Origin of the sequence: Pelagibius sp. CAU 1746, from assembly GCF_039839785.1 — a bacterium.
Lineage (GTDB): Bacteria > Pseudomonadota > Alphaproteobacteria > Kiloniellales > Kiloniellaceae > Pelagibius.
This window is the reverse complement of record NZ_JBDOQT010000001.1, coordinates 3,429,809-3,484,654: the sequence shown is the minus strand read 5'-3', so window position 1 is coordinate 3,484,654 and position 54,846 is coordinate 3,429,809. Positions and strand designations below refer to the sequence as shown.

Below are 54,846 nucleotides of genomic sequence, written 5' to 3'. Positions count from 1 at the left end.
CGGACTTCCTGAAGATGTTCAACCTGACGCCTGGCAGCCCGGAAGCCTATGCCCTGACGTCTGTTGACTACGTCTCCCTGGCCAAGGCCTACGGCAAGATGGGCGGTCTGGACCGCGTCGCCACCATCGTCAAGCGGGTGCGCGCCGAGCGCGGCGAGGACAAGACGCTGTTCCTGGACGGCGGCGACACCTGGCAGGGCAGCTACACGGCCAACGAGACCGCTGGCCAGGACATGGTCGATGTCATGCATGCCCTGGGCACCGACGCCATGACCGCGCACTGGGAATTCACCTACGGCACCGACCGGGTGAACGAGATCGTCGAGCAGCTACGCTTCCCGCTGCTGGCCGGCAACATCTTCGACGACGAGTGGATGGAGCCCGCCTTCAAGGCTTATGAGATTTTCGAGCGCGGCGGCGTGAAGGTTGCCGTCCTGGGTCAGGCCTTCCCCTATACCCCCATCGCAAATCCGCGCTGGATGATCCCGAACTGGAGCTTCGGCATCCGCGAGGAAGAGGTCGTGAAGAACATCGCGGCGGCGAAGGAGGAAGGCGCCGAGGTTATCGTGCTGCTCTCCCACAACGGCTTCGACGTCGACCGCAAGCTGGCCAGCCGCGTCGAGGGTATCGACGTGCTGCTTTCGGGCCACACCCATGACGCGCTTCCGGAGCCGGTGATGATCGGCAAGACGATGCTGATCGCCTCGGGCTCAAACGGCAAGTTCGTCTCGCGCGTCGACCTCAATGTCGCCGACGGCGCGGTCAAGGGCTACCGCTATAGACTGATCCCGGTGTTCTCCGACGTCATCGCGCCGGACCCGGAGACGGCAGCCCTGATCGACAGGCTGCGCGCGCCCTACGAAGACGAACTGCAGCGCGAGCTGGGGCGCACCGACTCCCTGCTCTACCGCCGCGGCAACTTCAACGGCACCTTCGACGATCTGATCTGCCAGGCGCTGCTGGCCGAGCGCGACGCCGAGATCGCACTTTCTCCGGGCTTCCGCTGGGGGACGTCGCTGCTGCCGGGCCAGGCGATCACCGTCGAGGACGTCCATAACGCCTGTTCCATGACCTATCCCGAGGCCTATCGCTCCACCATGAGCGGTCAACTCGTCAAGGACATCCTGGAGGACGTGGCCGACAACCTCTTCAACCCCGATCCCTACTACCAGCAGGGTGGGGACATGGTGCGGGTCGGCGGCATGGGCTACCGCATCGACCCGGCGAAGGAGATCGGCTCGCGGATCACGGAGATGACCCTGCTCGCCACCGGCGAAGCGATCGACCCGGCGCGCGACTACGTCGTGGCCGGCTGGGCCTCCGTCAACGAAGGCACGGAGGGTCCTCCAATCTGGGATGTGGTTGAGGCCCATCTGCAGAAGAACCCCAACGTTCACGTGGAAGAGAACCAGTCGGTCAAGGTGGCCGGCTAAAGGTTCGAAAAAGCGGCGCGGCCTGCGCCAGGACATTTCGGAGCGAATGAATGTCGAGCGTACCCGGCAGGAAGAAATCAGTGCCTCCAGCGGCACAGCAAGCGGTGGAAGACGCGGCCGGCGTCGCCAATCCTTCGCGGCGTCGGCTTTTGACCACCGGCTTGGCGGCCGGCGCGGGGGCGGCCATTGCCGGTCTGCAGGTCCGGCCGGCCCTCGCCGCAGACGATCCGGCGATCACCGAGATCCAGGATTGGAACCGCTATCTGGGCGATGGCGTCGATGCGCGTCCCTACGGCACGCCCTCGCAGTATGAGGAGCATGTCGTGCGCCGTAACGTGGCTTGGCTGACGGCGGACCCGGTTTCCTCGGTGAATTTCACGCCCCTGCACGAACTGGATGGCATCATCACCCCCAACGGCCTCTGCTTCGAGCGTCATCACGCGGGTATTGCCGACGTCGACCCCGCCCAGCACCGGCTGATGATTGACGGGCTGGTCGACACGCCGCTGGTTTTCACCATGGAGGATCTGAAGCGCTTCCCGCGTGAGAACAGGGTCTACTTCCTGGAGTGCGCCGCGAATTCCGGCATGGAGTGGCGCGGCGCCCAGTTGAATGGCTGCCAGTTTACCCACGGCATGGTCCACTGCGTGGTCTACACCGGCGTCAAGCTGCGCACGATCCTGGAGGAAGCGGGCGTCAAGGCCAGCGGCAAGTGGCTGCTGGCCGAGGGCGCCGACGCATCGGCCATGAGCCGCTCGATCCCCATGGAGAAGGCGCTCGACGATTGCATGGTCGCTTTCAAGATGAACGGCGAGGCGTTGCGTCCGGAGCAGGGCTACCCGCTGCGCCTCGTGGTGCCGGGCTGGGAGGGCAACATGTGGGTGAAGTGGCTGCGCCGCCTGGAGGTGGGCGACAAGCCCTGGCACCACCGCGAGGAGACCTCGAAGTACACCGACCTGCTGGCCAACGGCAAGGCCCGGCGCTTTACCTGGGTCATGGACGTGAAGTCCGTGATCACCAGTCCCAGCCCCCAGGCGCCGGTCACCCACGGCCGCGGGCCGCTGGTGATCTCCGGTCTGGCCTGGTCGGGCAACGGCACGATCAAACGGGTCGACGTCAGTGTCGACGGCGGCCGCAACTGGCAGGCGGCGCGGATCGACGGTCCCAGCCTGGATAAGGCGCTGCACCGCTTCTATCTGGATATCGACTGGGACGGTTCGGAATTGCTGTTGCAGTCACGCGCCATTGACGAGCACGGCTATATCCAGCCGACGAAGAACGAGTTGCGCCTCGCCCGTGGGGAGAACTCGATCTATCACAACAACGGAATTCAAACCTGGTACGTGAAAGCGGATGGGGTGGTCGAGAATGTCGAAGTTTCTTAGGGTCGCAACGGCGGCAACCCTGGCGCTGCTGATCCCTCTGGCTTCGGCCTCCGCCGAGGGCGATGCAGCCAAGGGCGAGAAAGTCTTCAAGAAGTGCAAGGCCTGTCATGCGGTGGGCGAGGGCGCCAAGAACAAAGTCGGTCCGCATCTGAACGACGTTGTCGGGCGCTCCGCCGGCACGGTCGAAGGCTTCAAGTACTCCGCCGCTATGGTCGCGGCGGGCGAGGGCGGTGTCGTGTGGGATGAAGACTCTCTCTCGGCATACCTGGAAAAGCCCAGGGACTACATCAAGGGCAACCGCATGAGCTTCGCCGGTCTGCGCAAGGAGGACGAGCGGGCCGACGTGATCGCCTACTTGGAGACCTTCTCCGAAGGTTCGAAACCGGCGGCTGCTGCCGAGCCAGCCGACGCGCCTTCCCAGCAGGCCGCGGCCGCCTCGGCGCCCGCCGGTGCTTCCATGCCGGCTGCCGACACACCCCAGCCGACCCATGGAGTTTTTCATCTCGGCCGTGAGGCGACGGCGGCGGAGATCGCGGCCTGGGATATCGATATCCGGCCGGACGGGACGGGGCTGCCGGCCGGGCGCGGCAGCGTCGCCGAAGGTGAGGAGGTTTTCGCCGAGGTCTGCGCCGTCTGTCATGGCGACTTCGGCGAGGGCCGCGACCGCTGGCCGGTGCTGGCCGGCGGCCAGGACACGCTGACGGCGGAACGTCCGGTAAAGACCATCGGCTCTTATTGGCCTTATCTTTCGACGGTCTACGACTATGTGCGCCGGGCCATGCCCTTCGGCGACGCCCGTTCGCTGAGCGACGGCGAGGTCTATGCGATCACGGCCTACCTTCTGTATCTCAATGACGTGGTCACCGACGACGAGTTCGTGTTGTCGAACGAGAACTTCAGTGAGATACGCCTGCCGAACGAGGATAACTTCTTCATGGACGACCGCGGGGAAGAGGCGCACTACCTGAAGAAGGGCGAGCCCTGCATGACCGACTGCAAGCCGGACCCAGTCGAGATCACCATGCGGGCGCGAGTGCTGGACGTAACTCCCGATGCCGCGGACGACGAGCAGGGGGTGGGCGCGGTCGACTGACCGTGCCGCTCCGGAACGTCACCTCACTCGGATTTGAGCCGTAGCGGGCTTCGCGCGCTTCCCATCCTGTCGTAGTATCCGCGGTTCCGGCGCCGCTGGTGCCAAGGCAACCGGGTGGCGCCGCCCGTGCGAGGAAAGGGGCATATGGTGCGTTGCTTGATGTCGGTTTCTCTGGCCGTCCTTCTGGCTTTCGGTGGCCTGAGCGGCGGCTTGGCGTCTCGGGCCGCCGCCCAGGCCGCTGACGGATATCATCGCCTGGCGCTCTACATCACCGAGGCCGAACTCGGTAAGATGAACAGCGTGCTCGACGTGGCCGCCAACGTGTCGCGCCACTACAGCGCCATGGGCGAAGAGGTTGAGATTCAGATCGTTGCCTACAACGACGGGCTGCACATGCTGCGCGCCGATACGTCGCCGGTGCGCAAGCGCCTGGAGAACTTCATGCTCAGCATGATCAACGTCACCTTCCAAGCCTGCGGGAACACCCTGGACACCATGGCCCGCAACGAAGGTGCGGTGCCGCCGCTGATCGAGGGGACGGAGGTCGTCCAGACCGGCGTCGCCCACCTGGTGACGTTGGATGAAGAGGGTTGGACGCTGGTCCGCCCCTGAAAGGCCTTGGGAGCTGCTGCCCCGGTTCCCCCGACCGCTTCCCGAAGCGCCTGACGCAGGAGTCGAAGGCTTTTTCGGCTATTTCCACAAAATCACATGCGGATTGTTGACTAATGTGGGAATTCCGGCACAGTTTCCCTGCTGGGTTTTCGAGGGGGCCGGGACGTGTCGGGCGCAGTTCATTGCAAATATCTCATTGTCGGCGGCGGAATCATCGGCTGCTCCATCGCCTATCATCTGGCAAAGGCCGGCGAAAAAGACATCGTTCTGCTTGAAAAAGCGTCCCTGACGGAAGGGGCGACCTGGCACGCGGCGGGGCTGGTCGGTCAGCTACGTTCCTCGCGCAACACCACGCGGATGCTGCAGCGTTCGGTCGAGCTCTACGACCGTTTGGAAGCGGAGACCGGGCAGGCCATCGACTGGAAGAAGGTCGGCAGCCTGCGCCTGGCCTCTTCGCCCGACCGCATGATGGAGGTGAAGCGCCTGGCCACTATGGCGCGCAGCTTCGGCCTGGAGATGCAGGTTATCACCGCGCAGGAAGCCTATGAACTCTTCCCGCTGATCGATCCCAAGGGCGTGCTGGGCGCCGCCTTTATCCCGACCGACGGCCAGGTCGATCCGGCCAGCCTCTGCCAGGCCATCGCCGCCGGCGCGCGCCGCCAGGGCGTGACCATTGTCCAGGGCAAGAAGGTGCTGGATGCCACGGTGACCGATGGACGCATCACCGAAGTGCAAACCGACGATGGCGGCTATACGGCCGAGACGGTGGTGTTGGCCGCAGGCATGTGGAGCCGCGAGCTGGGCAGGAAGCTGGGCGTCAACGTGCCGGCCTGCGCGGTGGAGCACCAGTACCTGGTGACCGAGCCGATCCCCGACATGCCGAAGGACCTGCCGACCCTGCGCGACCCCGACCGCCTGGTCTACTACAAGCCCGATGCCGGCGGGCGGCTGGTGATCGGCGGCTATGAGGACGACACCGTTCCCTTCGGGGACCGGGGCATTCCCGGCGAGTTCGCGCGCCAACTCCTGCCCGAGAACTTCGACCGCTTCGAACCGTTGGCCACCTATGCGGGGCAGGTGACCCCGGTGGTGAACACCGTCGGCGTGCGCCAGCTCATCAACGGGCCGATCCCTTATTCGGCGGACGGCGATTTCGTCATGGGCAAGGCCCCGGAGCTGGACAACCTCTTCGTCGCCACCGGCTTCCTCTACGGCATCGCCGCCGGCGGCGGGGCGGGCGCCATCATGGCCGAGTGGATCCTGGAGGGCCGGCCGAGCCTCGACCTCTGGCCGCTCGATATCCGCCGCTTCAGCTATCACCACGGCACCCGCGCCTTCATGTATCCGCGCGCGGTGGAGCACTACGCCCATCACTACAAGATGCGCTATCCCGGCCAGGAGAGCGAAGTGGCGCGCGGCATCCGCCGCTCCCCGCTCTACGAGACCCTTAAGGCGCGCGGCGCGGTCTACGGCTCCAAGAACGGCTGGGAGCGGCCCAACTGGTTCGCGCCGCAAGGCGTCGAGCCGGTGGACAAGCCCGGCTTCACCGGGCAGAACTGGACGCCCCACGTGGCCGAGGAGCACCGGGCGGTGCGCGAGGGCGTGGCCCTCATCGACCAGTCGAGTTTCTCCAAGTTCGAGCTGCGCGGCCCCGGCGCCCTCGGCGCCATCCAGCGCCTCGCGGTCTCCAACATGGACAAGCCGGCGGGCTCGGTCATCTACACCCAGCTCTGCAACGAGCGCGGCGGGATCGAGGCCGACCTGACCGTGACGCGGCTGGGCGAGAACCACTTCTACATCGTCACCGGCTCGGGCTTCGGCGTCCACGACGCCCACTGGATCGAGAGCCAGCTTCCGAAAGACGGATCCGCATTCCTCATCGAGGTCACTTCCGGCAAGGCGGTGGTGAACCTCTGCGGCCCCAAGGCGCGCCAGGTGCTGGAACAGGTGGCGGAGGAAGACGTTTCCAACGAGGCCTTCCCCTTCGCCACCGCCCGGCAAATCACCATCGGCGCGGCGCCGGTGCTGGCCATCCGCATCGGCTACGTCGGCGAACTGGGTTGGGAGCTGCACGTCCCGACGGAATACGGGGCGCATGTCTACGAGACGCTGCAGGCGGCCGGCGCGCCGCTGGGCCTCCGCGACGTCGGCTACCGCGCCATCGAGAGCCTGCGCCTGGAGAAGGGCTACGTCTATTGGAGCGCCGACGTAACGCCGGATTACAGTCCCTACGAAGCAGGGCTGGGCTTCCGCGTCCACTTGAAGTCCAAGGGCGACTTCATCGGCCGCGCGGCGCTGGAAAAGCAGAAGGCCGAGGGCGTGGCGCGGCGGCTCTGCACCTTCACGGTGGAGGAGGCCGTGCCGGTCTTCGGCGGCGAGACCATCCTGAAGGACGGCGAGACTGTCGGTCTCGTTTCCAGCGCCGGTTTCGGGACCACGGTCGGCAAGACGGTGCTCTACGGCTATCTGCCGAGTAAGCTGGCGAAAGAGGACGAGTTCGAAATCGAATCCTTCGGTCAGCACTTCCGTGCCCGGCGGACCGCCGGGCCGCTGTATGATCCGCAGAACGAGAGGCTGAAAGCCTGAGGAAGAGCAGAAAGGGGAGCAGGCATGACGGACGGGGGTGTCATAACGGAGTCAGGCGACGGTATTCAGACGGTGCTGGAGGCGCTGTGGAGGATTCCCGGCTTTGAGGCCACGCGCGCCGGGGATTTCTCCCTGGAGCGTCAGGGCGGTCTCACCAACCTGGTCTACAAGCTCGACTTCGGTGACGGCCGCCGCTTCATCCTGCGCATTCCCGGCAAGGGGACCGAGGACTACATCGACCGCGAGGTTGAACTGCACAACGCGCGGGTGGCCGCGCAGGCGGGGGTTTCCGCCGAAGTGATCCACGGCGACGCCGGGACCGGCGTCATGATGACCCGCTTCATCGACGGTATCGTCACCATGTCACCGGAACAGTTCCGCGCACGTCCGGGTTCGCCCGCCCGCGCGGCCCGCGCCCTGAAGCAGATGCACGGCTGCGGCCAGGAGTTCCGTTTCCGCTTCGAGCTCTTCGCCATGATCGACGACTACCTGGGCATCCTCGACAAGGCGAAGGCGGAACTGCCGGAGGGCTACCATGCCGTCGTCGAGGCGGCGCAGCCGGTGCGCACGGCGCTGGACGCCCACCCGGCGGCGCTCGCGCCCTGCCACTGCGACCCGCTCTGCGAGAACTTCCTCGACGACGGCGAGAAGATGTGGGTCGTCGACTGGGAGTATTCCGGCATGAACGATCCCCTCTGGGACCTGGGCGACCTCTCGGTGGAAGCTGGCTTCGACGCCGCCCAGGATGCCGAGATGATGGCGGCCTACTGCGGCGGCGCGCCCTCAGCCGCGCAGATGGGGCGCATGGTCATCTACAAGGCCATGTGCGATTTGCTGTGGACCCTCTGGGGCCTCATCCAGCACGCCAACGGCAACTCCGCCGAGGACTTCTGGGCCTATTCCGTCGGCCGCTTCGAACGCTGCCAGAAGCTGATGAACGACCCGGCCTTCGCCGGGCACGTGGCGGCGGTGAAGGCGGGATGACGGCAGAGCCTTCCAGCCGCAGGACGGTTCTTGGCTGACGCGGCAAGCGTGCTGTACAAACCTGAGACGGGGTCAATGAACAGCAGTCGTCTCTTTGCAGGGCGAGGGAGGTGACACATGCCAACGCCAAGCAATCCGCTGGTCGGAACCTGGCAGTTGATCCGCTGGTACAACGTGACGGACGAGGGTGAAAAGACCTACCCGCTGGGCGAGGGGGCGACGGGATACATCAGCTATTCGGGCGACGGCTTCGTCTTCGTCCATCTCACGGCCGCGAACCGCCGGCTCTACGCGGTGAACGATCCTTTCGGCGGTACGCCGGAGGAAGACGCCGCGGCGATGAAGTCGCAGATATCCTACGCCGGTCCCTACGATTATCGGGGAGACGTAGTCATCCATAAGGTTACGCAGGCCTCCTGTCCCAACTGGGTTGGAACGGAGCAGCTACGCCAGGTGCGCTTCGACGGTGACCGCCTGGAGCTGAGCGCGACCGGTGCGACGTTCCACGGGCACCCGGGCACGGCCTACGTTCTCTGGGAGCGTGCGGCGCCTGCCCGAGCCACGGGCGACCATGAAGTGCGCAAGAACAGAAGCTGATGAATCTCTGGCCACTCAATCACGGTACTGACGAAGGGATGGCGGCTGGCTAAGGGTTGAGGCGGGCGTTCGGCTGACAGTCCTCAGACGTGATATCGGCTTGGCATGCCCTGATTGCGGAGATGTACTTCTGCAGATACTCGGGCGTGTTGGGGGCCTGTTCAGCGAACTTCAACCTCTCCTTCGACTCCTCTATCCGCCCGGCGTAGGCCAAGGCATAAGCGAGTACGGAGTTCATGTAGGGCTTTGTGTTCTCGGGCGCTCGCTTCAGCTCAAACTCGGCTTCGTGAAGCAGTTGATCCAGTGCAATCCGGCTCTCAAAGAAAGAAGCCGTTTCATACCACATCGAATTCTGCAGCAGCCAGAATGCTTGCTCCGTTCCGGATTGGCCGAGTTGAACGGCGAGAGCATATGCCCTTTGCCACGGCGGAAGTGCCTTGATTTTCTCGTATTCGGAGGTTTTCAGAAACAATTTTAGCTCGGCAATCTGGTCCTCGGTAAATTCATCAAACATCGGAAGCCCATTTGACGGGCAGACGGGAAGTCTGGTGATGAAATCGCAGGAGGTTTGTGGCCGAAATGACATGGTCCGGCCCATGGTGGTGCAGCTTGCCGTGCCTGTAATTGTGAATTCCTCGCCACCGACAGGGCAGGTTGCAGACTTGTCGATAGGCATGCCCGCCCAGGCCGAGCTTCCTGATAGGAAGAACAGGAGGCAGAAGCGCAGCGTTCTCAGCATCTCAGAATCACTCCAACAGGAACCGGAGGGTTGTGAGTTGAGAGGTCGATTGCGGCGAGTTTTTGTTCAGCCGCAGGTAACAATAAGATTACGAAAGCGAGCCAGCGACGGTCCGTAGCAGCGCCGCGTGGATCTCTACGCTGGCCGCCGCGACCACGCGGCCGTCTGACTCCAGCGTCAGCGGTTGGCCTTGCCAGTCTGTGATGACGCCGCCGGCGGCTTCCACGACGGGCACCACCGGCAGGTAGTCGTAGGGCTGAAGATTGTAGTCGACAACGGCATCGACCTGTCCGCCGGCGAGTTGGGCGTAGGGATAGCAGTCGTAGGTCAGGCGCTGGTAGGCGCCGAACTTCATCAGGCGCTGGAAGGCGGCGGGGTGGTCGGCCATGAGGCCGTTGGCCTCGTTAATGCAGAGGAAGGCCTTCTCCGGCGTCACGCCCCGGCGGCAGGCAATCGGAGTGCCGTCACGGTCGCTGCCGACGCCAGCCGCCCCGCCGTAACATTCGCCCAGCGCCGGCATGCGGATGATCCCGGCGACCGGCTTGCCCGCTCTCAGCACCGCCGTCAGCATGCCGAAGAGGGGCGAGCCGGAGATGAAAGACTTGGTGCCGTCGATGGGATCGACGACCCAAACGAACTTACGATCCAGTCCCTCGCTGCCGTACTCCTCGCCAAGGATGCCGTGGTCCGGGAAGCGTGCGGCAATGGCCTGGCGTAGCGCCGCCTCGGTCTCGCGGTCGGCGATAGTGACGGGGCTCTCGTCGGCCTTCTGCTCGACGGAAAAGCCGGCACGGTAGTGGCGTAGCGGCTCGGCGATGGCCGCCGCGGTAACGTCGCGGGCAGCTTGCAGCAGGTCCGCGACGGAAATCTCGCTCACGGTGAAACTCCTCCAGTAAAATCCAAAGGCATCGAACAGAGGGGGGGGCGGCTTACTGCGGTGCCGTCTCGGCGACCACCACGTTGACCCCGGCATCGGTCAGGAAGGCGGAGATGTCCGGCGGCGGCGCCGCGTCGGTCACCAGGGTGTCGACAACGTCCGGCGCCTCGATGCGCACCGGGGCGCGGCGGCCGAACTTCGTGGCGTCGGCGGCGATGATGGACTTGCCGGCGTGCTGGATGATCTCCCGGGAGAATTCCGCTTCCTGGAGATCAAACAGCATGAAGCCGGTCTCGGCATCGATGGCGGCGGCGGAGAGGACGGCGTACTGCACCGAGAACTGGCGCACGAAACTGATCGCCTCGCGCCCGAAGGCGCCGGCGTCGTGGGCGCGCAGCTCGCCGCCGGCCATGAAGACCCGGTTGTTGTTGCGCGTCGCCAGCATCTGCGCCGCGGCGATCGAGTTGGTCACCACGAAGAGGTCGTGGTGACCGCGCAGCGCGCGGGCCACATAGGCGGTGGTGGACCCGATATCGAGGATCAGCGAGTCGCCGTTCTTGATCATCCGCGCCAACTGCCCGGCGATGAGGCGCTTGGCGTCCGGGTTCTCGTCCATGCGCTGTGCGAAGGGCGCTTCCTGCACCGCATCGGGCAGGTAGACACCGCCGTGCACCTTGCGCACCAGGCCGCGCCCGGCGAGCTTCTTCACATTACGGCGGATGGTTTCCTCGGAGACGTCGAGGCGCCGTGCCAGGTCTTGGATGCGGCACGACCCGGAGACTTTCAGCTCGTCGAGAATCTCCATCTCGCGGTGCGTTGAGTGCATTTTCTGAAACCATCGGCAGGTAACGACATTGGGCGCCCGGGGGCGGTGGCTCCCGCGCGGCTCGGACCCCAGTATTTCGCAACCTTGGTTGGGCGGGCAACTAGAAATACCCGAAAACCCACAAAACCACATATCTTGCGTTGACAGATGTGGGTATTGGCAGAAGAATGTTCCCGTTCCCTGGCCGCAATGCCGGCCGGGAGCCGGGGAAAAAGAGGCACAAAAGAATCGGAACGGGAAGGACAGTAGGATGCGGACACATCTGAAGAAGCTGCTGGGCGCGGGACTGTGCCTGGCGGTCGGCCTGGGCGCGGCCGGGGGCGCGCTGGCGGAGGTGGAATCCAAGGATCCCATCAAGCTCACGCTGCACGACTGGACGGGCCAGCTCATCACCACGAAGCTCATGGGCGAGGTGCTGAAGAAGGCCGGCTACAACGTCGAATACGTTCAGGCCGACTACATCGCGCAGTTCGCGGGCCTGAAGACCGGCGACCTGCACGTCGCCATGGAAATCTGGGAAACCACGGGCCGCGAGGCCATGGACGAGGCCACCGCCACCGGCAAGGTCGAGAACCTGGGCGAGACCGGAATGCAGGCCATCGAGGAGTGGTGGTATCCCGCCTACATGAAAGAGAAGTGCCCGGGCCTGCCCGATTGGGAAGCCCTCAACGACTGCGCCGAGGCCTTCTCCACGCCGGAGACGGCGCCCAACGGCCGCTACCTGGGCGGTCCCGTGACCTGGGGCGGCTTCGACGACGAGCGCGCCGAGGCTCTGGAACTGGACTACGAGGTGGTGCACGCCGGGACCGACGCGGCGCTCTTCGCCGAGCTCGAATCCGCCTATCAGCGCAAGGCGCCGGTTCTGCTGTGGGTCTATGCACCGCACTGGGCGCCGATCAAGTACGAGGGTGAGTGGGTCGAATTTCCGGCCTACACCGCAGAGTGCTACAACGATCCTTCCTGGGGCAGCAATCCCGACATGGCCTACGATTGCGGCAAGCCGCGCGGGCCGATCTGGAAGGTTTCCTGGGCTGGTGTGAAAGACAAGTGGCCGGGCGCCTACGCGGCCATCAAGGCCTTCAAGGTCAGCAACGAGGAAATGGGCGCCATGGTCGCCGACGTCGATCTGGACGGCAAGGACCTGGACGGCGTGGTCGCCGACTGGATTGCCAAGAACGAGGCAACCTGGAGCGGCTGGATCAAGTGATCCATGACGTGATGCGCAGTGAGACCCCCTGCGCGTGTGTCCCCTGAGTGATCAGGGGTCTGGGAGGCGACCGGCGTGATCCCGCGGGAGACGCCGGCCGCCGTCCGGGGCCGAAAGACCTGCCCGGACGGCGGCGGACGCAGCTTCCATCACCAAGAGATTTGGGTTCGGCCATTGAGTTTGGGTGCCGGGTATCTCATCGTTCCCCCGAACAGGGGAACTTCGAGGCGATGATGCAGAACAAGCCCGTCAAGCTGGCGTGCCGCGACGTTTGGAAACTCTTCGGGAATGGCGCGGAGCGCTTCCTGGCCGAACAAGCGGACCCTCCCGGTCTGGCGGAGATTCAGGCCGCCGGCCTCATCGGCGCGGTGCGCGAGGCCAATATCGAGGTCTGCCAGGGCGAGATCTTCGTCATCATGGGCCTGTCCGGTTCGGGCAAGTCGACGCTGGTGCGGTGCCTCTCGCGGCTGATCGAGCCGACAGCGGGTCAGATTCTCTTCGAGGACACCGACCTGCTGCGCGCCAGCGAGCGCGAGATGATCCGGATCCGGCGTCACAAGATGGGCATGGTGTTCCAGCATTTCGCCCTGCTGCCGCATCTAACGGTGCTGCAGAACGTGGCTTTTCCGCTGGAGGTCCAGGGCGTCGCCCGCGGCCGCCGCGAGGCGCGCGCCCTGGAAGTCATCGAACTGGTCGGCCTCAAGGGTCGAGAGGCCTATTACCCCCGAGAGCTCTCCGGCGGCCAGCAGCAGCGCGTCGGCATCGCCCGCTCGCTGGCGGTGGAGCCGGAGATCTGGTTCCTGGACGAGCCCTTCTCGGCGCTTGACCCATTGATTCGCCGTGAGATGCAGGACGAGTTCCTGCGCCTGCAGTCCATGCTGCAGAAGACCATCGTCTTCATCACCCACGACTTCGATGAGGCCATCCGCCTGGCCGACCGCATCGCGATCATGAAGGACGGCGCGGTGATCCAGGTCGATACGCCCGAGCGTTTGGTGCTGGCCCCGGCCGACGACTACGTGGCCGAATTCACCCGCCACATTCCGCGTGCCAAGGTCTTGAGCGTGCGCGCGGTGATGCAGCCCGGGACGCCCGCCGGCGAAGTGGCGGGGCAGGTCGCCGCCGGCGACCGCATCGAGACCGTGGCGGACCGGGTGGAAGCCGCCGGCAAGCCCTTCGCGGTGGTCGACGAGTCCGGCACCGTCGTCGGCAGCCTCGACCGCCGTGCGGTCATCGACACTCTCATCGGCCGGCCCAACCCAAGCGGGGAGAAGGGCTGATGGCCGAGCCGGCGCTGGACACCGCCGCCTCCAAGGCGAAGGCGCTGCCGGTTTCGCCGGCTGCGCTGACCTGGCTGCTGCTGGGGGTGGCGACCTTCGTCCTGGCGCACACCAGCCGAGACCTCTCCAAGGCGCTCGACGCGCGCTGGCTGGTCAAGGTGCCGCGCGATCTGCGGGTCTCCGTGAAGGACGACATCAGCACCTTCATGTCGTGGCTGGTTGAGGACGCCCACTTCGGGCTCTTCAGCTTTACCGACCTGACCCGCGGCATCGCCTGGCTGCTGGAACAGCCCTACGAGTTGGCCAAGGCGGTGCTGGTCAGCGGCTTCGTGCAGGGCCTGGGCGACGAGGCCGTGCAGTGGCTGCCGCCGCTCTCCTGGATCGCCGTGGTCTTCGTGGTTGCGGCCATCGGCCACTACGCCAAGAGCATCGGCCTGGCGGTCTTCGTCGGCCTCTGTTTCCTCTATCTCGCGATCTTCGGCCAGTGGGAAAGCGCCATGGTTACCCTGGCCTCGATCCTCATCGCCGTGCCTCTGGGCGTGGGCGGCGGCCTGCTGCTGGGCATCGCCGGATACCGCTGGCGCTGGTTCGACCGGATGCTGACGCCGGTGCTGGACCTCATGCAGACGGTGCCGATCTTCGCCTACTTGGTGCCGATCCTCTTCCTCTTCGGTTTCGGCCCGGTGTCCGCCCTGGTGGCCACGGTGATCTATGCCATGCCGCCCATGGTGCGGATCACCACCCTGGCGCTGCGCGGCGTGCCCTCGGAAATCCGCGAGTTCGGCACCATGGTCGGCTGCACCGGCCGGCAGATGACCTGGCGGGTGCTGGTGCCTTCGGCCATGCCCGGCCTCATGGTCGGCGTGAACCAGGTGATCATGCTGTCGTTGAACATGGTGATCATCGCCTCGATGATCGGCGCCGGCGGCCTGGGCTACGACGTGTTGACCTCGCTGCGCCGCCTCGATATCGGCGGCGGGCTGGAGGCCGGCGTGGCCATCGTCGTGCTGGCCATCGCGCTGGACCGGCTGAGCCAGGCCTTCGTGAACCGGCCGCCACCGGAGCATGGCGAGACCGCTCCGTCCTTCGCGAAGCGCCATCCCTACACCCTGGCGGCGCTGGCGGTCATCCTCGCGACCGGCCTGCTGGGCCTGGTGCTGCCGGCCCTGCAGAGCTATCCCGCGACGGCGCAGATCACCACCGGGGCCTTCTGGGAAAACCTGGTCCAGACCATCAACGTCAACTACTTCGACCAGCTGGAGGCGGTGAAGACCTTCATGGTGCTGAACCTGCTGGTGCCGGTGAAGCGCTTCCTGCTGGGGGTGCCCTGGCCCTGGTTCATCGCGCTGGTCACGCTGGCCGGCTGGCAGCTCGGGCGCTGGAAGCTGGCTCTGCTCTGCTTCCTGCTGTCCGGCTTCATCCTGGTCAACGGCCTGTGGCAGGACGCCATGGAGACGATCTATCTCTGCGGCGTCTCGGTGCTCATCGCCGCGCTGATCGGCATCCCGCTGGGCATCGTGGCGGCGCAGAACGACAAGGCAGGGCGCGTCATCGGCGGCTTCATCGACACCCTGCAGACGCTGCCCAGCTTCGTCTACCTGATCCCGGTGGTCATGCTGTTCCGCGTCGGGGACTTCACCGCCATGATCGCCGTGGTGCTCTACGCCCTGGCGCCGGCGGTGCGCTACACCGCCCACGGCATCCGCTCCATCGATCCGCAGCTCGTCGAAGCCGGCACGGTTTCCGGCTGTACCCGCTGGCAGCTCTTGTGGCGCATCAAGCTTCCGCTGGCCCTGCCGGAGATCATGCTGGGCATCAACCAGACCATCATGCTGGCGCTGTCCATGCTGGTGATCACCGCGCTGGTCGGTACCCGCGACCTGGGCCAGGAGGTCTACATCGCACTGACCAAGGCGGACACCGGGCGCGGCATCGTCGCCGGCCTCTCCGTCGCCTTCATCGCCATCATTGCGGACCGCCTGATCGCCGCCGGGGCCCGGCGCGCCCGCGCGCGCCTCGGCTTGGCCGCGGAAGGAGGCCGCTGACATGACCGATCCGCGCAAGAAAGTCACGTCGCTGAAGCTCTGGCAGGGCAAGGTCGAGCCGCAGCCGCTTTCCGGCGGGATCACCAACGTGAACTTCCTGGTGGAGGACGCCGGGCGCAGGTACGTGGTGCGCGTCGGCGACGACATCCCAATCCACCAAGTCATGCGCTTCAACGAGCTGGCGGCCAGCCGCGCCGCGGCCGAGGCGGGGATCTCCCCGGCGGTGGTCTATCACGAGCCCGGCGTGCTGGTGATCGACTTCATCGAAGGTAAGACCCTGGGCGAGGAGGACCTGCGCCGCCAGGAGACCCTGGAGCGCGCGCTGCCGCTGGTCATCCGTTGTCACCGGGAGTTGCCGAAGTTCCTGCGCGGGCCCGCGCTGGCCTTCTGGGTTTTCCACGTGATCCGCGACTACGCCTGGACCCTGAAGGAAGGCGACAGCGCGCATGCCAGCCTGCTGCCGTCCCTGCTGACCCTGGCGCAGAAGCTGGAGGAGGCGGTGGGCGACGTCTCGATGGTCTTCGGCCACAACGACCTGCTGCCCGCCAACTTCATCGACGACGGCGCGCGCCTGTGGCTCATCGACTGGGACTATGCCGGTTTCAATTCGCCGCTCTTCGATCTCGGCGGGCTGGCCTCCAACAACGGCCTCTCGCCCGCGCAGGAAGACTGGATGCTGGAGACCTACTTCGAGCGGCCGGTGGATGACGGCCTGCGGCGGCGCTACCAGGCGATGAAGTGCGCTTCCCTACTGCGCGAGACCCTGTGGTCCATGGTTTCCGAAATCCACTCGGACATCGACTTCGACTATCCGGCCTACACCGCCGAGAACCTGGCGCGCTTCCAGGCCGCCGTTAAAGAATTTCAGCAAAGCTGAGGATATCCATGAGCGAGTTCCCTTCCACGGCAAAGGCGGTCGTCATCGGCGGCGGCATTGTCGGCTGTTCCACCGCTTACCACCTGGGCAAGCTCGGCTGGAGCGACACCGTTTTGATCGAGCGCCACAAGCTGACCTCCGGGACGACTTTCCACGCCGCCGGACTGGTCGGCCAGTTGCGCTCCAACGCCAACATCACGCAGTTGCTGGGAAACTCGGTGGAGCTCTACAACACCCTGGAAGGGGAGACCGGGCTCGCCACCGGCTGGAAGATGAACGGCGGCCTGCGCCTGGCCTGCAACGAGGAACGCTGGACGGAGGTCAAGCGCCAGGCCACCACCGCGCACTCCTTCGGGTTGGAGATGCACCTGATGACGCCGAAGGAGGCGCAGGAGCTCTGGCCGTTGATGACCGTCGACGATGTGGTCGGCGCCGCTTTCCTGCCGACCGACGGCCAGGCCAACCCAGCCGACATCACCCAGGCTCTGGCCAAAGGCGCACGCCAGAACGGCGTGAAGATCTGCGAGGATACCGCCGTGCTCTCCATAGAGGTTGAGGACGGCAGGGTAACGGCGGTGGTGACCGACAAGGGGCGCATCGACTGCGCGGTCGTGGTCTGCTGCGCCGGCCAGTGGTCGCGCGATCTCGCCGCCACCGTCGGCGTCAACGTGCCGCTGGTTTCCGTCGAACATCAGTACATGGTGACGGAGCCCATAGAGGGTGTGCCCTCGAAGCTGCCGACCCTGCGCGATCCCGACCGCCTGACCTACTACAAGGAGGAGGTCGGCGGCCTGGTCATGGGGGGTTACGAGCCCAACCCCATCCCCTGGGCCATGGACGGCATCCCGGAGGGCTTCCACTACTCGCTGCTGGATTCCAACTTCGACCATTTCGAGCAGCTCATGGAACTGGCGCTGGGCCGCGTACCGGCGCTGGAAACCGCGGGCGTGCGCGAGCTGATCAACGGGCCGGAGAGCTTCACCCCCGACGGCAATTTCATCCTGGGTGAGGCGCCGGAGTTGAAGAACTTCTTCGTCGGCGCCGGCTTCAACGCTTTCGGCATCGCCGCGGGCGGCGGCGCGGGGCAGGCGCTGGCCGAATGGGTTCACGCCGGCGAGCCGCCCTACGATCTCTGGCCTGTCGATATCCGCCGCTTCGGGCGCCCGCACTTCGACACCGACTGGGTGCGCACCCGCACCCTGGAGGCCTACGGCAAGCACTACACCATCGCCTGGCCTTCGGAGGAGCACGACAGCGGCCGGCCCTGCCGCCGCTCGCCGCTCTATTCGATCCTGAAGCAGCAGGGCGCCTGCTTCGGCGAGAAGCTGGGCTGGGAGCGGCCCAACTGGTACGCCGATGCCGGCAAGGGCGAGGAGGCCAGGGACCGCTACAGCTTTGGCCGCCCCAACTGGTTCGAGCCGGTGGGGCGCGAGCACAAGGCGGCGCGCGAGGCCGCCGTGCTCTTCGACCAGTCGAGCTTCGCCAAGTTCGTCCTCAAAGGCCCCGACGCCGAGGACGCGCTGTCCTGGATCTGCGCCAACAACGTGGCCAAGCCGGTGGGCTCGCTGACCTACACCCAGATGCTGAACGACAAGGGCGGCATCGAGTGCGACCTGACGGTGGCGCGCACGGCCCACGACGAGTTCTACATCGTCACCGGCACCGGCTTCGCCACCCACGACTTCGACTGGATCAAGCGCAACATCCCGGATGGCATGAACGCGCAGCTCTTCGACGTCACCTCGGCCAACGCGGTGCTGTCGCTCATGGGCCCCAGGTCGCGCGACATCCTGGCGCAGGTGACCCGCGACGACGTCAGCAACGAGGGCTTCAAGTTCGGCACGGCGAAGCGCATCGGCATCGCCGGCTGCCCGGTGCTGGCCCTGCGCGTCACCTACGTGGGCGAGCTGGGCTGGGAGCTGCACCTGCCGACCGAGTACGCGGTCAACGTCTACGAGGCATTGATGAAGGCGGGCGAGGGCCACGGCCTGGCCAATGCCGGCTACCGCGCCATCGAGACCCTGCGCCTGGAAAAGGGCTACCGCGCCTGGGGCAGTGACATCGGCCCTGACCACACGCCCGTCGAGGCCGGGCTCGGCTGGGCGGTGAAGCTGAAGAAGAATATCGACTTCAAGGGCCGCGCCGCCATCGAGGCGCAGGTCTCCGGCGGCGTGAAGAAGATGCTGGCCTGCTTCACCGTCGAGAACCCCGAGGTCGTGCTGCTGGGCCGCGAGACCATCTACCGCGACGGCCAGCGTGTCGGCTGGCTGACCTCGGCGGGCTACGGCCACACGGTGGGCAAGCCCATCGGCTACGGCTACGTGCGCAACGCGGCGGGCGTCGACGAGGCTTTCCTGACCTCCGGCAGCTACGAGCTGGAAGTCGCTGCGGAACGGGTTCCCTGTGCCCTGCACCTGGAGGCGCTGTATGATCCGCAGATGGCGCGGGTGAAAGCCTAGGCTATGCTACGCCCTTGTTCCGAGGGAGAAGCTCTTGCGCCTGCTGTGCCTGATCTTTCTTCTCCTGCTGCCCTGCGCCGCAGCGGCTGAGAGCCCCGGCACGCCCAGGTTCGTCGTCTACTACAATTCCGATGCCAGCCCGGCGGAGGATCTGGTCGGGCTGCCGTACAGCCATGTCATCCTTTCCTTCGTGACCCTGTCGGATGGCCTGAAGCTGGCACCCGACCCACGGCTGGAGGCGCCTCTGGCGGCGGTCGGCAGGTTGCAGGCGGACGGCAAGAAGGTGCTGATCTCCTTCGGCGGCGGCTACATGCGCTTGGAGGCTTACCGCGCCGCTGTCGGCCGGGAAGCTGCGCTGGCCGCCGTGCTTGCCGGCTTTGTTGCCGCGCACGGCCTGGATGGCGTCGATATTGACTTCGAAATTGAGGCCGCCTTGCAGCGCCCGCCCGCAAAGGGCGCCTTCGATGGCCGGGGCTTCCTCGTGGCGCTGACCCGCGAGCTGCGCAAGGCCTTGCCGGAGGGCGCGTTGATCACCCATGCCCCGCAGGCGCCCTATCTGGATCCGTCCTGGCACGGCGGCCCCTACCTCGACATTCTGCGTCAGGCCGGAGCGGACATCGACTGGATCATGGTCCAGTACTACAACAACCCGGACTTCGACCTGCCCATCGCCAGCCATCTTGTCGGCGCCGAGAAAGACCCTTTCCCGGCCTCCTACGCGGGCATCACCGGTGGTGCCCTGGGCTTCGCCTGGCCGGCGCAGAAAACGCTCGTCGGCCTGCCGATCTACCGGGACGACGCGAGCAATGGTTACCAGCCGCCCGAGGTGGTGCGCGATCGGATCGTGGCGCCGCTCGTGTCGCGCTATGGCGCGGACTTCGGCGGGATCGGCGGTTGGCAGTTCTCGACCCATACCGCCGATCATCGCTACTGGAACGAAAGGCTGGCCCCGGCGTTGCGGCCTTGAAGTGGGGCCGTGCTGGCGCCGGCAACGGTCCAGGCTTTCACGCGCGGCCCTCGGCCCGCGCGCGCAGCGCCTCGGTGATGTAGTCGATGAAGACGCGCAGCTTTGCCGGCTCGAAGGGGGTCGGCGGGCGCACCAGGTTCAGCATGCCGTGGTCGGCCTCGCAGTCCGGCAGCACGCGCAGGAGGCGCCCGGCCTCGAGGTCGTCGCGCACCGTGATCAGCGGCAGCACGGCGAGCCCGATCCCGCGGCGCGCCGACTCCAGCAGGGCGGCGAAGTTGCTGACCTGCAGGCGCGGCCGCAGCGGCGCCTGGACCGGAACGCCGTTGCGCGTCAGGGGCCAGTGGCCGGGGTTTGCGCCGCCGCACCAATAGACGCTGCGATGGCCCGCGAGGTCTTCCGCCTGTTGCGGGGTGCCGTAGTTCTCCAGGTAAGTGGGGCTGGCGCAGAGGACGTAGCGCATCTCGACGATGCGGTGGGCGATCAGCGAGGAGTCCGGCAGGGCACCGCTGCGGATGGCCGCGTCGTAGCCTTCCTCGACCAGGTCGACCATGCGCTCGGTCAGGTCGAGTTCCAGTTCGATGTCCGGATAGGCTTCCACGAAGTCGACCGCCAGTTCGGTGATCCAGTCGTTGCCGAGCGCCGGCGGAGCGGTGATGCGGAGCCGGCCCTGCGGTGTCGCATCGGCGCTGCTGATCTCGGCGTTGAGGCTGGCAAGTTCCTCCAGCAGCGTCGCCGCGCGCGGCAGGTAACGGTTGCCCGCTTCGGTCAGGCTGACGTGGCGTGTCGTGCGGCGCAGCAGGGTGGCGCCCAGTTCGCTTTCCAGGTCGGCGACGTGGCGGCTGACCGTCGTGGTGGACATGCCAAGTCTGCGCGCCGCCTCGGCAAATCCGCCCGCCTTGGCGACCTCGACGAAGACGGACATGGCGGTGTGAAGGTTCATATTCTATGTCCCATAATTCGGGATAATATTTTCCGAATATACCATATTATCCTGGATACGCGGAGCGCCTAAATTCCCTCCAAACCCGATTTTCGTGATGGAGGACGCCATGACGCGCATCGTTTCGGTACGGGAGAACATCGGCTTGGCCGCGTCTTGGCAACTCGGCCGCGCCTTCGCGCGTTTGGCCGCCGTCCTGCGCCGCTGCCCCGGCGCCGGGTTGGAGACGCAAAGGATGTTCGGGAGTCTGGAGCGGGCGGCCCGGCACGACTGCGGCGCGGGTCGAGATGTCCAGGACTACGCCGTAGCGCCGCCAGTCGCTTCGTCGCGGCGTCTGCACAATATCGCCGAAGCGGCGCGCTGGGCCGTGCCGCGGCTGTAGATCCGCTCTAGTTGTCCGCGGCTTGCGGCCAGAGGTGCCGCCCTGCCAACTCGACCAGGGCCTTCACCCCGGCGGAGGCTTCGCGGCCCGGCAGGTAGGCGAGTTCGACGCTGCGGTAGAGTCTCGGCTCGATCACCGGGCGTTTGGCGATGTCGGGCTGCAGGACGCTGAACTCCGGCAGCAGGCCGATGCCCATGCCATTGGCGATCATCGCCTGGATCCAGTCCTCGCGTTCGCTGGCGTAAGGGAAGGTCAGCGACATATCGTGACTGCCGACCCGGTCCAGGAAGGCCGAGCGGAACTCGCAGTGCAGGCGGTCGATGTAACGCTCCCCGTCAAGCTCTTCGAAGCGCACTTGTCTTTGCGTGTTGAAGCGGTGGTCGCGGGAGAAGGCGACGATCATGCGCTCGCGGTAGAGCCGCTTGCCTTTCAGGGGCGCCGGCAGCTTGCCGGCGGGGCAGGCCAGGACGGCGCAGTCGACCTCGCCGCCCTTCAGCTTGTCGACGGCGTTGGCGGCCGTCACGTCGTGCAGGTGCAGTTCGATGTTCGGGTGTTCCAGGCGGAAGCGGTCGAGGAAGCCGAGCAGCGGCCGGGGGCCGAGGGTGCACATGACCCCGGCATTGAGGCGGATCTCTGCCGGCTTGAGGAACTGACGCGCGGCCTCCTCGGCCTCCTCGCGCGCGGCCACCACCCGCTCCAGCTTTTCGCGCATCACGCGGCCGAAGTCGGTGAGCAACACCTGGCGGCCCTGGCGCAGGAAGAGGGGTGCGCCCAGTTCCTCCTCCAGCTTGCGCACCGCCTTGGTGAGGGCGGGCTGGGAGACGCCGGCTTCCTCCGCCGCCTGGGTGAAATGCAGGCTGCGGGCAACGGCCAGGAAATAGCGGATCTGGTAAAGCTCCACGGCGGTGTCTTTCCATTGATAACTGTTGGTTATGGATATGTGAGAAATTTATATTTGTAAAGGTGACTTCTCGGGCACAGCTTCTGGCTTGGATTTCCCCCTGTTCAGTATAGAAAGTCCGAGAGATGCGTACATTTTCCTCAAGATTTCTGGCCCTTGCCCTGGCGCTCGTTCTGCTGGGCATTTTCATTGTCGCCGCCGCGACGGCGGCCCAGGTGAGCGGCCCGGCGGGCACTGGGGCCGGCGGCTACCTGCCCGGTTACGAGGCGGCGGTCGACGCCCAGGGCAACATCCGCGTGCCGGCGATCGACTACGGCGCCGACTGGCGCCTGCTCGGCGGCTGGTCGATCGCGGGCGATGAGCCCGGCGGCGGCGCCGCGGAGTTCCACGTCGTCTATGCCCAGCCCGGCGTCATCGAAGCCTACCGGAAGACCGGCACCTTTCCGGAGGGCAGCGTGCTGGTGAAGGAGCTCTTTTCCGCCGTCTCCGAGGACATGACCACGGGCCACGTCTCCCGCGCCGCGGCGCGCGCCGGCTGGTTCGTCATGGTGAAGGACTCCTCGGGGCGCTTCGCGGGCAATCCCCTGTGGGGCGAGGGCTGGGGGTGGGCCTACTTCGATGCCGCCGATCCCGCCACGCCGGTCACCGAAGACTTCCAGGCCGAATGCGTTGCCTGCCACGAGCCTGCCAAGGCGAGCGACTGGATCTACGTGGAGGGCTATCCGGTGCTCGGCACGGTCCAGGAAGCGAAGACCGGCCTGCCGGCCCGCATGGTGCCCTAGATCGGATCACGATGAGACGGAGCCACGATGTGGTCCCGTCTCATCGTGTGAATCCGATCTACTTCATAGGTATTGAGCAGATTCACAGGGCCGGTGGGTCGCCTTCGGCGATTCCAGCCGACCCTGATCTGCTCTAGGCCGTAGCGTCGTCGGATTACCCCATAATGTCCTTCGTATGGCGGGGCGGGATTTGGCAGATTGGGGCACTTTCGTTTTCAGGGAGTCGCCCCATGCGCCGCTCGGCCGCCTTTGTGTTTCTGTTTTTCTTTTCCGCCATCTTGCCCGCCGCTGCCGCCGATTGGCTGCAGCAGGACGCGGCCTACTCGGCGATGCGGACCATGCGGGCCGCCGGGCAGGAAGTCAGCGGGCCTCTGCACCATGATAACGGCAAGGAGCGGTTCGAGCTCACGGTCGACGGGCAGCGCCAAGTCATGATCCGGCGGCCTGACGTCCGGCGCCTCTACATGATCATGCCCGACATGGGCATGGGAATGGAGATGAGCCTCGATGCTCCCCAAGCCATGCCCAGCGCCGACGACTACGCGGAGCTGAAGCCGGAGAAGCTCGGCGAGGAAACGCTGAACGGCGAGGCGGTGACCAAATACCGCATCGAGGGCAACAGCGGCGGCCAGGAAGGTACCGTTCTCATTTGGGTGACCGACGACGGCATCCCCCTGCGCATGGAGGGCCGCACGCCCGAAGGCAGCTTCGAGATGGTGATGAGCGATCTGCGGCGTGGCCCCCAGCCGGCGGGTCTCTTCGAGCCACCGGCCGGTATCCAGATGATGGCCATGCCAGGACAATAGGAGCCGGCCGCGGTGCTCCGGGCCTTTGCGCTGCTTTGCTGCACGCTGTTCTTCGCCGCCTTCGGTTCGGCCTGGGGGGCGGAGCCGGTGACCTATCGCTGCGACGATGGCAGCGAGGTCACGGCGACCTTTCTGCAAAGCGATCCGCAAGCGGCCGTCATTGCCGAGGCCGGGCGCCTGCAAGTGCTGCCGCTCCGGCGCTCGGCCAGCGGCGCGCGTTACGCCTCGAGCGACGGCCTCGGCGCCACGACGTTCTGGGTCAAGGGTGATGAAGCGCGCTACGAGCGTCCGCGCGCCGTGGCGCGCAACTGCCGGGTCGACGCGCGCGACTGACTAGAGCTTGCCCGCTTCCTGCAGCACTTTGCGGGCGGCGCGGAAGCATTCCATGGCCTGGGGTACGCCGCAGTAGATGCCGATGACGTGGCAGACGGCGCGGATCTCCTCGACGCTGCAGCCGTTATTGAGGGCGCCGCGGCAGTGGGTCTCCCACTCCTGCATCTTGCTGAGGGCGCCGATCATCGCGAGGTTCATCAGGCTGCGGGTCTTCGGGTCGATCGCCGGGTCGCCCCAGCCGAAGCCCCAGCACCACTCGGTCATGGCCTCCTGAAAGGGCCGGCTGAAGTCGTCGGCCTGGTCCAGAGCCTTGGTGACGTAGTCGTCGCCCAGGGTGGCCTTGCGCTGCTTCAGGCCGAGTTCGAAGCGTTCCCTGTCCATTGGTTTTCTCCCGGATTCTGGCAGTTCTGCCGTTGTCGCCGTGCCGCTGGATTGTAGGGCTTCGCCGGTGGGGGTCGAGGTGGAAATCACCGGGCCGGTCAGCCCGCCCGGGCCCGGAAGGCGCCGGCAGGTCCGGACGCCCGCTATGGCGAAAGCGCGCGGAACGCGGTATATCCTTGGGTTCTTCGGGGCCTGGCGACCGGGCTTCGGGCAGAATCAAAAGGCGCCCGCCAAGGCGCCTCTCGGGGAGAACCGGAGGTTAATTATGAGGAACGGATACAAGGGCGCCGTGCTCGCCCTGGCGGCCGGCGCGGCCTTGGGGCTGAGCACGGCCCTGGGCGCGGCCCAGAACGCCGCCCAGGCCGCCGACCTGAAGATCGGCATGATCACCACCCTGTCCGGCGGCGGCTCCAGCCTGGGCATCGACGTGCGGGACGGTTTCCAGTTGGCGCTGAAGCAGGCCGGTGCGAGCGACGTCGAACTGCTGGTCGAGGACGACGCCCGCAAGCCGGACATCGCCAAGCAGATCGCCACCAAGTTCATCCAGCGTGACAAGGTCGACATCCTGACCGGCATCATCTGGTCCAACCTGGCCATGGCGGTGGTGCCGGCGGCGGTGAAGGACGGGGTCTTCTACATCAGCCCCAACGCCGGGCCCTCGGCGCTGGCGGGCAAGGCCTGTCATCCGAACTACTTCAACGTCGCCTGGCAGAACGACAACCTGCACGAGGCCATGGGCGGCTACGTCCAGGACAATGGCTTCAAGAAGCCCTTCATCCTGGCGCCGAACTATCCGGCAGGGAAGGATGCGCTGACCGGCTTCAAGCGCTTCTATACCGGCGAACTGGCGGGTGAGATCTATACCAAGCTGGGGCAGACCGATTATGCCGCCGAGATCGCGCAGATCCGCGAGGCCGACCCGGACTCGATCTTCTTCTTCCTGCCCGGCGGCATGGGCATCGCCTTCATGAAGCAGTACGCCCAGTCGGGGCTGAAGGTGCCGGTCCTCGGCCCGGCCTTCTCCTTCGACCAAGGCATCCTGGGCGCGGTGGGCGAGGCGGCGCTGGGGGTCAAGAACACCTCCCAGTGGTCCAAGGATCTCGACAATGCCGCCAACAAGGCCTTCGTCGCGGCCTTCCAGGAAGAATACGGCCGTTTGCCGTCGCTCTACGCCAGCCAGGGCTACGACGCGGCCAACCTGATCCTCGCGGCCAGGAAGAAGGCGGGCGGCATCGGCGATAAGGACGCCTTTCGCCAGGCGCTGGTGGAAGCAGACTTCGCCTCGGTGCGCGGCGCTTTCAAGTTCGCCAGCAATCACCACCCGATCCAGGACATCTATGTCCGCGAGGTGGTGAAGGAAGGCGACGTGCTGACCAACAAGATCGTCGGTGTCGGTCTGAAGCAGCATGCCAACGCCTACGTCGACGACTGCAAGATGTAGTCTGCGACGGCAGTGACCTGGGAGGGGCCGCTTTAGGGCGGCCCCTCGCGTTTTCAACCAAGGGAGCGACGGCCTTTCCGTGTCTGCGGCCTTCCTCATCGAACAGCTTCTGAACGGCGTGCAACTGGGCGTCATGCTGTTCCTCATGGCCGCCGGGCTGACGCTGGTCTTCGGCGTCATGGGGTTGATCAACCTGGCGCACGGCTCGCTGTTCATGGTCGGCGCCTTCTTCTGCTCGTGGATCGCGGGGCAGACGGGTTCCTTCTGGGCCGGGCTGGGCGGCGGCTTCCTGGCCGCGGCGGCGGCCGGGGCCCTGGTCGAGGTGCTCGTCATCCGCCGGCTCTACGACCGCGACCACCTGGACCAGGTGCTGGCGACCTTCGCCCTGATCCTCATCTTTTCCGAACTGACGCGCTGGGTCTTCGGCGACCGGCCGCTCTACCTCGACATCCCGCCGGGCCTCTCGGGCGCGGTGCCGCTGCCCGGCGGCGGCGGCTATCCGGCCTACCGCCTGGCCATCATCGGTGCTGGCCTGGTGACCGCCGTCGGGCTGTACCTGCTGATCGCGCGCACCCGCCTGGGCATGCAGATCCGCGCCGGCGAGTCGGACCGCGAGATGATCGGTGCGCTCGGTGTCGACATCCGCACGCTCTACACCGCCGTCTTCGCCCTCGGCGCCGCGCTGGCCGGCCTCGCCGGCGGCATGGTCGGCGCCTTGCAGTCGGTGCAGGTCGGCATGGGCGAGCCGGTGCTGATCCTCGCCTTCGTGGTCATCATCATCGGCGGCATCGGCTCGGTGAAGGGGGCTCTCATCAGCGCCGTCCTGGTGGGCGTCACCGACACCCTGGGGCGGGTCTTCCTGCCACAGCTCTTCGGTCTCTTCCTGCCGCCGTCGGAGGCGACTTCGGTCGGCGCCTCGCTCTCGGCCATGTCGATCTACCTGCTAATGGCCGGCGTGCTGGCCTTCAAGCCCAAGGGACTTTTTCCCGTCGATGCCTGAGGCGAGCCGAGAAACCCTGGTCAACGTGGTGCTGGCGCTGGCCCTTCTGGCGGCGCCGCTGATCGCCGTAGCGCTGGACGAGCCCTTCTACGTGACGCTCGCCAGCAGGGTGGCGATCCTGGCGCTGGCTGGCGTCGGCCTCAACCTGGCGCTGGGGACCGGCGGCATGGTGAGCTTCGGCCACGCCGCCTTCTTCGGCCTGGGCGGCTATGTCGCCGGCGTCGCCGCGCTGCACGGCTTCGAGGGTTCATCCTTCATCGCCTGGCCCTTGGAGGTCGGCGGCAGCGAGCACATGTTGGTCATCTGGGGCATCGCTTTGCTGGTCACCGCGGTGGTGGCGCTGGGCATCGGCGCCGTCTCGCTGCGCACCTCGGGCGTCTACTTCATCATGATCACCCTGGCCTTCGCCCAGATGATCTACTACTTCGCCATCTCGCTGCCGACCTATGGCGGCGAGGATGGGCTCTCCATCTACCTGCGCAGCCGGCTGCCGGGCATCGAGGCCGACGACCCTCTGACCTTCTTCCTGGTCTGCTATGCGCTGCTGTTGGGTGTCATCTACCTGCTGCACCGCCTGGTGGACTCGCGCTTCGGTGCCGCATTGCAGTGCGCGCGCATGAACCCGGAGCGCCTGGCGACCCTGGGCATCGCGCCTTTCCCGGTGAAGCTCACCGCCTTCACGCTCTCGGCCATGATTACCGGTTTGGCCGGCGCGCTCTTCGCCGAACTGAACGGCTTCGTCAGCCCTTCCATGCTGTCCTGGCAGCTTTCCGGCGAGATCATCATCTTCGTCATCCTGGGTGGGGTGGGGCGGCTCTTCGGGCCGCTCGCCGGGGCGGCGCTCTTCATCCTGTTGGAAAGCTTCATCGGCGGCCTCACCGACCGCTGGCAGCTCATCCTCGGCCTTATCCTGCTGAGCGTAGTGCTCTTCGCCCGCGGCGGCGTTATCGGCCTCCTGGCCGGGAAGGCGCGCCATGACTAGCAATGGCTCTGAGGCGCTTCTCGAACTGAAAGGCCTGCACAAGGCTTTCGGCGCCCTGAAGGCTACCGACGGCGTCGACCTCACCGTGCGACCGGGGGAGATCCACGCTCTTATCGGCCCCAACGGCGCCGGCAAGTCGACGCTCATCGCGCAGGTTGCCGGCGGCCTCGCGCCCGACGCGGGAGACATCACCTTGCTGGGCGAGACGGTGACCGGCTGGTCCGTGGCAAGGCGTGCCCGCCTGGGGCTGGGACGGACGTTCCAGGTCTCCTCCCTGGCTACCGAGTTCTCGGTGCTACGCAACGTCATGCTGGCGGTGCAGGCGCGCCAATCCGGCGGTCCTTTGAGCTTCTGGGGGGGCTTCTGGCGGCCGGTGCGCCGCGATGAGTCCCTGCGCGCGGAGGCGCTGGGCGTGCTGGACCGGGTGCGACTCACCCTGCGCGCCGACGATCCGGTGAGCGCGCTGTCCCACGGCGAGCGGCGCCTGCTGGAGGTGGCCATGGCCCTGGCGCTCCGGCCCAAGCTGCTGCTGCTCGACGAACCCATGGCGGGGCTCGGCCCCGAAGGCACCAAGGAACTGACCTCCTTCCTCGCGAGCCTGAAGCAGGAAGCCGGCATGCTGCTGGTGGAGCACGACATGGACGCGGTCTTCGCTCTGGCCGACCGCATCTCGGTGCTGGTCTACGGGCGCATCATTGCCAGCGGCACGGTGGAGGAGATCCGTGCCTCCGCCGAGGTGCGCGAGGCCTATCTCGGCGACCACCTGCACGCCAAGAACGCGGGGGGCGCGTGATGTTGGAGGTAAGGGGCATCGAGACCTTCTACGGCGCGTCCCAGGCACTCTTCGGCGTCGATCTTCAGGTCGGCGAAGGTCAGATGGTGGCGCTGCTCGGCCGCAACGGCATGGGCAAGACGACGACCATCCGCTCGATCTGCGGCCTGACCCCGCCGCGGCGGGGAGCCGTCCGCTTCCTGGATCGCGAAATCGCCGGGCTGCGCGCCTTCCGCGTCGCGCGCCTCGGCGTCGGCCTGGTGCCGGAGGGGCGGCGCTGTTTCCCGAACCTCACGGTGCGCGAGAACCTGGTCGCGACAGCAAGAGGGGAAGGCTGGGACCTGGACAGCGTCGCTGCGCTCTTCCCGCGTCTCGGGGAGCGCGCCGGTCAGATCGCCCGCACCCTTTCCGGCGGGGAGCAGCAGATGCTGGCCATCGGCCGCGCGCTCATGACCAACCCGAAGCTGCTGATCCTCGACGAAGCCACCGAGGGCCTGGCCCCGGTGATCAGGCAGGAGATCTGGGCCGCCATCCGCGACGTGAAGGGCAGAGGCCAGGCCATCCTCATCGTCGACAAGAACCTGAAGGATCTGCTGCCGCTCACCGACGCCTGCGTCATCCTGGAGAAGGGTGCGTCGGTGTGGTCCGGCAGCGCGGCGGAGCTGGCCGACGACGCGGCCCTGCAGGACCGGTTTTTGGGAGTGTGACAAAGAGGGCCGCACGCACCACCGGTTCCACGCTCCCCTATCGTCATTGCCGGACTTGATCCGGCAATCCATTTCAAAGCCGGACTGGATCGTGCGAGCAGCTGAATGGACCCTCGGGTCAAGCCCGAGGGTGACAATCGAGTAGCTAGATGGCCAAGCCTCCTACTGAAAGTGCCATTCCCAGATGACGCTGTGCGTCTTGCGGCTGAGAACTATCTCGAACGACTTGCCACCGCCCGCGATCCAGGAACCCTGGCTGTTCCGCCGGCCAAGGTCTTCATCATCCCTGTGATGGACATAGACGACAACGCGATCCGGATCCTGGCCGGCAATGCGCAGGATGTAGTCCGTCTCAGGCCAAGCGTAGTTCTTAGCAATGTGGGCATGGGCGACGTCAAAGGCCCAGGACGGTTCCTCCGCCTGCGCTGGGCTGACCGTGAGCCAGAACAGGAGGGCTACTGACCACAGGGGCATGCCCGGCCGTTGCCAAAGCTGGCTGCGCGATCGAGGCAAGATCATATTTCCTAATGAGCGTCGGAACGGGTGCGATCTCTTTGCTCCAGCAAAATGGCGACAGTATGGCGGCAGCGCTTTACCCCTCACCCATTCGCCCCTGGAGTCACTGGGGCTCGCTTCCCTCACCAAGGCTGCGCAGCCCTCTCCCGCAAGGGGAGAGGGAACAGAAGGCGCGCTCTTAGCCCCTCTCCCCTCGTGGGAGAGGGAGGGGACGGCGTTAGCGGGAGGGTGAGGGGGCCGCCGGGTGTCGGCTCCTGGAAGCTACGCTTCCGGTACCTCTTCCGTCACCACCTCGAAGCGGGCGATGAGGGCGGGGCCGAAGATGGTGGCGAGGGCGACGTCGGTGGCGTCGCGCCCGCGGGCCATGAGGATGCGGCCGATACGCGGCTTGTTGTGGCGGGCGTCGACCGTGTACCAGCGTCCGCCGAGGTAGACCTCGAACCAGGCGCTGAAATCCATGGGCTCCCCGTCGGGCGGCACGCCGATGTCGCCGAGGTAGCCGGTGCAATAGCGCGCCGGGATGTTCATGCAGCGGCAGAGCGTGATGGCGAGGTGCGCGAAATCCCGGCAGACGCCGGTCCTTTCGCTGTAGCCGCCATAGGCCGTGCGCCAGGAATCCGCGTTCATGTAGTTGAAGACGATGTGCTGGTGCACGTAGTCGCAGATGGCCTGAACCCGCGCCCAGCCCGGCGGCGTGTCGTTGAACAGGGTGCCGGCGAGGTTCGCCAGCCGGTCGGTATCGCAGTAGCGGCTGCCGAGCAGGTATTGCAGCACCTCGTCCGGCAGTTCCATGATCTCGTGCTGCCGGGCGTCCTCGGCGACTTCGTCGGGCTTGCCGCTGTCGTAAATCTCGAAGGCGCTCGAGATGGTGGTGACGCCGGCGGGGGCCACGATCCGCGTGCAGATGTTGCCGAAACTGTCGGTGTAGTCCGCCGCCTCGATCGGCGGGTCGAAGGTCAGACTGTCGGAGGTCAGGAGGTCGGGCTGCCGCGAGGGATGGACATGGAGGGTGAGCAGCATCGGCGTTGGCTGCGGACAGTCATAGCCCAGGGAGAAACCGGCCCGAATTTTCATCTCGGCTTCAGACTACCTTTTCCCCGGCGTCTTCGATAGCCGGAATTCCCAGCGCCTTCTCCAGCAGGGCGAGGCCCTGCAGCATCTCGGCGCGCTCCTTGGGGGAGAGCCGTGCCATGATCTGCTCCTCGAAGGCCAGCATCTTGGGGGCCAGGCGGCGGAAGGCGCTCTCGCCGGCGGCGGTGAGGGAGAGATGCTCGATGCGGCGGTCGAGGCCGTCGGTCTCGCGGGTCACCCAGCGGCGTTGCTGCAGGGAGGCGACGGCGCGGCTGACCTTGGTCTTGTGCATGGCGGAATCGCGGCCGATCTCCTTAGCGCTGGCGGTGCCCAGCGCGCTCAGGGTCGCCAGCACCCGCCATTCCGGCACCGTCAGGCCGAACTCGTCGCGGTAGATGCGGGAAAACTGCTTGCTTGCCACCGCCGTGGCCCTGTTCAGTCGGTAGGGCAGGAAGCGTTCGAGTCGCAGGTCCATAGGGCTTCTGGTGCCTCTCGGGAGGGGTTCTTGATAGTTACAAATGTAACTATCACAACAGGGCCGTCGCCAGCAAGCCGCGCCGCTGACTGGCCGCAAGCTTATTGGGAGTCCGCCATGCCGCTCAGCTATCTCTCCGGTTTCGGCAACGAATTCGCCAGCGAGGCGCTGCCCGGCGCCTTGCCGGAAGGCCAGAATTCGCCGCAGCGCTGCCCCTACGGGCTCTATGCCGAGCAGCTCAGCGGTTCGGCCTTCACTGCGCCCCGGGCGGAGAACAAGCGCTCCTGGCTCTACCGCATCCGCCCCTCGGTGAAGCACCAGGGGCGCTTCGTCCTGCGCGACCTGCACTGCTGGATCTCGCCGCCGGACCCGGCCTGGGACCGCCTGCCGCTGGGCCAGCTCAGATGGGGGCCGGTGCCGATCCCGGCAGGGGAGGAACTCACCTTCCTGACCGGCCTGCGCACCATGACCACGGCGGGCGACATCACCACCCATACCGGCATGGCCGCGCACGTCTACCTGGTCACCGCGGCCATGGAGCGGGAGTACTTCTATAACGCCGACGGCGAGCTGCTGGTACTGCCGCAGCTGGGCCGCCTGCGCTTCGCCACCGAGTTCGGGGTGCTGGATGTCGGGCCGGGCGAGGCCCTGGTCATCCCGCGCGGCGTCACCTTCCGCGCCGAGCCCATCGAGGGCCCCTCACGCGGCTACGTCTGCGAGAACTATGGTGCGCCGCTGACCCTGCCCAACCTGGGGCCGATCGGCGCCAACGGCCTGGCCAACCCGCGCGACTTCCTGACCCCCGTGGCCGCCTTTGAGGACAAGGAGGAGCCCTCGAGCCTCACCGTGAAGTGGGGCGGGGCCTTCCACATTTGCGAGATTGCGCAGTCGCCCCTGGACGTGGCCGCCTGGCACGGCAACTACGTGCCCTACAAGTACGACCTGAAGAAGTTCTGCCCGATGAACGCGGTGCTCTTCGACCATGCCGACCCTTCGATCTTCACGGTACTGACGGCGCCCACCGCGGTGCCGGGCACGGCCAATGTCGATTTCGTGATCTTTCCCGAGCGCTGGATGGTGGCCGAGAACACCTTCCGCCCGCCGTGGTATCATCGCAACGTGATGTCGGAATTCATGGGCCTCATCGAGGGCGTCTACGACGCCAAGCCGGGCGGTTTCGTCCCCGGCGGCATGAGCCTGCACAACTGCATGCTGCCCCACGGACCTGATCGCCAGGCCTTCGAAACGGCCTCCAGCGAGGACCTGCAGCCGGAGAAGCAGCGTGGCACGCTGGCTTTCATGTTCGAGACGAGATTGCCGCAGCAAGTGACTCAATTTGCAGCAAATTTGGAGACTCTTGATGTGCGTTATCAGGAGTGTTGGGCGGGCCTGGAGAAGCACTTCAACGGCAAGCCTTAAGAGGCTGATTCCATGAAGCTTGCAACCCTTGTCGACGGGTCGCGCGACGGCCGCCTGCTGATCGTGCGGGCCGACCTGGAGCGCGCGGTCATGGCCGAGACGGTGCACACCCTGCAGGCCGCGCTGGACGACTGGGCGGAGGTCGCGCCGAAACTGGCGCACGAGGCCGATGCCTTGGCGCGCCACGCCCGCGAGGATGCTTTCGCCTTCGATGCCAACCACCTGATGGCGCCGCTGCCGCGCGCCTACCAGTGGGCGGACGGCTCCGCCTATGTGAACCACGTGGCCCTGGTGCGGCAGGCGCGCGGCGCCGAGATGCCGGAAAGCTTCTGGACCGAGCCGCTGATGTATCAGGGCGGCTCCGACGTCTTCCTGGGGCCGCGCGAGCCCATCGTGATGGCGGAGGAGTCCTGGGGCATCGATTTCGAGGCCGAGGTGGCGGTCATCCTCGACGACGTGCCCATGGGGGCCACGCCGCAGCAGGCCGCGGAGGCGATCCGCCTGGTGCTGCTGGTCAATGACGTCAGCCTGCGCAACCTGATCCCGGGAGAGCTGGCCAAGGGCTTCGGCTTCTTCCAGTCCAAGCCCTCCTGCGCCGCCTCGCCGGTCGCGGTGACGCCGGACGACCTGGGCGAGGCCTGGGACGGCGGCAAGCTGAACCTGCCCATGCTGGTCAGTCTCAACGGGGAGCCCTTCGGCAAGGCCGAGGCCGGGGAGGACATGACCTTCGACTTCCCGGCGCTCATCGCCCACGCCGCGCGCACCCGGCGGCTTTCCGCCGGCACCATCGTCGGCTCCGGCACCGTCTCCAACCGTGACGCCGAAGGCGGCCCGGGCAAGCCGGTGGCCGAGGGCGGGCGCGGCTATTCCTGCATCGCCGAGCAGCGCACGGTGGAGACCATTCTGCACGGCGAAGCCAAGACGCCCTTCCTCAGGTTCGGCGACACCGTTCGCATCGAGATGCTGGATCGCGAGGGACGCTCGATCTTCGGGAGGATCGAGCAGAGGGTGGCAAAGGGCTAGCTAGCCCCGAATTGCTGTCCCGCGAAGGCGTTGGGCCGCAGTAGTGTTCCCCCAGACAACGGCGATAACAAAAGGGAGGCGTCCTGTGAACGATACGATCCCTTCTCCAGCGGCGGGCCGCCTGACCTTCGACGCCGAGGGCCAGGAGGGCGGGCGTTTCCACAGCCGCCACTTCCATGTACCCAACTCTTCCTCGGGCCTCACCATCGGACGCGGCTACGACATGAAGCTGCGCAGCAAGGCGGATATCCGCGACGACTTGCTTGCCGCCGGCGTCGAGCCGGCCAAGGCCGCGCTCATCTCCCAGGCCGCCGGCCTGCAGGGTGACCGGGCCGAGGAGTTCATCGAGGAAAACGACCTGGAAGACTTCGAGATCACGCCGGAACAGCAACTCGGGCTGTTCGAGGTCGAATACGCCAGGAAGGTGAGCGACACCCGGCGTCTCGCCACCAAGGCCGACGTGACGCGCGTTTACGGGGCGACCGACTGGGACGGCTTGCACGAAGGCATCAGGGAGATACTGGTGGACCTGCGCTTTCGGGGCGATTACACGCCCGCCTCACGCAGGTTCCTGCAGGTCCACGTCGCCAGGAACGACACCAGGGCCTTCTCCCAGCAGCTCTGCAATCCCGACAACTGGCCGAACGTGCCGCGCGACCGCTTCGAGCGGCGCAAGGCCTTCTGCGAACGGACCTTCGGCTGAGGAGGGCAGTCAGCCTTTGCCGCGCACCGCGTCGGAGAAGGCGCGAAAGAGGCGGGTGGAGAAGTCGTTCTCTGCGGCCTTGTACTCGGGGTGCCACTGGACGCCGAGGGCGAAGCGCTTGGCGCCCTTTACGGTCACCGCCTCCGGCGTGCCGTCGGGGGCGAGGCCCTCGACCTCGATGCCGGGCGCGACCTGGTCAATGCCCTGACCGTGCAGCGAATTCACCTGGATCTCCGTCGCGCCGGCGATCTCGGCGAAGCGGCCGCCGGGGGTGAAGCTCATGGAGTGGCGCAGGCCATAGCGCACGTCCGGGTCGTCGTCCTTGGGCTGGCGATGGTCCAGGCGGCCCGGGACCTCCTGCAGCTTGGGAAAGAGGGTGCCGCCCAGGGCGGCGTTGAGTTCCTGAAAGCCGCGGCAGACGAAGAGGGAGGGCAGGCCCTTTTCCAGCGCCGCCTCGATGAGTTGGAAGGTCATGGCGTCGCGCGCCTCGTCGTGCGGCTCGTAGCGCTCGCTCGGCGTATGGCCGTAGCGCGTCGGGTGGACGTTGGAGGGGCTGCCGGTGAACAGCAGGCCGTCCAGGGAGTCCAGTAGCTCCGCCGCTTCCTGGCTTTCCGCCATGGCCGGGATGATGATCGGCGTGCAGCCCGAGACCTCCCAGACCGCGCGCAGGTACTTGTCTCCCACGACGTGGTAGGGCGCGTTGCCGTAGGTCCGGTAGTCGGCGGTGACGCCGACGAGGGGGCGCTTCATGCCGCCGACGCCCCGCCTGAAGCCCCTGCCGCGCCGAGTTCCTTCAGCACCTCCACCGTCGTGGCAACCCGGGCGTAGGCCTTCATGCCTTCGGCGGTCGCCGCTTCCTGTCCCTCGGTCTTGGCGGCGCAGGCGTCGGGCACCAGGGTCACCAGGAAGCCGCGGTCCGAGGCGTCGCGCACGGCGCTCTCGACGCACTGGTGGCTGTAGACGCCGAAGATGCAGAGCCGCTCGACACCCAGGTTGCGCAGGATGTACTCGATGTTGGTGGCGTTGAAGATGCCGGAGGCCGACTTGGGGATCACCATCTCGTCGCCCTGCGGCGCGATCTGCGGCATGACCTCGCCGCCGGGCGAGCCCTTGGGGATGAGGAAGTCGGAGCGCTTGTGATCCAGGCTGCGGTCGCGGCCGTCCTCTGTCAGGGCCTCGATCACCGTGTAGATGACCTCGACGCCCGCCGCGCGCGCCGCCTTGATCAGCTTGCCGGCATTGGGCAGCACCAGGTCGTCGACCCGGTACCAGAAGTGGTCGCTGCTGGCGAAGCCCAGCGCCTCGCTGACTGCCCGGTCGCAGAAGCCGCGCTGCAGGTCGACCACCAGAAGGGCCGCGCGCCCGGCCGAGAGGGAGAAGTCGTAACCCATCGAGATCAGCTCTTTCTCAGTTCTTACCGGCTTTTTCCCGATGATAATCGAAGGTGGCGTTGATCATGTCCAGCAGATGCTGGCCGCCGGTGGTCGGTGGGAACTTGGGCGGACTGTCCGGCCCGGTGCAGGTCGGCAAGGCCGCCACCTCGGCGGAGAAGTTGGGGTCGAAGAAGAAGGGAATGGAGTAGCGCTCGGCCCCCGAGGTGTTGATCACCCGGTGCAGGGTGGAGGCGAAGAGGTTGTTGGTCCAGCGCGCCATCATGTCGCCGATGTTGATGACGAAGGCGCCTGGCACCGGCGTCGCGTCGATCCAGGCGCCCGCGGCGTTCTTCACCTGCAGGCCGCCGTTCATGTCCTGCGCCAGGATGGTCAGGCAGCCGAAGTCGGTGTGGGCTCCGGCGCCGATCTGCTTTTCGGTAATGCTGCCCTGCTGCGGCGGGTAGTGCAGGGGCCCCAGCGTCGCCATGGGGTCGGTCAGCAGGCGGTCGAAGTAGCACTCGTCCAGGTCCAGCGACAGGGCGAAAGCGTGCATGATCTGCTTGCCGAGCCCCACCAGGGCGTCGAAATAGGATTGCATGGATCCCTGCCAGCCAGGCAGGTCCCGCGGCCAGAGGTTGGCGCCGTGCAGCGGCGTGCCCGCCAGCACCAGCGGGTGATCGGCCGCCAGGTCGCGGCCGATCTTGACGCCTTCCTTCAGGTCGCCGCCCTCCTTCTGTTTCGCCGGGTCCAGGTTCTCGCCGCCGACCTTGAAGTAACCGCGGTGGCAGGGCGATTTCTCGATGTCGATCTCCAGCTTCCGTTCCATCGGCTGGTCGAAGAAGCGCTTGGCCTCGGCGAAGGTGCGGGTCAGTTGGGCTTCGGAGATGCCGTGGTTGGTCAGGTAGAAGAAGCCGATGTTGCGGCAGGCGTGGCCGATCCTGTCGGCTACTTCCTTGCGCGCGGCCAGGCCGCCGGTCAGGAAGGGGCCGAAGTCGATCAGCGGGATTTCCTCCAGCGCGATGCGCCGGCCGCGCAGGCTTTCGTCCACTTCGACGCTGTCGCTCATGATCTTGCTCCTTGCGCACGCCGCATCAGGACCCAGGAAAGGTAGCCGACGATCATGATGACCGCGGCACCGCCGGTCGTCATCGCGCCCAGGGTCGGGACGCCGGGCGTGTAGCCCGCCACCATCTTGGCGTAGAGATATTCGGGCACCGTCGAGTCGGCCCCGGTGGTATAGAGCGAGAGGGGAAAGTTGCCCCAGGACAGCAGGAAGGCGAAGAGAGCGCCGGAAAATATGCCGGGCCAGAGAACCGGCAGGGTCACTTCGCGCAGGACCTGCCAGCGCGAGGCGCCGAGATCCATCGCGGCTTCCTCCAGCGCCGGATCGAAGCTGTAGACCTGAATGGAGATGATCAGGGTGACGATCGGCACGATCCACACCAGGTGGGCGAGGACCGCCGTCTTCCACGAAAGCGGCAGGCCCAGGGTGTTGAACCACAGCAGCAAGGCCAAGCCCAGCACCGCCTGAGGAAAGAAGATCGGCAGCAGAACGATGCGCTGATACAGCTTGCGGCCGGCCCAGTCGTAGCGGGCGAAGGCCAGCGCCCCGGCGAAGGCCAGCACCACGGAGATGACGGTCACCATGAGGGCGATCAAGACGGAGGTCTGGATGAGGATGCCGATCTCGATGGAGTCCAGCGTGCGTTCCCACCACCGCGTCGACCAGCGATTGATGGGGAAGCCGAAGTAGCGCGACTGCGACAGAGAGGCGAGGACGCCGCAGACGACTGGCAGGTAGAGGAAGACGATGAGGGCCGCCGTCCAGACGGCGATCCAGGCACTGCTTCGCGGTCGTCCCGGCGCGTTCATCACCGTCTCCCCAGAATGCGGTCGAGGTCGAGATAGCGCAGCACCATCAGCACCAGGATGCCGACCACCAGCATCAACAGCACGGACAGCGCCGCGCCCAGCGGCCAGTTTTGCGAATAGGTGAAGGCGATCTCGATGTCATGGGTGATGACGATCACCGATTGCCCGCCCAGCACCTTGGACTCGGCGACCGCGCCCACTGCCAGAACGAAGGTCAGCAGGCCGCCGATGATGATGCCTGGCATGGCCAGCGGCAGTTCGACCTCGCGGAAGATCTGCAGGCGCGAGGCGCCCAGGTCGCCCGCCGCTTCCACCACTTCGCGCGGCACCATGGAAAGTCCCAGCACCATGGGGAACAGCATGAAGGGGAGGTAGACGTAGACCATGCCGAAGACGATGATCGGCGGCGTGAAGAGGACGGACTCCAGCTCCAAGCCGAAGATGCTCTTCAGGGTGCCGTCCAGGACCCCGTTCTTGATGAAGAACAGCACCCAGCCGAAGAGGCGGATGTTCTCCGAGATGAACAGCGGGAAGACCAGCAGCAGGGTAATGGCGTTGGCCCAGCGCCCGAAGACATGGGCGAGGCCGTAGGCGACCGGATAACAGACCGCCGCCAGCACCACCACCGAGATGGCGGCGAAGACCAGAGACCAGATGAAGGAGAGATAGACCGTGTTCGCCGGGTCGAAGATGGTCTCGTAGTTTTCCAGGGTCGGCGTGCCGAAGACGTCGAAGCTGCGCGGCTCGGCGAAGCTGAAGGCAATCACGGCGAGGAGCGGCGCCAGGAAGCCGATGGCGAGCAGCGCCACGACGGGCAGGGCGTAGCGGGCGCCGCGGGACAGCCGCATCCACCGTCTGATGGGCGCCGAACGGCTGTCCGCCGCCGCTGTTGCGATCGCCGCCATCAATCGGCCACCAGGATCGAATCTTTGGCGTCCCAGCCGATCAGAACGTCCTGATCCAAGGCGCCGGAGAAGGCCTGCTGGCGCAAGCGCTCGACGATAAAGACTCTTTCGCCGACACGGACTTGGTACTGGATGCGCGAGCCCAGGGCGTATTCGTTGTAGAGGCGGCCGCGCAGGTGGTTGTCGGCGTCGCCGGGCGTGTCGACGAAACGCAGGAACTCGGGCCGCACCACCAGGTGACCGCTCTCGAAGCCCTCGGGCGCCTCCGGCAGCAGGAACTCGCCGGCGATACCGACGCCGCTGGCCCGCCCGTTGACGCCGCGGCGCACGTCGATCACGTTCACCTCGCCCATGAACTCCGAGACGAACTTGTCGCGCGGGCGGGTATAGATCTCCTCCGGCGTGCCGACCTGGACCAGCTTGCCGGCGCGCATGACGCCGATACGGTCCGACATCACCATGGCCTCTTCCAGGCTGTGGGTGATGTACATGAAAGTCTTGCCGGTCTCCTTGTGGATGTCCTTCAGTTCTTTTTCGAGCGTCTTGCGAAGCTTGTAGTCGATGGCCGACAGCGGCTCGTCAAAGAACAGGATCTCCGGATCGTAGGCGAAGGCGCGGGCCAGTGCCACGCGTTGACGTTCACCGCCGGAGCATTGGGTGACGTTCTTGCCGTAATAGGCTTCCGGCAGGCGCAGCAGGCGCAGCAATTCCAGGGCGCGTTGCCGACGGGCCCCGGGCGCGACGCCGCGCATCTTCAGGGGGAATTCGATGTTCTGTCCGACCGTGCGGTGCGGAAAGAGGGCCAGCGACTGGAACACCATACAGGTCGGCCGCCGGTTGGCCGGGGTTTCGTTGATGCGCTGGCCGCGCAGCAGGATATCGCCGCCGCTCGGCTCTTCCAGGCCGGCCAGCATACGCACCAGCGTCGACTTGCCGGAGCCGGAAGGGCCGACGATGGTGAAGAACTCGCCCTCGTCGACGTCGAGGTCGATTGCGTCGACCGCTGAGAAACCGCCGAAGCGCTTGGTCAGCCCGGAGAGTCGAAGAATGGGTTCGGCCACGGAATTCTACACTTTCGCAGACGGAGACGTTTCAACAACAAGCTGGCGCCGCGGCCCCGGGCGATGGCGTTCCCCCGGGACCGCGGACATTTCCTTAACTCTGCGCTCTCCTCAGGCCTCGCGCTTGGCGGCGGTCATCAGATCCAGCGCCCGGTCGTAGTCGGGTACGATATCGTACTCCGCGGACCGCGCCATCTCTTCTTCCAGCCCGTCCCACTGGATGGCATCGAGCTCGTCCTTGCTGAACAGCTCGAAGCACTTGGGGTTGCCCATTTGGGTCACCGGATTGAAGGTGCCTTCGGCGAAGGCGACAGTGTGCGCGACCTTGGGATCCTGGACGTATTCCAGGAAATCGACCGCCAGCGGCGAGAGCTGCCGGTTGTTCACCGTCGAGGTGATTTCGATCCAGGCGACGCCGCCCTTGCCGGGGATGGCGCTCTTCAGCGGGGTGATGCCGCGGATGTTCGGATAGCCGTCGAAACGCGCCGGCGAGGCGGAGTAGGTGCCGCCCGTCAGGTGGAAGTCGATTTCCCCCGAGACCAGCGCCTGGTTCATGGTGGCGATGTCGCCGACCACCTTGGCGCCCTTGAAGACCGTCTTCGCGGCCGCGTCGAACTTGGCGAATTCGTCATCCGTGTGCTCGCGGAAAGGATCGATGCCGGCGATCAGGAAGATGTCGAAGACGTTCCAGTCGTCGGATTCCAGGACACCGTACCTGCCCGCATTGGCTGGGTCGTTCCACAGGTCCCAACCCTGGTCTTCGGCGGTCTTGCGGCTGATCTTGTCGGTGTTGACGACGAAGCTGTAGGGGCCGAAGCGCTGGGCCATGCCCAGGAGATCCTTGCCGTCCTCGCTCATGGACCACTTATAAGGCGGCTTGAAGCCCGGCAGCATGGTCTCGAAGTAAGGCTCGAAGCGGGCCCGGTCGAGCGGCTTGATCAGCCCTTCCGGGGCCATGACCTTGCGCGCCCAGGGATTGTTGACGTTGATCAGGTCCCAGACATTGGTCTCGCCCGCGCGCAGGCGATTGATCATGGTCGGATCGTTGGTGAGCGACTCCGCCTTGATCGTGGCGCTCTTGTCGTTGCGGAAGGGATCGAGAACGTCTGCCGAGTTGTATCCTTCCCAGCAGAGGATGTTCATTTCCTTCTCACGCGCGGCGAAGGCCTTGTTCACGGAGGGGCCGGCCAGCCCCCCTGCCAAGCCGACGGCGCCGGCGGCGGCGGAATACTTCAAAAGACTGCGACGGTCGAACTGCATGATCACGCCTCCCGAGTTTGTTTGGTGTGCCCTGTTTATCCCTGTCTCTTCGTTGATGATGAAAGTACCACGCGAAATTTGGTAATTCCAACATGATTTGTTGTACTCGCCACGAACTTGGGGCATAACCGATGCAAGGCATCCGCCGCTCCCTTGTCGTCGAGCGGGCTCCGGCGCGGCGGACCGCAGTTTCGATGTGGAGAACGGTCCTTCATGACGCGAACCTCAATTGATTTCATTTTCATGTTTACGCGCGCAGACCAGACGGTCGAAGATTGTCTCGAGGTCTTCGAGACCGTGGCGCGGGCGGGTGTGAAGCATATGGGGTTCAAGGATATCGGCGTGGACTTCGATACTCTGGTGGAGCTGAACCGCCGCATCAAGGATGCCGGCGCGGCCAGCTACCTGGAGGTGGTGTCCGCGACCAAGGAGGCCTGCCTGGAGTCCGCCCGCGCGGCGCGCAGAATCGGCGTCGACTGGGTTATGGGCGGCACCGAGGCGGCCGAAATCCTCGAAATTCTGGACGGCAGCGGTATCGACTACCTGCCGTTCCCCGGCCGGCCGGCCGGTCATCCGACGGCGTTGGGCGGCAGGCCCGGCGATGTGGAAGAGGATTGCCGCCGCTTCGAGGCCATGGGCTGCGCCGGCGTCGACCTGCTGGCCTATCGCGCCACCGAGGCCGATCCTTTGGAGTTGGTGCGCGCCGCACGCCGCGCCACCAAGGGGACCCTGGTGGTGGCTGGCAGCGTCGATTCGCCGGATCGCATCCGGGCTTTGGCGGAGGCGGGGGCCGATGCCTTCACCATCGGTTCCGCCGCCTTCGACGGCTCCTTCAGCCCGCGCAAGGGGGCGTTGGGGTCTCAGTTGGAGGACATCCTGGCGGCCGCCGTCATGAGATCGGCGGCGTGACGGAGCCTGCATGGCCGTATCGGGGAAATCCGGAAGCAAGAGCGCCGGCGCCGCAGACCGGGGCGCCCATAAGGCGGAACTCAAGCCGGTGAAGAGCGGCGGGCGGCTCGATCGGGACGAGCGTCATCGCCGTATCATCGCGGAACTTAAATCCAATCCTATCGTCCGCATCTCGCACTTGGCCGAGGCCTTCAAGGTCTCGACAGAGACGGTGCGTCGCGACATCGACGATCTGTCGTCGCGCGGCCTGGTGGAGCGTACCTATGGCGGCGCCGCCGCGCCCATGGGACGCGAACCCTCGATCGGCGAGCGCACCGCGGCCATGGTCGCCGAGCGCCAGCGCATCGCCACCGTGGCCATTCAGGCCATCGCGCCGGGCGACGTGGTAATGATCGACTCCGGCGCCACCGCCCATCATCTCGCCGAGAAGATCGCCGCCGAGCGCATCGAGGCGACGGTGATCACCAACGGCCTGGACATCGCCGAGGCGGCCGGGGTCTCCGACCGGGTGAAGGTGATCCTCTGCCCGGGCGCCTATTCGGCGCACGAAAAGGGCGTCTACGGTCAGGACACCTGTGAGTACCTGCAGCGATTCCATGCCAACGTCGCCTTCACGTCGGCCGGCGGCCTTACCGAGAGCGGGATCACCGACGTCGACTCCCAGGCCTGTTGGATCAAGCGCACCATGTTCCGCCGCGCCGAGCGGCGCATCTTCATGATGGACCACACCAAGTTCAACATCCGCCTCCTGGAGGTCGTGATGCCGCTCGGCGAGCTCACCGACCTGGTGGTCGACAGGCCCCTGCCGGCCAAGCTCGCCGAGGCGGCGGCCGCTGCCGGCGTCACCACGGTGGTGGCTTAGGCGTCTCCTAAAACCCGCGCTCCTTGAACCTCACCAGTCCGACCAGGGTGGCGTTGACCGGCGCCTGGCGGCCGAGCCTCGCCGCCTCGCGCGGGATGGCGCCGTTGATGAAGTCGATCTCGCCGCGCCGTCCGGCCTCGAAGTCCAGCAGCAGGGAGGGCTTGGCGTTGGGAATGGCGGCGCCGAAGGTCCGCACGTGGGCGACGGGATCCTCGACGGTGAGCGCGACCCCGGCGGCGCGTGCCACCTCCCAGGCCTCCGTCGCGGCGGCGCGGCTGATCGGGCCGATGTCCGGGTCCTCCATGGCCTGGCCGATGGTCAGCCCCGTCAGGGTACAGGGCGCGCTGTAGGCGACGTTGCAGATCAGCTTCTCCCACTGCATCACCGCGATGTCGCGCGCGGCCTCCGCCGAGAAGCCGGCGTCGCGCCAGACCTGCACTGCCTGCTCGACGCGGTCGAAGGGCAGGCCGGCGTAGGCGCCCATGCGGATGGTCTTCATGCCGTTATGGTGGACGTGGCCCGGGCCGCGGAAGGAGGCGCCGAAGCCGCCGGCGATGCCGACCATCAGGCGCTCGGCGCCGAGCGCTGTAGCCACACCCTCGGCGCTGCCCAGGCCGTTCTGGATGGTGACCACCAGCGTCTCCGGGCCGAGCAGCGGGCTGGCCGCCTGCGCCGCCGCGGCGGCATCGGCCGCCTTCACGGCGACGACGATCATGTCGACCGGCATTTCGGCTGCCTCGGGCGACGCCGTGGTGGACGCCGCGACCTTGACGGTGCGGTCGCCGCTGGCCCCCTCGACGTGAAGGCCTCGGGCGTTCATCGCCTGCACGTGGTCTTCCCAGCGGTCGATGGCCAGCACCTCGTTGCCGGCGTGGGCCAGCAGGGCGGCATAGACCGAGCCCATGGCCCCGCAGCCCACTATCGCAATACGCAAAGTGATGTTCCTTCCTTTCGGTTGCTGCCTTCAGTCATACACGAGAGGGGGAGGGCGCGAGAAGGGCCAGGCGGGGCGAGGCCCGCCGCAAGGGAGGGCTGTCAGCTCTCGTAGCGGGTGTTGCCGCGGCGCTTGGTGTCGATGGGCAACTCGGTGAACAGCGGCTGGTGCGCGCGCTGGGAGCAAGCCTGGCGCGGGCAGAGGTGGCAGTTGATTCCGATGGGGCTGAAAAGGCTGTCGTCCTGGGTATTGAAGGGCGCGCTATAGCCCAGGCGGTGGGCGTGCTTCAACTCGCAGCCCAGCGAGAGAGCAAGTCGCCGGTCTTGGGACTCGCGGCTGAAGACCGGGCGGTCGGTGGTCCGGCTGATGGTGAAGAAGCGCTCGCCGTCGGGCAGCTCGACGAATTGCGGGACGATCACGCCGGGCGTGCGGAAGGAGGTGTGGATGTTCCACACCGGGCAGGCGCCGCCGTATTCCGCCAGGTTGAAGGAGGTGGCGTTGAACCGCTTGGTCACGTTGCCGGCCTTGTCGACGCGCAGGAAGAAGAAGGGCACGCCCTTGGCGCCTTCGCGCTGCAGGGTGGTGAGCCGATGGCAGACCTGCTCGAAGGAGACGCCGAAGGCCGCCGCGATGCGGTCGACGTCGTAGTTGCTGCGCTCCGCGGCTGCGTGGAAGGGCTCGTAAGGCATGAGGAAGGCGGCGGCGAAGTAGTTGGCAAGTTCCACGTGACATCGCGCCAGGCCGCTTTCCGACCGGATGCCGCTGTCGGCGGTGAGGGTCTCCAGCAGCTCCGGCAACTCCACCAGGCAGAGTACGTGGGCGATCTGGAAAACCCGGTTCTGGTGGTCCAGAGCTTCCGAAAGATGTACGACCGCCGCGGTCTCGTCATAGATGCGCAGGGCCCGGCTCATCTCCTCGACAGGGGCGGTGCGGACCCCGATGCCGTGGACGTCGCGCAGCCGCGCCTTCAGCACGGCGTAGACGTCGTCGGCGTTGCAGGGCTCGGCAGCGCGCAGTTTCTCGGCTGCCTGCTCCAGTTCGCCGAAGTAGTTGGCATGGTCGCGGAAGAAGTCGTGGATGATGGTCTCCGGCGAGGAGGACAGCAGGTTGTCGGGCATGCGCTCGCTGCCCAGGCTCATCATCTTTTCCAGGGCCGAACGGTGGCTGTTGTAGAGCTTCAGGAAATGCCCGACGAGGCGCGGAGCGTGGTCGATGGCCGCGCGCAGCTCCTGCAGGTCGGGCGTGCTGGCGCCGAAGACCGGATCCTGGACCGCGTTGCGAAGGTCGGTCAGGAGGGTGGAGGACTCGTCCTTGATGAGGTCGCGCCAGTCGACGTTGTAAGCGTCCGACAGCGCCAGCAGCATCTTTACGGAAAGGCTGCGCTGGTTGTTTTCCAGCAGGTTCACATAGGCCGCGCTGACGCCCAGCGCCTTGGCCATTTCCGCCTGGGTCTGCTTGTGCTCGCGCCGCAACTGACGCAGCCGCGGGCCGATCAGGGTCTTGCGCATGGGTTGAGATCGCGAATTAACATATTAACAGAATATGATTGATGTTGTGAACACTAGCAACACATAAACGCGAGAATTCGTGCGTCCCTTTTCCGCTGCGGCTAGCCTGACCTTCCTCAGCAGAACCTGGCGGAAACCCACAGGGCCTCTTCCTCGGGCCTCGACAGAAAAACGGGACGGAACAGATGGCTTACAAGATCCTCATCCTCGGCGCTTCCTACGGCTCGCTCCTCGGCACCAAGCTGCTCATGGCCGGCCACGACGTGACCCTCGTCTGCCGCTCGCAGACGGCCGAGCTGATCAACGCCGAAGGCACGGAAGTCCGCATCAAGCTGAAGGACGAAGACGCACACCGCGCGATCCGCTCGGCGGACCTGCCCGCAGGGATCAAAGGGGGGCGCCTGGACGCCAAGACGCCGGAGGAGGTGGATCCTTCCGAGTACGATCTGGTGGGCCTGGCGATGCAGGAACCGCAGTACGGCGTGCACGCCATCTGGACCCTCATGGTGCGCATCGCCGAGGCGGGCGTGCCCTGCCTCTCCATCATGAACATGCCGCCGCTGGCCTACCTGAAGCGCATCCCCGGCCTGGACGCCACGAAGCTGGAGCGCAGCTTCACCTCGCCGCGCGTCTGGGACCGCTTCGATCCGGAGCTCATGACACTGTGCAGCCCGGACCCGCAGGCCTTCCGCCCGCCGGAGGAGAAGGCCAACGTGCTGCACGTCGGTCTGCCGACCAACTTCAAGGCCGCGGCCTTCGGCAATCCCAAGCACAATGCGATGCTGAAGCAACTCGAGGCGGACATCGCCGCCGTGCGTCTGGACGGCCCCAACGGCCCTTGCGACGTGCCGGTGAAGCTGCGGGTCTTCGACTCGCTCTTCGTGCCGCTGGCCAAGTGGTCGATGCTGCTGACCGGCAACTACCGTTGCATCACCGCCAGCGAGCCGCGCCCGATCCGCGAGGCCGTGCACGGCGACCTGGAGCTGTCGCGGACGATCTACGCCCACGTGGACGCCATCGCCCGGCGCCTGGGCGCCGACCCGGCCGACCAGGTGCCCTTCGAGAAATACGCCAAGGCCGCCGAGAACCTGCTGAAGCCGTCTTCGGCCGCCCGCGCGGTGGCCGCCGGCGCGCCGGCCATCGAGCGCGTCGACATGCTGGTGCGGCTCATCGGCAAGTCTCTGGGCATGGAAAATCCCGCCATCGACGCCGTCGTCGCGACGGTCGATGCCAGGCTCTCGGAGAATCAGCGTCTCTCCGCCTGAGCCTGTCCCGGCTCAGCACCGGGCAAACTGAAACGGCCGCGGCGACCCTTTGAGGTCACCGCGGCCGCTCTTTCATCCGGCCTTGGGGCCGGGAATCCTTCTCCGTCCCTTGGAGGGGCGGGCGGCTTACAGCGAGCCCTTCAGCGCTTGCCCGGGCTTGAAGCGGACCGACTTCGAGGCCTTGATCTTGATCGCCTCGCCGGTGCGCGGGTTGATGCCCTTGCGCGCCGCGCGCTTGGTGACCATGAAGGTGCCGAAGCCGGGAAGCTGGACCTTGTTGTTCTTCTTCAGCGAGGCGGAGACCGTGCCGAGCAGCGCCGTCACGGTATCGCGCGCCGCGGCGTTGGTGCAGCCGGTGCCGGCCTTGATGACCTCGACCAGCTTCTCGCGGTCGCTGGAGCCGGCCGGGGTGGCGGTAACTCTCACCGCCTTCTTGGCGGCGGGCTTCTTCGCCGCGGACTTCTTCGCGGCTTTTTTCGCGGGCTTTTTAGCCATGACGAGGGGTTCCTTTTCAGGGGTGCCGATGAGTCCGCCTGATACGCCAAGCTCTGCAAAAAGGTCAACGGGGGCTCATTCCCCGGCTCAAGGGCTTGAGTCGATCCGATGCGGCCGGGGGCCCCGATTCATGGCTCGAGAGTCCTTTGTATATAGGGGTTCCGCTGTCAGGCGCTTGCCTATGTACCTGATGTGGAATGACGATTCCGGAGGGGCGGGAGTCTGCCCCTGCGTGCGGCAAGGACCGTCTTGCCTGCCGCAGGCCCACGGCAAGCGGCTTCGATGACCCGGCGCCATGACCGCCGCAGGGGTGCCGGAATCCGCTCGGGGAGCGCTGTTTCGGGACGAATCGAACCGCCGTGCCGGAGTCGTTTCGGCCTCTCTGGCGCAGGTTTCTTACGCTGGGAACAGCGCTCTCCCGGCTCTGCCGCGGTCTGCCGGCGCCGTGCTCGCAAGCGCGCGGCAGAGCGAAGGGAGCGGGCCGCGGCTCAGTAAAGCTCCAGGTACTCGTCGCGCTCCCAGTCGGTGACGTGGCTGCGGAAGCGGTCGAGTTCGGCCTGCTTCACGGTGGTGAAGAGCTTCACGAAGTCCTCGCCCAGCATCTCCTGCATGGCCTTGTCTTTCTTCAAGGCGGCCAGCGATTCCTCGAGACTGCCGGCCAGCTTCTTGTGCCGGGGGTCGTCCTCGGATGGGCCTTCCGAGGGCTTCGGCAGTTCGTCCTTGTTCCGGATGCCCAGCAGGCCGGCGGCGATCACGGCGGCGATGGAGAGATAGGGGTTGGAGAGGCCGGAGGCCGCCCGCATCTCGATGTGGCAGTTCTCCTCTCCGACGTCCTTCATGCGGACCATGGCCGTGCGGTCCTCGACCCCCCAGGAGATGTTGGAGGGCGCGAAGGTGTGCGGCCTCAGGCGGTGATAGCAGTTGGGCGTCGGGTTGATCAGCGGCTGCATGGCCTTGGCGTGGCTCAGCAGGCCGGCGGCGAAGCTGCGGATCAGCGGGTTCATCCCCTCCTTGGCGCCCTTGGTGTAGAAGGCGCTCTTGCCCGTCTTCTTGTCCAGCAGGCTGATGTGCAGGTGGCAGCCGCAGCCGGCCATGGCGGTCGCCGGTTTGGACATGAAGGTGGCCAGATAGCCGCTGCGGTGAGCCAACTCCTTGATCGCGTTCTTGAAGGTGAAGGCCTTGTCGGCACCCTCCAGGCCGACGCCGGGGCCGAAGTTGATCTCGAACTGCGAGGGTGAGTATTCGCAGTTATGGGTGATGACGTCGATGCCCGCTTCCTGCAGCACGTCCAGGAGCACGTCCAGGAAGGGGACGTACTGGTTGCGGGTGGCGTTGAAGATGTGGACGCCCTGGAAGAGCGGCTCCTTGGTCTCGGGGTCGAGCAGGTAGAACTCGAACTCGTGACCCATCATCACCTTGTAGCCCATCTTGTCGGCGATCTTCAGCATGTCGGCCAGGACCGTGCGCGGCGTACCGCCGACCGGCTCGCCCGGCGCCCAGTAGGCATCGCAGATCACCTTGGCCGTGTCCTCCACCCAGGGCACGGCCCGCAGGGTCGTGGGGTCGGGGATCAGGGTCTGGTCGCGGTAGCTGACCTCCTCGTGGACGCCGCTGCCGCCGATCACGTTGGAGGCGGTGTCGAGGCCGATGGTGCCGCCGTAGAAGTTCAGGCCTTTGCGGGCATAGCCTTCGGCCTTGCTCACGGGAATAACCTTGGTGCGGCTGGTCCCGTGCAGATCCGGCAGTTCGAAGCGGACGTAGCGCGCGCCCATCTTCTTAAGTGCCGCCATCATCTCCTTGACCTCGTCCCCCGCCATTCTCTACCTCCTCGTCGGATTATCCGTTGTCTATAGGTTGGTACTTGCCAACATTATGTTGTAGTTACCAAATGGTGCAAGCTACCTTCTTGGGCAGCAAGCCATTCGGCGCCGGAAGCAAGGTATCGGGCCTGCGGGCGATTGCCCAGCCGGTCCGGCCCGGCAAAGGTCCAATTCACAAGTGATCAGGGCAGCAGGGGGAGTAAGGCATGAGTTCAGGACGCATGACGGCCAAGCATGCGGTGATCACCGGCGGCGGTGCGGGCATCGGCCGGGAGACGGCATTGCTTTTCGCGGCCGAGGGTGCTGCGGTGGCGGTGGCCGATGTCGATGCCAGGGCCGCCGAGGCGACGGCCGGCGAGATCGCCGCGGCCGGCGGCAGGGCGATCGCCATCACGGTCGACGTGGCCGACCCCGATTCGGTGTCGGCGATGATCGCCGCGGCGGAACAGGGCCTGGGAGCGGTGGATACGCTGTTCAACAATGCGGGGGTCATGCTGAGCGGCGACAACGGCCCCGAAGATACCGAGCAGTCGGTTTGGGACCGCACCATCGCCATCAACCTGACCGGCGTTTTCCATTGCTGCAGATTCGGACTGCCGGCGTTGCAGCGGGCCGGCGGCGGGTCCATCCTCAACATGTCCTCCCTGGTGGCGGTCATGGGGGCGGCGGTGCCGCAACTCGCCTACACCGCGTCCAAGGGCGGAGTCCTCGCCATGACCCGGGAGATCGCCGTGCAGTACGGCCGCCGCAATATCCGCGCCAATGCCCTGCTGCCGGGGCCGATCGGCACCCCGCTGACCGCGCAGCTCTTCGATACCGAGGAGAAGCTGGAGCGCCGCCGCGTCCACATGCCCATGGGCCGCTTTGGCAAGGCGGTCGAGGTGGCGGAGGTGGCGCTCTTCCTCTGTTCCGACGCGGCCAGCTACGTGACCGGCGCCGGCTACCTGGTCGACGGCGGCATTCACGCAGCCTACGTCACGCCTCTGGACGCAGCCGAGGGAGACGCCGCCCCATGACTGCCATCCTCGGCGTGGACCTGGGGGCGGGCAGCCTCAAGGCGACCCTGATCGACGACGCTGGCGCGACCCTGGCCGAGGCCGCGGCGCCCATCACCACCCGGAACCCCAAGCCCGGCTGGTCCGAGCAGGACCCGGCGGAGTGGTGGCAGGCACTCTGCACCGTGGTGCCCAAGGTGCTGGAGAAGGCGGGCCTGCCGGCGGCCGACATCGCTGCCGTCGGCATCTCGGCCGGCGCTCATATCGCGGTGCTGGAGGATGCCGAGGGGCAGGTCATCCGCCCGGCCATCATGTGGAACGACCAGCGCAGCACCGCCGAGGCGGCCGAGCTGCACGCGCGCGCCGGCGACATGATCATCGCCAGGGGCCTCAACCGCGCCAACCCGACCTGGACCCTCTGCCAGCTCGCCTGGCTGCAGAAGCACGAACCGGAAGCCGTGGCCCGCACCCGGCGCCTCTACATCGCCAAGGACTGGCTGCGCAGCCGGCTCACCGGCGACTGGATCACGGACTATTCCGACGTTCTGGGCGCGCTTCTGTCCGACGTCGAGACCCGCGACTGGTCGCCGGACCTCTGCGGCCTGATTGATTGGGGCATGGAAACCCTGTCGCCGGTCGGCGCGCCCGAGGCGATCGCCGGGGAGGTCACAGGGGGCGCGGCGGCGGCGACCGGGCTCGCCGCCGGCACGCCGGTGGTGATCGGCTCCAACGACACCACGGTGGAGCTCTACGGCGCCGGCGCCATCGAGGCGGGGCAGGGGGCGATCAAGCTGGCCACGGCCGGTGTGGTCTTCCTGGCCTGCGACCGGCCGGAGGTGCATCCGCCGGTCTCTTGCTATCCGCACATCCTGCCCGGCCTCTGGTACATGGCCTCCGGCATCAATGCCTGCGCCACCGCGCACCGCTGGGTGCGCGACACCTTCTTCGCCGACCTGGCGCCGGACAGCGCCTACGCGGAGATGGACCGCCTGGCCGCCGGCATCGCGCCGGGCTCGGACGGCCTCCTCTTCCATCCCTACCTGCTGGGCGAGCGGGCGCCGCACTGGGACCCCAAGCTGCGCGGCGACTTCATCGGCCTGACCCTGGGCCACACCCGCGCCCACTTCGCCCGGGCCTGCTACGAGGGCATCGCCTTCGCGCTCAACGACGTGCTGCTGGCGGCCAAGGAGCTGTCGGGGGCGACCTTCGGCGACATGCGCCTGCTGGGCGGCGGCGCGCGCAGCGCCACCTGGCGCCAGATCATCGCCGACGTCACCGGGCTGACCGTCAAGGTGCCGGCCAACGGGGATGCCTCCTTCGGGGCGGCGCTGGTGGCCGGGGTCGGCGGCGGCGTTTTCGCCACGCCCGAGGCGGCGGTGCGCCGCTGCGCCAGGATCGTCGAGGAGAACTGCCCGGACGCCGAACGCCATGCCGCCTATGTGCGGCTCTTCGGGCTCTACGACGAGGCGCGGCGCGGCCTGACCGGCATCAACCACCGCCTCCACGACGGGGCCTGACGCGCCGGCGGGCTGCGCCGGAGGGTTGCAAGCAGGGGGGACTTCTGTCTCCTAACGAGCCTCGACCGGTGCGTTAGAGGCGATTATTGTGCAGGGTCGTTTTCCATTCCAGTGAAGGGGGCGTCCGCCCCCCGATCTTTCCGAACCGGAGTTTCCGATGTCTGGTCTTTTGAGTCTCCCGAAGCTGAAGGAAGCCGTTGCCGACGGCAGCATTGATACCGTTCTCGTCTGCATGGTCGACATGCAAGGCCGCCTGGTGGGCAAGCGCTTCCAGGCTGAGTTCTTCGTCGATACCGCCGAGGACGAGACCCATGCCTGCAATTACCTGCTGGCCGACGACATCGATATGGAGCCGGTTCCCGGATACCAGGCCGCCAACTGGGCGCAAGGCTACGGCGACTTCGCCCTCAGGCCCGACCTTTCGACCCTCAGGGTGCTGCCCTGGCTGGAAGGCACGGCCATGGTGCTGTGCGACGTACTGGACCATCACCGTCACGAGCCCGTTCCGCATTCGCCCCGGGCCATCCTGAGGAGACAGATCGAGCGCCTGGAAAAGAAGGGCTATAAGCCCTTCCTGGCCTCCGAACTGGAATTCTACCTCTTCGACGAGACCTACGAGAGCGCCCACCAGAAGCATTATCAGGACCTCAAGACCGAGGGCTATTACATCGAGGACTATCACATCTTCCAGACCACCAAGGAGGAAGAGGTGATGCGGGCCATTCGCAAGGGCCTGCAGGGCGCCGGCATCCCGGTGGAGAACTCCAAGGGCGAGTGGGGGCCGGGCCAGGAAGAGATCAACGTGCGCTACGACGCGGCCCTGCCCATGGCCGACAACCACGTGATCCTGAAGAACGCCTGCAAAGAGATCGCCCACCAGAAGGGCAAGGCGCTGACCTTCATGGCCAAGTGGAACTACGAACTGGCCGGCAACTCCTGCCACATCCACGCCTCGCTGTGGGACAAGGCCGGCAAGAAGCCGCTGTTCTTCGACCCCAAGGCCGAGTACACGATGTCGAAGACCATGCGCCAGTTCGTCGCCGGGCAGCTGAAGTACGCCGACGACATCACCTACTTCCTTGCGCCCTACATCAACTCCTACAAGCGCTTCCAGGCCGGCACCTTCGCGCCGACCAAGGCGATCTGGAGCCTGGACAACCGTACCGCCGGCTTCCGCCTCTGCGGCGAGGGTTCCAAGGCGATCCGCATCGAGTGTCGGGTCGGCGGCGGCGACCTCAATCCCTACCTGGCCTTCTCGGCGCTGCTGGCGGCGGGCCTTGCCGGTATCGAGGAGAAGCTGGACCTGCCGGCGCCGTACTCCGGCGACGCCTACTCCGGCGGCAAGAAGCTGCACGACATCCCCAAGACCCTGCGCGAGGCGATCGCGGCGCTGGAAAAATCCAAGATGCTACGCGCCGCCCTGGGCGACAATGTGGTCGACCACTATGTGCATACCGCCAAGTGGGAGCAGCTGGAATATGACCGCCGCGTCACCGACTGGGAATTGAAGCGCGGCTTCGAGCGTACCTGACCGGCCTTCGGGTAGGGCCGGCCGCGACGGAAGGGCCCGGCGTGCGGACTCTTTCGCCGTGCCGGACCTTTCCGGGGCTCTTGCCGTCCGGTCCCGGCAAGAGAGATCCTGCCGCAGTGTGATCCGGGGCGGTCGCCACGGCCAGGGCCACCCGCTCCGGCGGCTCCTGCCGGTCCCATCCAAACGATTCCCACCCAAACGATTCCCACCCAAGCGATGGCGGTGCGGGAACCGCTCTGCCGCCTGCGTCAACGCCGGCTCGGTGCCTGTTCAGGGATTGGTCCGCGCCGCTTGGCTGCGCCTTTTGCGCGAAAATTCCCCTTATGGATGTCGGAAAATAGCTTCCAGATCGGTCCGGAGCCGGCCTCAACGGGCGCCGTCTCGCTGCGCCAAGCCGCGGGAAGCCTGCGCGGGTCGGCCGATTGTTTGCGCCGCAATGGCTGCCGATTGCTGTGCGATGACAGAACGTTATCCTTCGTTGCCTGAGAGGCGAGGTCAGGTCTGTGGATAACTTCCCGGTACCTGCATAACGGGATTCTTGTTGTCGCTCTCTGGTGCCTGGGCTAATGTATACCACGAACCAGACGCCCTCGGCCGCACGCCGATGCAGTCCTTTCACGAAGCTTTTGACTCCGATGGTCGCCATGCTGCCGAGCAAGCTCGAATTCAAGCCGATCGAAAATACCTTCAGTTTGAAGGGGCATATCTACGAGACGCTGCGCGACGGCATCACGTCAATGAACATCTATGCCGACGACGCGGAACTGAAGCTCGACGAGCGGCAGCTCTCCGAGCAGCTTGGCATCAGCCGGACGCCGATCCGGGAAGCCTTGGCGCGTTTGGAGCAGGAAGGCCTGGTCACGGTCATCCCGCGCCGCGGTGTCTTCATCGTGCGCAAGACGCGCAAGGAAATCCTGGAGATGATCACCGTCTGGGCGGCCTTGGAGAGCATGGCCTGCCGCCTGATCACGGAGAAGGCCAGCGACCAGCAGATCGCTTCGCTGCGCAAGATCTTCACCTCCTTCGAGAACGGTCAGATGCAGGCCCACATCGACGAGTACTCTGACCGCAACATCGAGTTCCACCAGGCCATCCTGGAAATGAGCGGCTGCGCGCTGCTGAAGGAAACGGCGGATCGCCTGTTCCTGCACATGAAGGGCATCCGCGCGCGCACCATCAACGAGCAGGATCGCGCCAATCGCTCGATCATCGATCATATGCACATCATAGAAGCTTTGGAGGCGCGCGACGCGGAGCTGGCCGAGCGGCTGTCGCGCGAGCACACCCTGAATTTGGCGGCGCATATCGAAAAGCACGTCGACTATCTGGACTGAACGAATACCTGGCGGAAACCGCAGCCAATAGCGGGCCGCTTCGAAGGCAACATGGAATTATGGAGACACGCATGAGCGATCCGGCTCTCGACACGCTTGCTTCCGGCGAAGCCGCAGGACAGCAGGAGCTGACGGACGGCTTTCATCTCATCATCGACGCGCTGAAGCTGAACGGCATCAAGACGATCTACAACGTGCCCGGCATCCCGATCACGGATCTGGGCCGCTACATGCAGGCCGCGGGCCTGCGCGTTCTGTCGTTCCGGCATGAACAGCACGCTGGCTACGCGGCAGCCATCGCCGGCTTCCTGACCCAGAAGCCCGGCATCTGCATGACCGTGTCGGCGCCGGGTTTCCTCAATGGCCTGACCTCCCTGGCCCATGCCACGACCAACTGCTACCCGATGATCCTGATCAGCGGCTCTTCCGAGCGCGAGATCGTCGACCTGCAGCAGGGCGACTACGAAGAGATGGACCAGCTTGCCGTCGCCAAGCCGCTGTGTAAGGCGGCCTATCGCGTTCTTCATGCCGAGGACATCGGCATCGGTATCGCGCGTGCCATCCGCGCCGCGGTCTCCGGGCGCCCCGGCGGCGTCTATCTGGA

Annotated in this window: 53 protein-coding genes (2 of these 53 only partly in view); 33 read left to right on the top strand and 20 right to left on the bottom strand. The window is 66.2% G+C overall.

Annotated elements, in window-relative coordinates; all coding sequences use genetic code 11:
• The 7 genes from soxB to AAFN88_RS16535 form a co-directional block, all read left to right on the top strand.
• On the top strand, positions 1 to 1,433 hold the 3' portion of the coding sequence (soxB, locus tag AAFN88_RS16565) for a thiosulfohydrolase SoxB (RefSeq protein ID WP_347521530.1). Its footprint begins 262 nt before the window's first position; only the last 1,433 of its 1,695 coding nucleotides appear in the window; its start codon lies off the left edge, out of view; it ends in the stop codon at positions 1,431 to 1,433.
• 50 nt (positions 1,434 to 1,483) lie between these two features.
• A complete protein-coding gene (soxC, locus tag AAFN88_RS16560; protein ID WP_347521529.1) occupies positions 1,484 to 2,818 on the top strand; it encodes a sulfite dehydrogenase in 1,335 nt (444 codons plus the stop codon).
• Positions 2,802 to 3,911 carry a c-type cytochrome gene (locus AAFN88_RS16555; protein ID WP_347521528.1) on the top strand — a complete coding sequence of 370 codons (1,110 nt, stop codon included), beginning with the start codon at positions 2,802 to 2,804 and terminating at the stop codon, positions 3,909 to 3,911. Before soxC ends, AAFN88_RS16555 begins: the two co-directional genes overlap by 17 nt.
• A gap of 144 nt (positions 3,912 to 4,055) precedes the next feature.
• Positions 4,056 to 4,523 (top strand): hypothetical protein, encoded by a 468-nt coding sequence (locus tag AAFN88_RS16550; protein ID WP_347521527.1) that lies wholly within the window; start codon positions 4,056 to 4,058, stop codon positions 4,521 to 4,523.
• Between the two features lie 165 nt (positions 4,524 to 4,688).
• A complete protein-coding gene (locus AAFN88_RS16545) occupies positions 4,689 to 7,109 on the top strand; it encodes an FAD-dependent oxidoreductase (RefSeq protein ID WP_347521526.1) in 2,421 nt (806 codons plus the stop codon).
• A 24-nt stretch (positions 7,110 to 7,133) separates the two neighbouring features.
• Positions 7,134 to 8,093, top strand: coding sequence for a choline/ethanolamine kinase family protein (locus AAFN88_RS16540; RefSeq protein ID WP_347521525.1), 960 nt, complete (start codon positions 7,134 to 7,136; stop codon positions 8,091 to 8,093).
• Between the two features lie 117 nt (positions 8,094 to 8,210).
• Entirely contained in the window at positions 8,211 to 8,690 is a 480-nt protein-coding gene (locus AAFN88_RS16535; protein WP_347521524.1) for a lipocalin-like domain-containing protein, read from the top strand.
• 49 nt (positions 8,691 to 8,739) lie between these two features.
• On the opposite strand, the gene AAFN88_RS16530 is transcribed toward AAFN88_RS16535, so the two are convergent.
• From AAFN88_RS16530 to AAFN88_RS16520, 3 genes are all read right to left on the bottom strand, one after another.
• Positions 8,740 to 9,429, bottom strand: a complete 690-nt coding sequence (locus AAFN88_RS16530) for a hypothetical protein (RefSeq protein WP_347521522.1) — start codon at positions 9,427 to 9,429, stop codon at positions 8,740 to 8,742.
• Between the two features lie 88 nt (positions 9,430 to 9,517).
• Positions 9,518 to 10,306, bottom strand: coding sequence for an inositol monophosphatase family protein (locus AAFN88_RS16525; protein WP_347521520.1), 789 nt, complete (start codon positions 10,304 to 10,306; stop codon positions 9,518 to 9,520).
• Between the two features lie 52 nt (positions 10,307 to 10,358).
• On the bottom strand, positions 10,359 to 11,132 hold the full coding sequence (locus AAFN88_RS16520; protein WP_347521519.1) for a DeoR/GlpR family DNA-binding transcription regulator: 774 nt from the start codon (positions 11,130 to 11,132) through the stop codon (positions 10,359 to 10,361).
• A 250-nt stretch (positions 11,133 to 11,382) separates the two neighbouring features.
• Here AAFN88_RS16520 and AAFN88_RS16515 point away from each other — a divergent pair, with 250 nt between their 5' ends.
• The 6 genes from AAFN88_RS16515 (at position 11,383) to AAFN88_RS16490 (ending at position 19,967) form a co-directional block, all read left to right on the top strand.
• Positions 11,383 to 12,339, top strand: coding sequence for an ABC transporter substrate-binding protein (locus AAFN88_RS16515; protein ID WP_347521517.1), 957 nt, complete (start codon positions 11,383 to 11,385; stop codon positions 12,337 to 12,339).
• A 230-nt stretch (positions 12,340 to 12,569) separates the two neighbouring features.
• Complete coding sequence (locus AAFN88_RS16510; protein ID WP_347521515.1) at positions 12,570 to 13,619, top strand: betaine/proline/choline family ABC transporter ATP-binding protein; 1,050 nt, start codon at positions 12,570 to 12,572, stop codon at positions 13,617 to 13,619.
• On the top strand, positions 13,619 to 15,664 hold the full coding sequence (locus tag AAFN88_RS16505) for an ABC transporter permease subunit (RefSeq protein WP_347521514.1): 2,046 nt from the start codon (positions 13,619 to 13,621) through the stop codon (positions 15,662 to 15,664). The genes AAFN88_RS16510 and AAFN88_RS16505 overlap by 1 nt, the downstream gene beginning before the upstream one ends.
• Before the next feature lies 1 nt (position 15,665).
• Positions 15,666 to 16,541 (top strand): choline/ethanolamine kinase family protein, encoded by an 876-nt coding sequence (locus AAFN88_RS16500; RefSeq protein ID WP_347521513.1) that lies wholly within the window; start codon positions 15,666 to 15,668, stop codon positions 16,539 to 16,541.
• 8 nt (positions 16,542 to 16,549) lie between these two features.
• On the top strand, positions 16,550 to 19,000 hold the full coding sequence (locus AAFN88_RS16495) for an FAD-dependent oxidoreductase (RefSeq protein WP_347521512.1): 2,451 nt from the start codon (positions 16,550 to 16,552) through the stop codon (positions 18,998 to 19,000).
• 34 nt (positions 19,001 to 19,034) lie between these two features.
• Positions 19,035 to 19,967, top strand: coding sequence for a glycoside hydrolase family 18 protein (locus AAFN88_RS16490; RefSeq protein ID WP_347521511.1), 933 nt, complete (start codon positions 19,035 to 19,037; stop codon positions 19,965 to 19,967).
• Between the two features lie 37 nt (positions 19,968 to 20,004).
• On the opposite strand, the gene AAFN88_RS16485 is transcribed toward AAFN88_RS16490, so the two are convergent.
• Complete coding sequence (locus AAFN88_RS16485) at positions 20,005 to 20,907, bottom strand: LysR family transcriptional regulator (RefSeq protein WP_347521510.1); 903 nt, start codon at positions 20,905 to 20,907, stop codon at positions 20,005 to 20,007.
• Positions 20,908 to 21,016: 109 nt separating this feature from the next.
• Here AAFN88_RS16485 and AAFN88_RS16480 point away from each other — a divergent pair, with 109 nt between their 5' ends.
• Positions 21,017 to 21,289, top strand: coding sequence for a hypothetical protein (locus AAFN88_RS16480; RefSeq protein ID WP_347521509.1), 273 nt, complete (start codon positions 21,017 to 21,019; stop codon positions 21,287 to 21,289).
• A gap of 7 nt (positions 21,290 to 21,296) precedes the next feature.
• Here AAFN88_RS16480 and AAFN88_RS16475 read toward each other — a convergent pair whose 3' ends face one another.
• Entirely contained in the window at positions 21,297 to 22,190 is an 894-nt protein-coding gene (locus AAFN88_RS16475) for a LysR family transcriptional regulator (RefSeq protein WP_347521508.1), read from the bottom strand.
• A 125-nt stretch (positions 22,191 to 22,315) separates the two neighbouring features.
• On the opposite strand from AAFN88_RS16475, the gene AAFN88_RS16470 reads away from it, so the two are divergent.
• From AAFN88_RS16470 to AAFN88_RS16460, 3 genes are all read left to right on the top strand, one after another.
• A complete protein-coding gene (locus tag AAFN88_RS16470) occupies positions 22,316 to 22,972 on the top strand; it encodes a cytochrome P460 family protein (protein WP_347521507.1) in 657 nt (218 codons plus the stop codon).
• A 230-nt stretch (positions 22,973 to 23,202) separates the two neighbouring features.
• Positions 23,203 to 23,778 (top strand): DUF4412 domain-containing protein, encoded by a 576-nt coding sequence (locus AAFN88_RS16465; RefSeq protein ID WP_347521506.1) that lies wholly within the window; start codon positions 23,203 to 23,205, stop codon positions 23,776 to 23,778.
• Between the two features lie 12 nt (positions 23,779 to 23,790).
• Positions 23,791 to 24,111, top strand: a complete 321-nt coding sequence (locus AAFN88_RS16460) for an MliC family protein (protein WP_347521505.1) — start codon at positions 23,791 to 23,793, stop codon at positions 24,109 to 24,111.
• On the opposite strand, the gene AAFN88_RS16455 is transcribed toward AAFN88_RS16460, so the two are convergent.
• Positions 24,112 to 24,492: a carboxymuconolactone decarboxylase family protein gene (locus AAFN88_RS16455; protein ID WP_347521503.1), complete on the bottom strand. Its 381-nt coding sequence runs from the start codon at positions 24,490 to 24,492 to the stop codon at positions 24,112 to 24,114. It lies immediately after the preceding gene.
• 265 nt (positions 24,493 to 24,757) lie between these two features.
• Here AAFN88_RS16455 and AAFN88_RS16450 point away from each other — a divergent pair, with 265 nt between their 5' ends.
• The 5 genes from AAFN88_RS16450 (at position 24,758) to AAFN88_RS16430 (ending at position 29,394) form a co-directional block, all read left to right on the top strand.
• The gene (locus AAFN88_RS16450) at positions 24,758 to 25,933 is read left to right on the top strand and encodes an ABC transporter substrate-binding protein (protein WP_347521501.1); all 1,176 of its coding nucleotides are present in this window, start codon (positions 24,758 to 24,760) and stop codon (positions 25,931 to 25,933) included.
• 79 nt (positions 25,934 to 26,012) lie between these two features.
• Positions 26,013 to 26,933: a branched-chain amino acid ABC transporter permease gene (locus tag AAFN88_RS16445; protein WP_347521499.1), complete on the top strand. Its 921-nt coding sequence runs from the start codon at positions 26,013 to 26,015 to the stop codon at positions 26,931 to 26,933.
• Positions 26,926 to 27,915, top strand: coding sequence for a branched-chain amino acid ABC transporter permease (locus tag AAFN88_RS16440; RefSeq protein ID WP_347521498.1), 990 nt, complete (start codon positions 26,926 to 26,928; stop codon positions 27,913 to 27,915). Before AAFN88_RS16445 ends, AAFN88_RS16440 begins: the two co-directional genes overlap by 8 nt.
• Complete coding sequence (locus tag AAFN88_RS16435; protein ID WP_347521497.1) at positions 27,908 to 28,708, top strand: ABC transporter ATP-binding protein; 801 nt, start codon at positions 27,908 to 27,910, stop codon at positions 28,706 to 28,708. Before AAFN88_RS16440 ends, AAFN88_RS16435 begins: the two co-directional genes overlap by 8 nt.
• Positions 28,708 to 29,394 (top strand): ABC transporter ATP-binding protein, encoded by a 687-nt coding sequence (locus AAFN88_RS16430; RefSeq protein WP_347521496.1) that lies wholly within the window; start codon positions 28,708 to 28,710, stop codon positions 29,392 to 29,394. Before AAFN88_RS16435 ends, AAFN88_RS16430 begins: the two co-directional genes overlap by 1 nt.
• 162 nt (positions 29,395 to 29,556) lie before the next feature.
• Here AAFN88_RS16430 and AAFN88_RS16425 read toward each other — a convergent pair whose 3' ends face one another.
• From AAFN88_RS16425 to AAFN88_RS16415, 3 genes are all read right to left on the bottom strand, one after another.
• Positions 29,557 to 29,907 carry a hypothetical protein gene (locus AAFN88_RS16425; protein WP_347521495.1) on the bottom strand — a complete coding sequence of 117 codons (351 nt, stop codon included), beginning with the start codon at positions 29,905 to 29,907 and terminating at the stop codon, positions 29,557 to 29,559.
• A 264-nt stretch (positions 29,908 to 30,171) separates the two neighbouring features.
• On the bottom strand, positions 30,172 to 30,984 hold the full coding sequence (locus AAFN88_RS16420) for a transglutaminase family protein (RefSeq protein ID WP_193369048.1): 813 nt from the start codon (positions 30,982 to 30,984) through the stop codon (positions 30,172 to 30,174).
• 7 nt (positions 30,985 to 30,991) lie between these two features.
• A complete protein-coding gene (locus AAFN88_RS16415; RefSeq protein WP_347521494.1) occupies positions 30,992 to 31,456 on the bottom strand; it encodes a MarR family transcriptional regulator in 465 nt (154 codons plus the stop codon).
• Between the two features lie 117 nt (positions 31,457 to 31,573).
• Here AAFN88_RS16415 and hmgA point away from each other — a divergent pair, with 117 nt between their 5' ends.
• The 3 genes from hmgA to AAFN88_RS16400 all read left to right on the top strand — a co-directional run bounded on the left by hmgA (position 31,574) and on the right by AAFN88_RS16400 (position 34,601).
• Positions 31,574 to 32,875, top strand: a complete 1,302-nt coding sequence (gene hmgA, locus AAFN88_RS16410) for a homogentisate 1,2-dioxygenase (RefSeq protein WP_347521493.1) — start codon at positions 31,574 to 31,576, stop codon at positions 32,873 to 32,875.
• Positions 32,876 to 32,887: 12 nt separating this feature from the next.
• Entirely contained in the window at positions 32,888 to 33,898 is a 1,011-nt protein-coding gene (locus AAFN88_RS16405; protein WP_347521492.1) for a fumarylacetoacetate hydrolase family protein, read from the top strand.
• A gap of 85 nt (positions 33,899 to 33,983) precedes the next feature.
• Complete coding sequence (locus tag AAFN88_RS16400) at positions 33,984 to 34,601, top strand: hypothetical protein (RefSeq protein WP_347521491.1); 618 nt, start codon at positions 33,984 to 33,986, stop codon at positions 34,599 to 34,601.
• A 9-nt stretch (positions 34,602 to 34,610) separates the two neighbouring features.
• Here AAFN88_RS16400 and AAFN88_RS16395 read toward each other — a convergent pair whose 3' ends face one another.
• The 7 genes from AAFN88_RS16395 to AAFN88_RS16365 form a co-directional block, all read right to left on the bottom strand.
• Entirely contained in the window at positions 34,611 to 35,351 is a 741-nt protein-coding gene (locus tag AAFN88_RS16395) for a gamma-glutamyl-gamma-aminobutyrate hydrolase family protein (protein ID WP_347521489.1), read from the bottom strand.
• A complete protein-coding gene (locus AAFN88_RS16390) occupies positions 35,348 to 35,992 on the bottom strand; it encodes an isochorismatase family cysteine hydrolase (protein ID WP_347521488.1) in 645 nt (214 codons plus the stop codon). Before AAFN88_RS16390 ends, AAFN88_RS16395 begins: the two co-directional genes overlap by 4 nt.
• Positions 35,993 to 36,008: 16 nt before the next feature.
• The gene (locus tag AAFN88_RS16385) at positions 36,009 to 37,040 is read right to left on the bottom strand and encodes a 2-oxoglutarate and iron-dependent oxygenase domain-containing protein (protein ID WP_347521487.1); all 1,032 of its coding nucleotides are present in this window, start codon (positions 37,038 to 37,040) and stop codon (positions 36,009 to 36,011) included.
• Entirely contained in the window at positions 37,037 to 37,846 is an 810-nt protein-coding gene (locus AAFN88_RS16380; RefSeq protein ID WP_347521486.1) for an ABC transporter permease, read from the bottom strand. The genes AAFN88_RS16385 and AAFN88_RS16380 overlap by 4 nt, the downstream gene beginning before the upstream one ends.
• Positions 37,846 to 38,694 (bottom strand): ABC transporter permease, encoded by an 849-nt coding sequence (locus AAFN88_RS16375; protein ID WP_347521485.1) that lies wholly within the window; start codon positions 38,692 to 38,694, stop codon positions 37,846 to 37,848. The genes AAFN88_RS16380 and AAFN88_RS16375 overlap by 1 nt, the downstream gene beginning before the upstream one ends.
• 56 nt (positions 38,695 to 38,750) lie before the next feature.
• Positions 38,751 to 39,812: an ABC transporter ATP-binding protein gene (locus AAFN88_RS16370; protein ID WP_347521484.1), complete on the bottom strand. Its 1,062-nt coding sequence runs from the start codon at positions 39,810 to 39,812 to the stop codon at positions 38,751 to 38,753.
• A 111-nt stretch (positions 39,813 to 39,923) separates the two neighbouring features.
• A complete protein-coding gene (locus AAFN88_RS16365) occupies positions 39,924 to 41,072 on the bottom strand; it encodes a PotD/PotF family extracellular solute-binding protein (RefSeq protein WP_347521483.1) in 1,149 nt (382 codons plus the stop codon).
• A gap of 243 nt (positions 41,073 to 41,315) precedes the next feature.
• On the opposite strand from AAFN88_RS16365, the gene AAFN88_RS16360 reads away from it, so the two are divergent.
• Positions 41,316 to 41,981 carry a hypothetical protein gene (locus AAFN88_RS16360; RefSeq protein ID WP_347521482.1) on the top strand — a complete coding sequence of 222 codons (666 nt, stop codon included), beginning with the start codon at positions 41,316 to 41,318 and terminating at the stop codon, positions 41,979 to 41,981.
• A gap of 10 nt (positions 41,982 to 41,991) precedes the next feature.
• Positions 41,992 to 42,843, top strand: a complete 852-nt coding sequence (locus AAFN88_RS16355) for a DeoR/GlpR family DNA-binding transcription regulator (RefSeq protein ID WP_347521481.1) — start codon at positions 41,992 to 41,994, stop codon at positions 42,841 to 42,843.
• Between the two features lie 7 nt (positions 42,844 to 42,850).
• Here AAFN88_RS16355 and AAFN88_RS16350 read toward each other — a convergent pair whose 3' ends face one another.
• Together AAFN88_RS16350 and AAFN88_RS16345 are read right to left on the bottom strand one after the other, a co-directional pair.
• Positions 42,851 to 43,777: a 2-dehydropantoate 2-reductase gene (locus AAFN88_RS16350; protein ID WP_347521480.1), complete on the bottom strand. Its 927-nt coding sequence runs from the start codon at positions 43,775 to 43,777 to the stop codon at positions 42,851 to 42,853.
• Between the two features lie 101 nt (positions 43,778 to 43,878).
• Complete coding sequence (locus AAFN88_RS16345) at positions 43,879 to 45,285, bottom strand: short-chain fatty acyl-CoA regulator family protein (RefSeq protein ID WP_347521479.1); 1,407 nt, start codon at positions 45,283 to 45,285, stop codon at positions 43,879 to 43,881.
• A 185-nt stretch (positions 45,286 to 45,470) separates the two neighbouring features.
• Between AAFN88_RS16345 and AAFN88_RS16340 the strand changes: the two genes are divergently transcribed.
• Positions 45,471 to 46,550 (top strand): 2-dehydropantoate 2-reductase N-terminal domain-containing protein, encoded by a 1,080-nt coding sequence (locus AAFN88_RS16340; RefSeq protein WP_347521478.1) that lies wholly within the window; start codon positions 45,471 to 45,473, stop codon positions 46,548 to 46,550.
• Positions 46,551 to 46,676: 126 nt separating this feature from the next.
• On the opposite strand, the gene AAFN88_RS16335 is transcribed toward AAFN88_RS16340, so the two are convergent.
• Together AAFN88_RS16335 and AAFN88_RS16330 are read right to left on the bottom strand one after the other, a co-directional pair.
• The gene (locus AAFN88_RS16335; protein WP_347521477.1) at positions 46,677 to 47,045 is read right to left on the bottom strand and encodes an HU family DNA-binding protein; all 369 of its coding nucleotides are present in this window, start codon (positions 47,043 to 47,045) and stop codon (positions 46,677 to 46,679) included.
• 488 nt (positions 47,046 to 47,533) lie between these two features.
• Positions 47,534 to 48,862: a glutamine synthetase family protein gene (locus AAFN88_RS16330; protein ID WP_347521476.1), complete on the bottom strand. Its 1,329-nt coding sequence runs from the start codon at positions 48,860 to 48,862 to the stop codon at positions 47,534 to 47,536.
• A 209-nt stretch (positions 48,863 to 49,071) separates the two neighbouring features.
• On the opposite strand from AAFN88_RS16330, the gene AAFN88_RS16325 reads away from it, so the two are divergent.
• The 5 genes from AAFN88_RS16325 to oxc all read left to right on the top strand — a co-directional run.
• A complete protein-coding gene (locus tag AAFN88_RS16325; RefSeq protein ID WP_347521475.1) occupies positions 49,072 to 49,881 on the top strand; it encodes an SDR family oxidoreductase in 810 nt (269 codons plus the stop codon).
• Entirely contained in the window at positions 49,878 to 51,377 is a 1,500-nt protein-coding gene (gene xylB, locus AAFN88_RS16320) for a xylulokinase (RefSeq protein ID WP_347521473.1), read from the top strand. The genes AAFN88_RS16325 and xylB overlap by 4 nt, the downstream gene beginning before the upstream one ends.
• A gap of 157 nt (positions 51,378 to 51,534) precedes the next feature.
• Positions 51,535 to 52,908: a glutamine synthetase family protein gene (locus AAFN88_RS16315; protein WP_347521472.1), complete on the top strand. Its 1,374-nt coding sequence runs from the start codon at positions 51,535 to 51,537 to the stop codon at positions 52,906 to 52,908.
• 635 nt (positions 52,909 to 53,543) lie between these two features.
• Positions 53,544 to 54,242: a GntR family transcriptional regulator gene (locus AAFN88_RS16310; RefSeq protein ID WP_347521471.1), complete on the top strand. Its 699-nt coding sequence runs from the start codon at positions 53,544 to 53,546 to the stop codon at positions 54,240 to 54,242.
• Between the two features lie 71 nt (positions 54,243 to 54,313).
• Positions 54,314 to 54,846 carry the 5' portion of an oxalyl-CoA decarboxylase gene (gene oxc, locus AAFN88_RS16305; RefSeq protein WP_347521470.1) on the top strand. The gene runs 1,210 nt beyond the window's last position, so the window shows 533 of its 1,743 coding nt (coding positions 1-533); its start codon is at positions 54,314 to 54,316; the stop codon falls past the right edge of the window.

What these genes read in the sequence shown, in the direction of transcription:
- soxC (WP_347521529.1), top strand. Translation starts at nt 1,484, where the DNA reads ATGTCGAGCGTACCCGGCAGGAAGAAATCAGTGCCTCCAGCGGCACAG.
- AAFN88_RS16555 (WP_347521528.1), top strand. Translation starts at nt 2,802, where the DNA reads ATGTCGAAGTTTCTTAGGGTCGCAACGGCGGCAACCCTGGCGCTGCTG.
- AAFN88_RS16550 (WP_347521527.1), top strand. Translation starts at nt 4,056, where the DNA reads ATGGTGCGTTGCTTGATGTCGGTTTCTCTGGCCGTCCTTCTGGCTTTC.
- AAFN88_RS16540 (WP_347521525.1), top strand. Translation starts at nt 7,134, where the DNA reads ATGACGGACGGGGGTGTCATAACGGAGTCAGGCGACGGTATTCAGACG.
- AAFN88_RS16535 (WP_347521524.1), top strand. Translation starts at nt 8,211, where the DNA reads ATGCCAACGCCAAGCAATCCGCTGGTCGGAACCTGGCAGTTGATCCGC.
- AAFN88_RS16530 (WP_347521522.1), bottom strand. Translation starts at nt 9,429, where the DNA reads ATGCTGAGAACGCTGCGCTTCTGCCTCCTGTTCTTCCTATCAGGAAGC.
- AAFN88_RS16520 (WP_347521519.1), bottom strand. Translation starts at nt 11,132, where the DNA reads ATGCACTCAACGCACCGCGAGATGGAGATTCTCGACGAGCTGAAAGTC.
- AAFN88_RS16515 (WP_347521517.1), top strand. Translation starts at nt 11,383, where the DNA reads ATGCGGACACATCTGAAGAAGCTGCTGGGCGCGGGACTGTGCCTGGCG.
- AAFN88_RS16510 (WP_347521515.1), top strand. Translation starts at nt 12,570, where the DNA reads ATGATGCAGAACAAGCCCGTCAAGCTGGCGTGCCGCGACGTTTGGAAA.
- AAFN88_RS16505 (WP_347521514.1), top strand. Translation starts at nt 13,619, where the DNA reads ATGGCCGAGCCGGCGCTGGACACCGCCGCCTCCAAGGCGAAGGCGCTG.
- AAFN88_RS16500 (WP_347521513.1), top strand. Translation starts at nt 15,666, where the DNA reads ATGACCGATCCGCGCAAGAAAGTCACGTCGCTGAAGCTCTGGCAGGGC.
- AAFN88_RS16495 (WP_347521512.1), top strand. Translation starts at nt 16,550, where the DNA reads ATGAGCGAGTTCCCTTCCACGGCAAAGGCGGTCGTCATCGGCGGCGGC.
- AAFN88_RS16485 (WP_347521510.1), bottom strand. Translation starts at nt 20,907, where the DNA reads ATGAACCTTCACACCGCCATGTCCGTCTTCGTCGAGGTCGCCAAGGCG.
- AAFN88_RS16480 (WP_347521509.1), top strand. Translation starts at nt 21,017, where the DNA reads ATGACGCGCATCGTTTCGGTACGGGAGAACATCGGCTTGGCCGCGTCT.
- AAFN88_RS16470 (WP_347521507.1), top strand. Translation starts at nt 22,316, where the DNA reads ATGCGTACATTTTCCTCAAGATTTCTGGCCCTTGCCCTGGCGCTCGTT.
- AAFN88_RS16465 (WP_347521506.1), top strand. Translation starts at nt 23,203, where the DNA reads ATGCGCCGCTCGGCCGCCTTTGTGTTTCTGTTTTTCTTTTCCGCCATC.
- AAFN88_RS16455 (WP_347521503.1), bottom strand. Translation starts at nt 24,492, where the DNA reads ATGGACAGGGAACGCTTCGAACTCGGCCTGAAGCAGCGCAAGGCCACC.
- AAFN88_RS16450 (WP_347521501.1), top strand. Translation starts at nt 24,758, where the DNA reads ATGAGGAACGGATACAAGGGCGCCGTGCTCGCCCTGGCGGCCGGCGCG.
- AAFN88_RS16440 (WP_347521498.1), top strand. Translation starts at nt 26,926, where the DNA reads ATGCCTGAGGCGAGCCGAGAAACCCTGGTCAACGTGGTGCTGGCGCTG.
- AAFN88_RS16435 (WP_347521497.1), top strand. Translation starts at nt 27,908, where the DNA reads ATGACTAGCAATGGCTCTGAGGCGCTTCTCGAACTGAAAGGCCTGCAC.
- AAFN88_RS16430 (WP_347521496.1), top strand. Translation starts at nt 28,708, where the DNA reads ATGTTGGAGGTAAGGGGCATCGAGACCTTCTACGGCGCGTCCCAGGCA.
- AAFN88_RS16420 (WP_193369048.1), bottom strand. Translation starts at nt 30,984, where the DNA reads ATGAAAATTCGGGCCGGTTTCTCCCTGGGCTATGACTGTCCGCAGCCA.
- AAFN88_RS16415 (WP_347521494.1), bottom strand. Translation starts at nt 31,456, where the DNA reads ATGGACCTGCGACTCGAACGCTTCCTGCCCTACCGACTGAACAGGGCC.
- hmgA (WP_347521493.1), top strand. Translation starts at nt 31,574, where the DNA reads ATGCCGCTCAGCTATCTCTCCGGTTTCGGCAACGAATTCGCCAGCGAG.
- AAFN88_RS16405 (WP_347521492.1), top strand. Translation starts at nt 32,888, where the DNA reads ATGAAGCTTGCAACCCTTGTCGACGGGTCGCGCGACGGCCGCCTGCTG.
- AAFN88_RS16395 (WP_347521489.1), bottom strand. Translation starts at nt 35,351, where the DNA reads ATGAAGCGCCCCCTCGTCGGCGTCACCGCCGACTACCGGACCTACGGC.
- AAFN88_RS16390 (WP_347521488.1), bottom strand. Translation starts at nt 35,992, where the DNA reads ATGGGTTACGACTTCTCCCTCTCGGCCGGGCGCGCGGCCCTTCTGGTG.
- AAFN88_RS16385 (WP_347521487.1), bottom strand. Translation starts at nt 37,040, where the DNA reads ATGAGCGACAGCGTCGAAGTGGACGAAAGCCTGCGCGGCCGGCGCATC.
- AAFN88_RS16380 (WP_347521486.1), bottom strand. Translation starts at nt 37,846, where the DNA reads ATGAACGCGCCGGGACGACCGCGAAGCAGTGCCTGGATCGCCGTCTGG.
- AAFN88_RS16375 (WP_347521485.1), bottom strand. Translation starts at nt 38,694, where the DNA reads ATGCGGCTGTCCCGCGGCGCCCGCTACGCCCTGCCCGTCGTGGCGCTG.
- AAFN88_RS16365 (WP_347521483.1), bottom strand. Translation starts at nt 41,072, where the DNA reads ATGCAGTTCGACCGTCGCAGTCTTTTGAAGTATTCCGCCGCCGCCGGC.
- AAFN88_RS16360 (WP_347521482.1), top strand. Translation starts at nt 41,316, where the DNA reads ATGTTTACGCGCGCAGACCAGACGGTCGAAGATTGTCTCGAGGTCTTC.
- AAFN88_RS16355 (WP_347521481.1), top strand. Translation starts at nt 41,992, where the DNA reads ATGGCCGTATCGGGGAAATCCGGAAGCAAGAGCGCCGGCGCCGCAGAC.
- AAFN88_RS16345 (WP_347521479.1), bottom strand. Translation starts at nt 45,285, where the DNA reads ATGCGCAAGACCCTGATCGGCCCGCGGCTGCGTCAGTTGCGGCGCGAG.
- AAFN88_RS16340 (WP_347521478.1), top strand. Translation starts at nt 45,471, where the DNA reads ATGGCTTACAAGATCCTCATCCTCGGCGCTTCCTACGGCTCGCTCCTC.
- AAFN88_RS16335 (WP_347521477.1), bottom strand. Translation starts at nt 47,045, where the DNA reads ATGGCTAAAAAGCCCGCGAAAAAAGCCGCGAAGAAGTCCGCGGCGAAG.
- AAFN88_RS16330 (WP_347521476.1), bottom strand. Translation starts at nt 48,862, where the DNA reads ATGGCGGGGGACGAGGTCAAGGAGATGATGGCGGCACTTAAGAAGATG.
- AAFN88_RS16325 (WP_347521475.1), top strand. Translation starts at nt 49,072, where the DNA reads ATGAGTTCAGGACGCATGACGGCCAAGCATGCGGTGATCACCGGCGGC.
- xylB (WP_347521473.1), top strand. Translation starts at nt 49,878, where the DNA reads ATGACTGCCATCCTCGGCGTGGACCTGGGGGCGGGCAGCCTCAAGGCG.
- AAFN88_RS16315 (WP_347521472.1), top strand. Translation starts at nt 51,535, where the DNA reads ATGTCTGGTCTTTTGAGTCTCCCGAAGCTGAAGGAAGCCGTTGCCGAC.
- AAFN88_RS16310 (WP_347521471.1), top strand. Translation starts at nt 53,544, where the DNA reads ATGGTCGCCATGCTGCCGAGCAAGCTCGAATTCAAGCCGATCGAAAAT.